The following is a 55,498-nucleotide window of genomic DNA, read 5'->3' as shown; positions in this document are numbered from 1 at the left end:
GTCTACGCGGGCACCGACGCGGGGAGCGTGATCGCCCACGGCCGCATCGCGGACGAGGTGCTCGAGCTCGCCGCGGCCATCGGGACGGAGGCCGCGCTCGACGCCGCCGCGTGGGGCGCGCGCTCATGGCTCGGGGCGCCCGGCCTCGCCGAGGGCGACCCGGCCGACGTCGTCGTCCTCGCTGCCGATCCGCGACGCGAGCCCGAGACGCTCGCCGCGCCGCTGCACGTGCTCCGGGACGGCGTGCGGATCGCCGGGATCGGCAGTCTGGACGACTGACAGGGGGGAGCCCCTCGGGGTATTGCTTGAAGCTTCAAGTAAAGCTAGACTTGAAGCAACAACTTCCGCACCCTGCCTTGAGGAGCATCTGATGACCGCGTCCGCCCAGGACCTCCTGCCCGCCGACCTCGCGATGGGCACCGTGATGCTCAAGGTCGGCGACATGAAGCTCATGCTCGACTACTACGAGCGCGCCCTCGGACTCGTGCCGCTCACGGAGACCCTCGGCGGGGTCGTCCTGGGCCGGCGCGGCGTCCCGCTCGTCCACCTGAGCCCCGCGGCGGGCCTGCAGATCCCGAGCCGGGGAGAGGCGGGCCTGTTCCACACCGCGATCCTCTTCGAGAACCGGGCCGACCTCGCGGCCACCGTCGCCACGGCGGCGCAGTACGACCCCCGCCGCTACGCGGGCAGCGCCGACCACCTCGTCTCCGAGGCCTTCTACTTCACGGACCCCGAGGGCAACGGCGTCGAGCTCTACTTCGACAAGCCCCGCGAGACGTGGCGGTGGGACGGCGACCAGGTCGTCATGGACAGCCTCCCGCTGCCCCCGCAGGCGTTCCTCGCCGGGAATCTCACCGAGGAATCGGTGAGCGGCCAGCGCGAGGCGGCGGCCGGCGTCGGCCACGTGCACCTCCAGGTGGGCGACGTGCCGACGGCGCAGGGCTTCTACGTCGACACGCTCGGCTTCGAGAAGACCGCCGGCTGGCACGGGCAGGCGCTGTTCGTCTCCGCCGGGAGGTACCACCACCACATGGCCATGAACGTGTGGAACTCCCGCGGCGCCGGGCCGCGCAAGGACACGCTGGGCCTCGGCGAGGTGCTCATCCACGTCCCGGCCGAGGACGATCTCCTCGCCGCCGCTGACCGCCTGCGCGCCGCAGGCGTCGAGAGCCATCACACCGGGGCCGAGCTGCGCTTCGAGGACCCGTGGCGCAACCGGATCCGCATGGCCATCGTGGCAGCCTGAGGCACCCTGCGCTACGCTCGTCGTGTCCGCACCAGTGCGGGCACGACGACTTGCCGCACCGCCGCAGAGGGGGACACCGTGACCGCTCCCAGCCCATTCGCCGAGATCTTTGTCGCCACGCATTCCGAGGCCCTAGCCCGTGCGGCCGCGCTCGACGGCGGGTCCGGCGAGGATGCGGGCGGGATCCGCATCCCCGGCGTGTCCGACTACGAGATCGAGCAGCTCGGCAGCCTCGTCGGCGCCGCCGTGCACGCCCCCGGGGTCGACTACGAGCTCACGATGGTGGACGTCGGCTCGGACTCCCTCCTCGCCGTCCCGACCGCGATGGTCCGCGCCCTCGCGGAGCTCCTCGAGTTCGAGTCGGGCGAGGAGGAGGGCGACGCCGTCGAGCGCGTCGCCGCCGCCTGGGTGGACCAGGAGGACCTGCCGTTCGACGCGCGCGAGGCCTACGACTACGTCGAGCAGCTCGCCAAGCTCGCCGCCGACGTCGACGACGGGGACCACCAGGAGCTGTTCGTCTGGGCCGGGGTGTGACGGCGCGGACTGAGGGCGCGCCCGGGATCCGCGCCGCGTGCACGGCGGCGCGTTTTCTCTGGCACAATGGACAGGTACTCGATCCGCACGGCCCCCTCTCTGTCGTGCGCGTTGTGTCAAGCTGAGAGCCCTGACGAAGTACGGCCCGCCCCACGGGAGCGGAAAAGCCGGGGCTCGACCCGTGTGCAGAAACAGGAGTGACCACAACCGTGGCCGTTAAGATTCGACTCAAGCGCTTCGGCAAGATGCGCGCCCCGTACTACCGCATCGTCGTCGCCGACTCGCGCACCAAGCGCGATGGCCGTGCGATCGAGGAGATCGGCAAGTACCACCCGACCGAGGAGCCCTCGTTCATCGAGGTCAACTCCGAGCGCGCCCAGTACTGGCTCGGCGTCGGCGCCCAGCCGACCGAGCAGGTCACGGCGATCCTCAAGATCACCGGCGACTGGCAGAAGTTCAAGGGCCTCGAGGGCCAGGAGGGCACCCTCAAGGCGCCCAAGGCCAAGGAGGCCTTCGTGGCCCCCGAGAAGGGCTCCGTGATCCTGCCCGAGGCCATCACCCCGAAGGCCGCCAAGAACGACGAGGCCGAGGCCGAGGCCGAGGCTCCCGCCGAGACCGAGGCTGAGTAGTTTGCTGGCCGAGGCCCTCGAGCACCTCGTCCGCGGCATCGTGGACAACCCGGATGACGTCACGGTGGAGGCCAAGAGCAACCGCCGCGGCGAGATCCTCGAGGTGCGCGTCCACCAGGACGACCTCGGCCGGGTCATCGGCCGACAGGGCCGCACCGCGCGCGCCCTGCGCACGGTCGTCGCGGCCCTCGCCGAGGGCGAGGCTGTCCGCGTCGACGTGATCGACACCGACCGCCGCCGGTAGGCGCGAGCAGTCAGCCAGGCCAGCAGGCCCTCTTCCGGCCCCTCCGCCCACTAGGGTGGAGGGGCCGGAGCCATGTCCCGCCCCGCCACGTCCCCAAGGAGCAGCACGAGCGATGCAAGTACAGGTAGCCCGGATCGGCAAGCCCCACGGGATCCGCGGCGAGGTCACGGTCCAGGTGCTCACGGACGCGCCCGAGGACCGCTTCGTTCCCGGGGCCGCGTTCATCGTCGAACCGGCCTCCCTCGGCGCGCTCACGCTGCGCTCTGCCCGCTGGAACAAGGAGATCCTGCTCCTGGCCTTCGAGGAGGTCTCCGACCGCAATCGGGCCGAGGAGCTCCGCGGCGCCCGCCTCTTCGTCGAGACGGAGGAGCTCGAGGACGACGACGAGGACGGCTGGTATGAGCACGAGCTCGTCGGGCTCGAGGTCAGGGTCGAGGGGCGGTCGGTGGGGACGGTGGCCGCGCTCCAGACGATGCCCGTCCAGGACCTCCTCGTCGTCGACACGCCCGACGGCGAGGTCCTCGTCCCCTTCGTCGAGCAGATCGTCCCCGAGGTGGACCTCGAGGGAGGGTTCGTCACAGTCACCCCGCCGCCGGGCCTCTTCGAGCTCAACCGCGAACCTGGGGAGCCGGAGGCCTAGGTGCGCATCGACGTCGTCAGCATCTTCCCGGAGTACCTCGCGCCGCTGCGCCTGTCCCTGCTCGGGCGGGCCCAGGAGGACGGCCTCATGACCCTCGCCGTGCACGACCTCCGGGAGTTCACCGCGGACCGGCACCGGACCGTGGACGACACGCCGTACGGCGGCGGGGCCGGGATGGTCATGAAGCCTGAGCCGTGGGCGCTCGCCCTCGAGCGCGTGCTCGCCCTGCAGCAGGACGTTGCCCGGGCGCCCGGCCGGGACGCAGGAGGCGCCGCGACCGAGGGCGCGTCGCGCCCGGTCCTCATCGTCCCCTCGCCCGCCGGGGAGGTCTTCACGCAGGCCATGGCCTATCAGCTCGCCGAGGAGCCGACGCTCGCCTTCGCGTGCGGGCGCTACGAGGGCATCGACGAGCGCGTCCTGGACTGGGCTCGGGAGCACTTCGACGTCCGCCCGGTGAGCCTGGGCGACTACGTGCTCAACGGGGGAGAGGTCGCGGTCATGGCCATGGTCGAGGCCGTGGGCAGGCTTCTGCCCGGCGTCGTCGGCAACCCCCACTCGCTCGTCGAGGAGTCGCACTCGGACGGCCTCCTCGAGTACCCGGTGTACACCAAGCCCGCCTCGTGGCGCGGCCACGAGGTCCCGGAGGTGCTGCTCTCCGGCAACCACGGGCGCATCGCCCAATGGCGGCTCGAGCAGCAGCTGCGCCGCACCGCCGCGCGCCGGCCCGAGTTGCTCGAGGGCGCCGACGCATCGGCCTACGGCAAGGCGGAGCGGGCGGTCCTGAGGGAGCTGGGCTTCGAGGTGGCCGACGGGCGGCTGCGCCGCGCCTGACCTGGTCCCCGTGACAGGCTCTCGAATGGCGGCCGCGGCCATGCCTGTGGCAGAATGGCCAGTTGTGTCTGCCGGGCTTCGGACCTGCCACAGGGGGCCTGTGCCAACGGATCGGACACGCCGCCTCGCCGGGACTTTCGGCTGGCGGTCGCACACACTCCGGGCTGTGCCGCTCGCGGCGGAGCCCGAAACCAAAGCGGGTGACCTGTGGCATTCGCCAGGAGAAGATCATGCACATTCTCGACTCCGTCGACGCCGCCTCGCTGCGCTCCGACGTCCCCGAGTTCGCTCCCGGTGACACCATCAAGGTGCACGTGAACATCATCGAGGGCAAGAACACCCGCGTCCAGGTGTTCCAGGGCTTCGTCGTCGGCCGCCAGGGCCACGGCGTCCGCGAGACCTTCACGGTCCGCAAGGTCTCCTTCGGTGTCGGCGTCGAGCGCACGTTCCCCGTGCACTCCCCGATCATCGAGAAGATCGAGGTCGTGACCAAGGGCGACGTGCGCCGCGCCAAGCTGTACTACATGCGCGAGCTGCGCGGCAAGGCTGCCAAGATCAAGGAGAAGCGCGACTACAGCTCCGCCAAGTAGCCTCCGGCTGCCCAGCGCTGCACGCCTCTTCCATGGCCCGTACCGAACGCCAGTCCCGCCTGCGGGGCTGGCGTTCGGTCGTGCTGGCCCTCGGGATCGCCCTGCTCGCATGGGGCCTCGTGCGCGCCTTCGTCGTCGACGTCTTCTACATCCCCTCCGGCTCCATGGAACCGCTCCTCGTTCCGGGCGACAGGATCGCCGTCGCGCGTCCGCTCCTCGACGGGCAGCCCGTGCAGCGCGGCGACGTCGTCGTCTTCGATGGCAGGGGTTCCTTCGCCCCGCTCAGCAGCGGCCGGGGCTGGGTCGACGACGCCGCGCGGGGGACCGCCGAATGGTTCGGCGTCCTGGCGAGCGAGACGGTCTACGTCAAGCGCGTTGTCGGCATCGCGGGGGACCGAGTGCGCTGCTGCACGCCGGACGGCAGGCTCGAGGTCAACGGCGTCCCCCTCGAGGAGCCCTACGTCTACCCGGGCGACGCCGCGAGCGAGCAGGCGTTCGACGTCGTCGTGCCCCCCGGCCGCATCTGGCTCCTGGGCGACCACCGCTCGGCGTCGGCGGACTCGCGCTCGCTCCTGGGCGCCCCCGGCGGCGGTATGGTCCGCACCGAGAAGATCATCGGCAGGCCGATGGCGATCCTCTGGCCCCTTGATAGATTGGGCCATCTCAGCACGACCCCCACACCGAAGGACTCTCAGTGAAGCGCACCCCCGGACCCGGATCCGACGAAGCGGACACGGGGGCGCAGCCAGACGGCGCCGCGCGCCGCAAGGACTCCCGCCCGAAGCGCGGCGGCCTGATCGGCCTGCTCCGGGAGATCGCCATCATCCTCGCGGTCTCGGTCGTCCTGTCCTTCCTCATCAAGACATTCCTCTTCAAGGCCTTCTACATTCCCTCGGAGTCGATGGTGCCGACCCTCGAGGAGAACGACCGGATCTTCGTCAACCTCATGGTGCCGCGCAACTTCGCGCTCGAGCGCGGGGACGTCGTCGTCTTCCGCGACACGAAGGGGTGGCTGCCGGCCATGCCCGAGGAGCCCTCGAACCCCCTGCAGAAGGGCCTCGAGTTCGTGGGCCTCCTCCCGGACACCTCCCAGCAGCACCTCATCAAGCGGGTCATCGGCCTCCCCGGGGACCATGTCGTGTGCTGCGACGCCTCCGATCGCATCACGGTCAACGGCGAGCCCCTCGCGGAGCCCTACGTCAATCCCGCGGAGACGCCCTTGGTCCGCGAGTTCGACGTGACGGTCCCGGAGGGTAGCATCTGGGTTATGGGAGACAATCGGAACCACTCCTCCGACTCCCGCTTCCACGATGCCAAGCAGCGCGGCTCCGGGTTCATCTCGCTTGCCGATGTCGAGGGCAAGGCGACGGTCATCGCATGGCCCGTCACGCGGCTGCGCGTCCTGGACAGCTACCCGGACACCTTCGCCAGCGTTCCGCCCGCGTCATGAGCACCTCCCGTCCCGGCGCCCCCGCGCCCACCCTCCGCTTCGTCAACCGGCTCGCCGGCGAGTTCGGCCCGCTCGTCGCCGGCTGCGACGAGGTCGGCCGGGGAGCCCTCGCGGGGCCGGTCACCGTGGGGGTCGTCGTCGTCGACGCGCGCCGGGTGAAGACCCGGACCGTCCTGCGCGACAGCAAGCTCCTGACTCCCGAGCGGCGGGTCGAGCTCGTGCCGCTGGTCCGCACGTGGGCCATCGGCTCCGCCGTCGGGCACGCGAGCGCCGAGGAGATCGACGGGATCGGGCTCATGGGGGCCCTGCGGCTCGCCGGAGTGCGGGCGCTCGAGACGCTCGGCGCCGAGGGCATCGTCCCCGACGCCGTCCACCTCGACGGCAACTACGACTGGCTGGCCCGTGGCGGGCAGGCCTCCCTCTTCGAGGAGGCCGTGGGGATCCCCACGGTGCCCGTCCGGACGACGATCAAGGCCGACCTCAAGTGCCAGGCAGTTGCGGCCGCGAGCATCCTCGCCAAGGTCGCGCGGGACGAGATCATGGTGGGCCACGGCCTCGAGGACCCGCGCTACGGGTGGGCCATCAACAAGGGCTACGCGACGCCGGACCACCGCGCGGCGCTCGCCCAGTTCGGTCCCACCAGCCTGCACCGGCGCTCGTGGCACCTCGGGACCGGGCTGCCCCCGGAGGAGGCGCTCGAGGCCGCCGAGCAGTTCGGCGCTGACGCCGCGCTGACGCTCGACGACGAGCTGCGGCCTCACAGCATGCCCGCGCCGCTCGAGGCGCCGGGACTCGACGACGTGTATGCCGGCGGCCGAGCGCCGGCTGGTGGGGGAAGATAGGACCATGAGCGCCGAAGACCTTGAGAACTACGAGACGGACATGGAGCTCCAGCTCTACCGCGAGTACCGGGATGTCATCTCGCTGTTCAGCTACGTCGTGGAGACAGAGCGCCGCTTCTACCTCGCCAACCATGTCGACCTGCAGGCCCGCTCGGCCGACGGCGAGGTGTACTTCGACCTCACGCTCCAGGACGCGTGGGTGTGGGACGTCTACCGCACGGCGAGGTTCGTCAAGAGCGTGCGCGTGATCACCTTCAAGGATGTCAACGTCGAGGAGCTCCCCAAGGTCGAGGACCTCGGGCTGCCCAAGGACGGCGGGCTCGGCGCGGCAGGCCTCGGGGGCTAGGGCCCGGGCTTTTCGCCGCAACCACTGACTGCTCCTCCACAGCTGCCCCCCCGGGCGAGTCGTCCACATAGGACGGCGCCCGGCCCCGCGCGGACCTCCCGGCCGCGAGTCTGGTCCCATGAGAGCCAAGGACAGACTCGGGCAGCGCGGAGAGCGGCTCGCCGAAGAATACCTGCGGTCGCACGGCGCCGCGATCCTGGACCGCAACTGGAGATGCCCGGAGGGCGAGCTCGACATCGTCGCGGACGACGCCGGGGTGCTCGTCGCCGTCGAGGTGAAGTCGCGACGATCGTGGGACTTCGGCCATCCGTTCGAGGCCGTCGACCCCGTGAAGCTCGGCCGGCTCGTCCGCCTGCTCGGTGCCTGGGCAGCTGCTCATGGCGTCAGCGGCGGACGACGGCGCGTGGACGTCATCGCGGTGACCGGCCCGGCCGGGGAGCGCAGCCGGATCGAGCACCTGCGAGGTGTCGCATGAGCGGGCTCGGGCGTGCCCTGGGCGTGGCCCTGGTGGGCCTCAACGGCTACCTCGTCGAGGTCGAGGCCGACATCCAGCAGACCCTGCCGAGCTTCGTCGTCCTCGGCCTGCCCGACTCGGCCCTCAATGAGGCGCGCGAGCGCGTCCGCAGCGCGGCCCACAACAGCGGCCTGCCGCTCACGCGGCGCAAGCTCACCGTCAACCTCATCCCGGCGTCGCTGCCGAAGCGGGGGACGGGCTTCGACCTCGCGATCGCTGTCGCGTCGCTCGCCGCGGCGGGGGACCTGCGCCCGCCCGGGGGCGTCGTCTTCCTCGCCGAGCTCGGCCTCGACGGCCGGCTGCGGCCGATCAGGGGAGTCCTGCCGGCGGTCATGGCGGCCGTGCGGGCGGGCCGTCCCGATGTCGTCGTCGCTGCAGAGAACGCCCAGGAGGCCGCGCTCGTTCCCGGGGCCATAGTCCACGCCTACGACTCCCTCGGGCAGCTCGCCCTCGAGCTCGGAGCTGACCCCCAGGCCGTGCGCCTCCCGGCACCCGGACCTGCGCGAGAGTCCACTGCCGGCGGCGGGGGAGAGGCCGGTGGCCGGCCGTCCCTCTCCGTGCCGGATCTGCGCGACGTGGCGGGGCAGTCCGAGGCCAGGTCCGCGCTCGAGGTCGCGGCCGCAGGAGGCCACCACCTGCTCTTCGTCGGACCCCCGGGGGCGGGGAAGACGATGCTCGCGGAGCGCCTCCCGGGAATCCTGCCCGATCTCGACGACGAGGCGGCGATGGAGGTCACCGCAATCCATTCCCTCTCCGGCGACCCGGGGGCCGCGCGGCAGCTCATGCGCCGCCCGCCGTTCGAGAGCCCGCACCACACGGCGAGCCCGCCGGCCATAGTCGGCGGCGGGAGCGGCGTCCCCCGGCCAGGTGCCGCGTCCAGAGCCCACCGTGGCGTACTGTTCCTCGACGAGGCGCCCGAGTACGAGCCGCGGGTCCTCGACTCGCTGCGCCAGCCGCTCGAGAGCGGAGAGCTCGTGATCCACCGGGCGGCGGGCACCGCCGCCTACCCGGCCCGCTTCCAGCTCGTCCTCGCCGCCAATCCGTGCCCGTGCGGCAACGGCTCCGGCAAGGGCCTCGACTGCACCTGCACGCCTCAGGCGCGGCGCCGGTACTTCAGCAGGATCTCGGGTCCGCTCCTGGACCGCGTCGACATCCAGCTCCACATCCGCAAGGTCTCCGCCCTGGACCTCGGCACCGAGGGTGCCGGCGAGTCGACGGGTGCCGTCGCCGCCCGCGTGCGCGAGGCCAGAGCGCGGCAGGCGGAGCGGCTCGCGCCGTTCGGGCTCGAGACCAACTCCCAGGTCCCCGGCCGCCTCCTGCGGGGGCAGTTCCGTCTGGATGCGGCGACGACGCGGCCGCTCGAGTCTGCCCTCGGCAACAACACCCTCACGGCACGCGGCTACGACCGGGTGCTGCGGCTCGCGTGGTCACTTGCGGACCTTGCGGGCGCGGACCGACCCGGCCCCGACGACGTGGGCCAAGCCCTCCTCCTCCGGCAGTCGGTGGCAGCGGCATGAGCGGCGGCACGACGCGGCACGCAGGCGCAACGGCCCTCGGGGAGGCAGGCATGGAGGACATCCGGGTGGCCCGGGCCGCGCTGTCGAGGCTCTTTGAGCCGCTGGACCCCGTCGGCACGGCTCTCGTGTCCATCCTCGGGCCGGTCGACGCTCTCCTTGTGGCGACGGGGCAGAGTCCCGCACCAGGGGCCGAGGCCGTCCTGGCTGAGCCGGCGGCTGGCCGAGGCGCCCTTGCCGCCGCCCTCGAGCGCTGGCGGCCGCGCGTCCCGCAGCTGGCACCCGAGCGGGACCTCGAGACGATCGCCCGCTTCGGCGGCCGGCTTGTGGTCCCCGAGGACGCCGAATGGCCGGACGGCCTCGACGATCTGGGGGCCGAGGCGCCCCTGTGCCTGTGGATCCGCGGGGAGGACCGACTGCCGCCCATGAAGCGCACGGTAGCGATCGTGGGTTCCCGGGACGCGACGGGATACGGCCTGTCCGTCGCCGGCGAGCTCGGCAAGGGCCTCGCGGACAGGGGCCTCACGGTCGTCAGCGGCGGCGCCTACGGCATCGACGGGCAGGCCCACCGGGCGGCCCTTGCATCGTCGTCGCGGGCCCTGCCCACGGTGGCCGTCATGGCCGGCGGTGTCGACCGCTATTACCCCTCGGGCCACGAGGACCTGCTCCGCGAGATCGCGAGGCGCGGACTCATGGTCTCCGAGCTGCCGCCCGGGGCCTCCCCGACGAGGCACCGCTTCCTCAAACGAAATCGGCTCATCGCGGCCCTCTCGTCGCTGACGGTGGTCGTGGAGGCTCGGTGGCGCTCGGGTGCCCTCAGCACCGCCCGCCGGGCGGCAGAGATCGGACGCCATGTGGCCGCGGTCCCCGGATCCGTCTTCAGCGCCAACTCCGCCGGGTGCCACCGGCTCCTGCGGGAGGGCGCGCTCTGCGTGACCGACGAGAAGGAGGCGTTCGAGCTCATGGCGGCCTCCGGCGAGGGGCTCGTCGACGAGCCGGAGATCCCGGGCCCCGCGCACGACGGGCTGTCCCTCGTGGACTTCATGCTCCTCGAGGCGCTCCCCAAGCGGCGCGGGGCAGAGGTGGAGAGCCTAGCCTCCGTGGCGGGCCTGAGCGAGGCCGAGGTCAGGGCTGGACTGGGCCGCCTGCAGCTCCTCGGCCTCTGCACGCGGTCGGAGTGGGGCTGGCGCCGGAGCGCGGACTCGTGAGGCGCGTGTCGCCTTGCCCGGGCTCGAGGCACGCGCGAGAGTGACCCAGTGAGAACAGACGCCGAGGGAACAGATGCCGAGGGAACGGACGCCGACCGGACAGGCGCTGAGGGAACGGACGCTGAGGGAACGGGCGCCGACCGGACAGGCACTGACCGTTGGTGGCGCCTCCCCGAGGGCCTCGAGGGGCCGCTCCGGGACTTCATCCGGCATCTTGGCCTCGGACGAGGACGGTCCCAGCACACCCTGCGCGCCTATGAATCCGACCTCCGCTCGCTCCTCGCTGCCGCGGCGGAGGACGGCGCATCCGTCCTCGCCGACCTCGACCTCGCCATGCTGCGCCGCTGGCTCGGGCGCCAGAGCGAGGCGGGCCTCGCCCGGTCGACGGTGGCGCGCCGGGCGGCCGCGGCGAGGTCGTTCACGGCGTGGGCCCACCGGGAGGGCCTGGTCCAGGCCGACCCGGCATTGCGCCTCCTGGCACCCAAGCGCGAACGGCACCTGCCAGAGGTCCTCCACCGGGGACAGGTGGAACGGCTCGTGGGCACCCTCGATGCCCACGCACGTTCATCGGCGGTCGAAGGCGACCCCGTCCCCGCGAGGGACCTCGCCGTCGTCGAACTCCTCTACGCGTCCGGGGCGAGAATCGGGGAGCTGGTCGGGCTCGACGTCGACGACGTCGACCTGGACAGGCGCATGCTGCGCGTGCTCGGCAAGGGCAACAAGGAGCGCAGCGTTCCCTTCGGCGTCCCCGCGGAACAGGCCCTCCGGCGCTGGCTGGCCCTGCGCGGACGGCTCGCAACCCTGGGGAGCGGACCTGCCCTCTTCCTGGGCCGCCGTGGGGGCCGGCTCGGCCAGCGGCAGGCGCGCGAGATCGTCGACCGCGCCCTCCGCGGACTGGGCGATACGTCGGCCAGCGGGCCCCACGCGCTGCGGCACACTGCGGCGACCCACCTCCTCGACGGTGGAGCGGACCTGCGGAGCGTGCAGGAGATCCTGGGCCACGCGAGCCTGGCCACGACCCAGCTCTACACGCATGTCTCCGTCGAGCGGCTGCGCGCGAGCTACCAGGCCTCCCATCCGCGGGCCTGAGATCAAGGCCCGGGCCGGGGACGAGCGGCGCGCGAACCGTGACTGACCGCAGGACAGCAGGGGTGACCGGCCGGTAGGTCGATGCGGCATTTACGGCACGGCGCACTGGCGCGGGCGTCAGGTCGTACGGCAGAATGGTCGCGAACCGCCGGTTTCGGCGTCCGCCAGGACCCGGGCCGGAGGACAACTGCATACACGTGGGTCGCTGGGCACCGCCCGCTGACGGTCGTAGGGGAAGACGTACCGGCAGCGATGGAGGATGGAATGTCTGCAGTGATGACGCGTGGTCTGCTGTTCGTGCACTCGGCACCGAGCGCGCTGTGCCCCCACGTTGAGTGGGCCATCGGCTCGGTCGTCGACAAGCGGACTGACCTCGACTGGACGGCACAGCCTGCCGCTCCGGGAATGTTCCGTGCCGAGCTCTCCTGGATAGGCGCCCCCGGCACCGGCGCGCAGCTCGCCTCCGCGCTCCGCGGCTGGGCCCACCTGCGCTACGAGGTCACCGAGGAGCCGAGCCCCGGCGTCGACGGGGCCAGATGGTCGCACACGCCAGAGCTGGGCATCTTCCATGCCATGACCGACGTTCACGGGAACATCGTGATCTCCGAGGACCGGGTGCGCTACGCCTACGAGGCCGGAGGCGGCGACCCTGCAGTCGTGTTCCACGAGCTTTCCCTCGCCCTCGGCGAGGCCTGGGACGAGGAGCTCGAACCCTTCCGCCACGCCGCGGAGGGCGCGCCCGTCCGCTGGCTCCACCGAGTCGGCTGACCCTCCACGCTCCCGCGGCCCGCTGCGGGCACCTCCTTGCAGAACAGCACTGCTTCAACACAGAACAGCACTGGGCCCGCCTCTCGGCGGGCCCAGTGCTGTTCTGTGTCTGCGCCGCCCCCTCCGGGCGGGGCATCAGACGGCTCAGCGGCTGCGGATCACGATGACCGCGTTGTGGCCGCCGAACCCGAAGGAGTTGCTGAGGGCCACGATGTCGCCTTGCGGCAGATCGCGTGCCGACGTCACGACGTCCAGCGGGATCTCCGGGTCCTGGTTGTCCAGGTTGATGGTCGCGGGGGCCCTGCGCTCGTTGACGGCGAGGACGGTGAGCACCGCCTCGACCGCACCGGAGGCGCCGAGGAGGTGGCCCATCTGCGACTTCGTGGCCGAGACAGCGACGTTGTCCACGTGCGAGCCGAGGGCGGCCTTGAGGGCGGTGTACTCGGGCTTGTCACCGACGGGGGTCGACGTCGCATGCGCGTTGACGTGGACGATGTCCTCGGGCTGGACCCGGGCGTCGAACATGGCCGCCTTGAGGGCGCGGGTCGCGCCGAGGCCCTCGGGGTCCGGGGCCGTGATGTGGTAGGCGTCGGCGGTCACCGACGTGCCGGCCAGCTCGGCGTAGATCCTCGCGCCGCGGGCGACGGCGTGCTCCTCGGCCTCGAGGACGAGCGCGCCGGCGCCCTCGCCCATGACGAAGCCGTCGCGGTCGATGTCGTAGGGGCGCGAAGCAGCCTCGGGGTCGTCGTTGCGCTTGGAGAGCGCCTGCATTGAGGCGAACGACGCGATGGGCATGGGGTGGATGGCGGCCTCGGCGCCGCCGACCATCACGACGTCGGCCTTGCCCGAGCGGATGAGCTCCTGGCCCACGCTCATCGCCTCCGTGCCGGAGGCGCACGCGGAGACCGGGGTGTGGGCACCGGCACGCGCGCCGAGGTCGAGGCTCACGGCGGCGGCGACGCCGTTCGGCATGAGCATCGGCACGGTCATCGGCAGGACACGGCGCGGGCCCTTCTCCTTGAGCGTGTCCCAGCCGTTCAGGAGCGTCCAGACGCCCCCGATGCCGGTCGCGAAGGCGACCGCGAGGCGGTCGTGGTCGACGTTCTCGATCCCGGCGTCCTTCCACGCCTCGCGGGCGGCGATGACGCCGTACTGGGTTGAGGGGTCCATTCGCTTCATCTCGACGCGGCTGAGGACCTCTTCGGCCGGGACGGTGAGCCTGGCGGCGATCTTGACGGGAAGATCGAACTGCTCCACCCAGTCGTCGGTCAGCCTGCGGACGCCCGAGACGCCCTTGAGGGCGTTCTGCCACAGGGTCGGGACATCGCCGCCGATGGGCGTCGTGGCTCCCAGGCCGGTCACAACAACTTTGCGCGCCATGCTTCGCTCTTTCACGTGTAATCGCGTCGGGCCAGCCGGAGCTGGCAGGTCAGGTCAGCGGCCGGTGCCGTGGGCACCGGCCGCTGGGAAAGCCCTAGGCCTGGGCCTTGGAGATGAAGTCGACGGCGTCTCCCACGGTCGAGAGGTTCTTGACCTCCTCGTCGGGGATGCGGACGCCGAACTTCTCCTCAGCGTTGACCACGATGGTCATCATCGAGATCGAGTCGATGTCGAGGTCGTCCGTGAAGGACTTGTTGAGCTCGACGGCCTCGGTGGCCAGGCCCGTCTCCTCGTTGATGATCTCGGCCAGACCGGCGAGGATCTCTTCGTTGCTTGCCATGTCGGCTCCTTTTCTCGGTGTGCCGGCGGATCAGCCGGATCAGGGTTCCCGGCCGCTCGTGCGGCCTGGCTTTGACGGTGCCCCGGCCAGGCGGGGCACCCCGGTCTCAGGGGAGGACGACGACCTGGGCGCCGAACACGAGGCCCGCGCCGAAGCCGATCTGGAGGGCCAGCGTGCCGCTGAGCTCCGGGTTCTCCTTCAGGAGCCTGTGGGCGGCGAGCGGGATCGAGGCCGCGGAGGTGTTGCCCGCGTCCGCGATGTCGCGCGCCACGACCACCGACTCCGGAAGCTTGAGCTGCTTGACCATCTCGTCGATGATCCGCATGTTCGCCTGGTGCGGGACGAAGGCGGAGATGTCCTCGGGGCCGACGCCGGCGACGTCGAGGGCCCGCTTCGCGACCTTGGCCATCTCCCACACGGCCCAGCGGAACACGGACTGGCCGTCCTGGCGCAGCGTCGGCCAGATCTTGGCCTCGGTGCCCAGCACGGCGGCCGCGTTGCCGGCGCCGTCGCGCTCGGCCTCGTCCGAGAGGTCCCGCACGTCGAGCAGCGAGTGGGTCATGCCGATCGTGCCCCACTTGCTCCCGTCGGAGCCCCACACCGAGGGCCCGATCCCGGGGGTCTCGGAGGGGCCGACGACGACGGCGCCCGCACCGTCGCCGAGCAGGAAGGAGATCGTGCGCTCGGTGTTGTCGATGAAGTCGCTCAGCTTCTCTGTCCCCACGACGAGGACGTACTCGGCGGCGCCGGAGCGGACGAGCGCGTCAGCCTGGGCGACCCCGTAGCAGTAGCCGGCGCACGCCGCGGAGATGTCGTAGGCCGGCGCGGGCGTCGCGTCGAGGCGGTCGGCGAGCTGGGCGGCGGCCGACGGCGTCGCGTACGGGTGCGTCACGGTCGAGACGATGACGGCGCCGAGCTGGGCTCCGTCGATCCCCGCGGCGGCGAGGGCCTCGCGGGACGCGCCCTCCGCCATGTCGATGACGCTCACGTCGGCGGGGGCCCGATGGCGCGTGACGATGCCGGTGCGCTGGCGGATCCACTCGTCGGAGGAGTCGATCCACTGGCACACGTCGTCGTTCGTGACGGTGATCGAGGGGCGGTAGGCGCCGATGCCGAGGATCCGCGAGTGCTCGTTGACCTGGGCCTGCGCCAGGACCGGGGCCGTCATACGTTCTCCTCGGCGCGTTCGGCGTCGGCCGCGAAGAGGGCCAGCGCCGCGTCGAGATCGCCCGGGGTCTTGACCGCGACGGTCTTGACGCCCTTCATCCCGCGCTTGGCCAGTCCGACGAGCGTGCCCGCCGGCGCGAGCTCGATCACGCCCGTCACGCCCTTGGCTGCGAGCGTCTCCATGCAGAGATCCCAGCGGACCGGGCGCGAGACCTGCTCGATGAGGCTGTCGACGGCCGCGCCGCCCGAGGCGACCTCCTGGCCGTCGAAGTTGGACAGGAGCGGAACCTGAGGCTCCGAGATGCCGAGGCTCGGCCGGAGCTCGGAGAGCGCGGCGACGGCCGGGGCCATGTGCTGCGTGTGGAAGGCGCCGGCGACCTTGAGCGGGACGATGCGGGCCTTCGCCGGCGGGTTGTCCGCGAGCGCCTGCAGCTGCTCGAACGTCCCTGCCGCCACGACCTGGCCACCGCCGTTGACGTTGGCCGGCACCGCGCCGGTGGCGGCGATGGCGTCGAGGACCTCCTGCGGTTCGCCGCCGAGGACGGCACTCATCCCCGTCGGCGTCACGGCCGCGGCCCGCGCCATGCCCTGCGCGCGCACCGACACGAAGCGCATCGCGTCCTCGGGGGTCAGCACGCCTGCGAGGGCGGATGCGGTGATCTCGCCGACCGAGTGGCCTGCCAGGACCACGGGCAGCTCGCTGAGCTCGACGTCGAAGAGGGTCTCGGCTGCGACGATGCCGGCAGCGACGATGAGCGGCTGCGCTACAGCGGTGTCCTTGATGGTCTCCTCGTCCGAGGTGGTGCCGTGGGCCACGAGATCCAGGCCCGCGACCTCGCCCAGGGCGCCGAGGCGCTCTGCGACGGCGGGGACCTCAAGCCACGGAGCCAGGAATCCGGGCGTCTGGGAGCCCTGTCCAGGGCAGACAATTGCTAGCACGTATCCAGCTTTCCAAATCGGGGGGCGTCCGAGCGGAGGGCTCGTGTACCAAGCTCCAGAACGCGATTTGTGGGAAGTCTACAACGCCTTCCGGGTTGCGGGCCCTCAGGCGGACCGTCCGGCGGGGCGTTCGGAGGAGGCCCTCGAGGGCGCCGAGAGCCGGCCGACGACGAGCGCTGTCTGCAGGACGAAGGCCTCCCGCGGCAGGAGGGGGTCCCAGCCCGTCACGTCGCACACCCTGCGCAGCCGGTACCGGACCGTGTTGGCGTGGACGAAGAGCTCCCGCGCGGTCGCCTCGAGCGAGTGCCCGAGCTCGAAGTAGGCGCTGAGGGTCTCGACGAGGCCGTTCGACGCCGCCATGAGCGGCCGGTAGATCTTCTGCACGAGGGCCCGCCGGGCGGCGTCGTCCCCCGCGACGACGCGCTCCGGGAGCAGGTCGTCCGCGGCGACCGGGCGCGGGGCGTTCGGCCACGCCCGAGCGGCCGAGAGTCCCGCGAAGGCCGCCTGCGCGGACGTGCTGGCCTCGAGCAGCGTCCCCGCCTCAGGGCCGAACACGACCGGGCCCGGGGCGAAGAGCTCCGCGAGGCGCGCCATGGCCCCCGGCGGGTCCTCGAGCCCGCCGAGGATGAGGATGAGCCGGTCGCCCTGGATGCCCACGAGGGCGTCCTGTGCGTAGCGGCCGGCGAGCCGCCGGAGCTCGCCGACATAGGTCGGGCTCGGCTCGAGCGGCGAGCTGCCCACCATGACGGTGAACCGCTCCTGCGCCTTCCAGCCCAGCGCGGCGATGCGCGAGCGGAGCGCGTCGGTGTTCTCGCCCCGCAGGATGGCGTCGACGATGAGGGCCTCGAGGCGCGTGTCCCACGACCCGCGGGTCTCGGCGGCGCGGGCGTACACGTCGGCCGCGGCGAAGGCCACCTCGCGCGAGTAGCGCAGGACAGCCTCCCGCAGCGCGGGCTGGTCCTCCTCCGGAGCGAGGTGCGGCACCTGGTCCTCGACGGCCTCGACCACGATCCGGATGAGCTGGAGCGCCTTCTGCAGGCTGATGGAGCGTGTGAGCTCGGTCGGGGCGTTGCCGAACACGTCAGAGAGGATCCACGAGGGCAGGGTCGGCCGCTCGTACCACGTCACGAACGCCGCGATGCCGTTCTGCGCGACGAGCCCGAGCGCCGAGCGCTCGTCGGCGCTGAGCCGGCCGTACCAGGGCAGGACCCGCTCGAGCTCCCGCATCGTCGTCGTCGAGAGCTGGCCGACGTTCGCGCGCAGCTTCTTGATGGTCTCCGCCTTCGCGGGGGAGATCGTGAGCTTGCCGTTCGGCGCGCTGCCGGGGGGGTGCTGCGGCTGGGCCATGGCACGAGCATAGGCGAGCCCGCCGCGCGGGCGCATTTTGTGCGAAGGCTACAAGGTGCGGTGCGCGGTCTCACACGGCGGTGGCCCTCCGCTGGCGGCGGCGCCGCCACGGACGACGGCGGCCCTCCCCGTGGGTGGGGAGGGCCGCCGTCGTCTGTGGTTGCCTGGCCGGGCTTCGAGTCAGCTCTCGCCGGCCCTGTTCTGCCGGTTAGCTCTCGCCGCCGGCGTTGCCGGTCGTGCCGGCGTTGACGTCCAGGAGCTGGTACTTGTCGAACGCCTGGCGCGGGGCCTCGGCGTCGACCTCGCCGCGGCGCGCGAGCATCTGCAGCGCGCGGACCACGATCGAGTGCGAGTCGATCTTGAAGTACCGGCGGGCCGCGGCACGCGTGTCGGCGAAGCCGAAGTCATCGGCGCCCAGGGTCGCGAACTCGTTCGGCAGGAACTGGCGGATCTGGTCGGGCACGGCCTTCATGTAGTCCGAGACAGCCACGATCGGGCCCGTTGCTCCGGCGAGCTGCTGGGTCACGAACGGCACGCGGGCCTCCTGGCCCGGGTTGAGGAACGCCTCCTCCTCGGCGGCCAGGCCGTCGCGGCGCAGCTCGTTCCAGGACGTCACGCTCCACACGTCGGCGGAGACGCCCCACTCGTCCGCGAGGATCTGCTGGGCCTCGAGGGCCCACGGCACGGCCACGCCCGAGGCGAGCAGCTGGGTGCGCGGGCCGTCGACCTTCGCCGGGGCGAGGAGGTAGATGCCCTTGAGCAGGCCGTCGACGTCGAGCTCCTCCGGCTCGGCCGGCTGGACGATCGGCTCGTTGTACACCGTGAGGTAGTACATGACGTTCGGGTCCTCGTGGGCGCCGCCGTACATCCGCTCGAGGCCCGCGCGCACGATGTGCCCGATCTCGTAGCCGTACGCCGGGTCATACGTGATGACCGCGGGGTTCGTCGACGCGAGGATGGGGGAGTGGCCGTCGGCGTGCTGCGTGCCCTCGCCCGTCAGCGTCGTGCGGCCCGCGGTCGCGCCGATGATGAAGCCGCGCGTCATCTGGTCCGCCGCCGCCCAGATGCCGTCTCCCGTGCGCTGGAAGCCGAACATCGAGTAGAAGACGTAGATCGGCACGAGAGCCTCGCCGTGGGTGGCGTACGAGGTGCCTGCGGCGGTGAACGCCGCGATCGAGCCGGCCTCGTTGATGCCCACGTGGACGATCTGCCCGGCCGGGGACTCCTTGTACGCGAGCACGAGGTCGCGGTCGACGGAGAGGTAGTTCTGGCCCTTGGGGTTGTAGATCTTCGCCGTCGGGAAGAACGCGTCCATGCCGAACGTGCGCGCCTCGTCGGGGATGATCGGCACGATCCGGTAGCCGAACTCCTTGTCCCGCATGAGGTCCTTGAGCAGGCGCACGAAGGCCATGGTGGTCGCGGCCTGCTGCTTGCCGGAGCCGCGCTTGGCGACCTCGTAGGACTTCTCACCCGGGAGGGCCACGGCCGTGGCGGCGTCGCGGCGCTCCGGGAGGAAGCCGCCGAGGGCCTTGCGGCGCTCCATCATGTACTGGATCTCGGGGGCGTCCTGGCCCGGGTGGTAGTACGGCGGGCGGTACGGGTCCGCCTCGAGCTGCTCGTCGGAGATCGGGATCCGCAGGTGGTCGCGGAAGTCCTTGAGGTCCTGGAGCGTGAGCTTCTTCATCTGGTGCGTCGCGTTGCGCGCCTCGAAGTGCGGGCCGAGGCCGTAGCCCTTGACCGTCTTCGCGAGGATGACCGTGGGCTTGCCCTTGAACTCCGTCGCCGCCTTGTAGGCCGCGTAGACCTTCCAGTAGTCGTGCCCGCCGCGCTTGAGGTTCCAGATGTCCTCATCGCTCAAGTCCGCGACGAGCTCCTTCGTCTCGGGGGTCTTGCCGAAGAAGTGCTCGCGCACGAACCCGCCCGACTCGGCCTTGTACGTCTGGAAGTCCCCGTCGAGCGTCGAGTTCATGATGTCGACGAGGTGGCCCTGCTTGTCCTTGGCGAGCAGGGCGTCCCACTCGCGGCCCCAAAGGACCTTGATCACGTTCCAGCCGGCGCCGCGGAAGAACGCCTCGAGCTCCTGGACGATCTTGCCGTTGCCGCGCACCGGGCCGTCGAGGCGCTGCAGGTTGCAGTTGACGACGAAGGTCAGGTTGTCCAGGTTGTCGTTGGCCGCGAGCTGGAGCAGGCCGCGGCTCTCGGGTTCGTCCATCTCGCCGTCGCCGAGGAAGGCCCAGACGTGCTGGTCGGCGGTGTCCTTGATCCCGCGGTTGTGCAGGTACTTGTTGGACTGCGCCTGGTAGATCGCGTTCATGGGGCCGATGCCCATGGAGACGGTCGGGAACTCCCAGAACTCCGGCATCATCCGCGGGTGCGGGTAGGAGGAGAGCGCATGGCCCTCGCGGGACTTCTCCTGGCGGAAGCCGTCGAGGTCCTGCTCGCTCAGGCGGCCCTCCATGAACGCCCGCGCGTACATGCCGGGGGAGGCGTGGCCCTGGAAGAAGACCTGGTCGCCTCCGCCGGGGTGGTCCTTGCCGCGGAAGAAGTGGTTGAAGCCGACCTCGTAGAGCGTGGCAGCGCCGGCGTAGGTCGAGATGTGGCCGCCGACCCCGATGCCCGGCCGCTGGCCGCGGTGGACCATGATCGCCGCGTTCCAGCGCATGTAGGCGCGGTAGCGGCGCTCCAACTCCTCGTCGCCCGGGAACTCCGGCTCCTGGTCTGCGGGAATCGTGTTCACGTAGTCGGTCGTCGTCACCATCGGGACGCCCACGCTCTGAGCACCGGCGCGCTGCAGGAGGCTGCGCATGATGTACTGCGCGCGTGCTGTGCCGCGCTCCTCGATCAGCGAGTCAAGCGACTCGATCCATTCCGCCGTCTCCTCGGGGTCACGGTCCGGGAGCTGGTTGGTCAGGCCACTCAGGATGTGCGAGGTCTCTTCTCCTACAGACACGTCCAAACCTCTCTTCGAGCCCGGTGGCCGGCGCTGGTGGCAGCCGGACGGCGGGCAGTGTTGTCGCTGCGCCCTGTGCGTGCAGGGCCTTCGTTCTGAGCGCCCTGGTGGCTGTCGGGTTCTGCGGCCAGGCTGGCACTCACGCCACACTCTAGTCGCGGGGGCCAACGATGCGTAGTGGGATACCAGCCCGACTGCCATTGTTGCGCCACGTCCGACGGGGCCCGCGGCAGGCGCCTTTCGCCCCGTTTGACGGGCCTTCACGGTGCTGCGCGCTTGAAGCCAAGGGACAAACGGTGTTGGCTTGTAGCAACGGCGACCCCGCCGGCGCGGACCTTCCAGGGAGAAGGCGCGTCAGGGCCGCCGCTTGCACGCAACGGCACGAGGAGGAAGACGTGGGCGAGACCGACACCGCCGCGGATAGCAATGTGGCGGCGCGATTGGGTTTCAAGGATGGAGACCTGATCCAGGAGTTCGGCTACGACGAGGACGTGGACTTCGGCCTGCGCGACGCGATCGAGGAAGGGGTCGGCTCCGACCTCCTCGATGAGGACGACCACGAGGTCGTCGACGGTGTCATCGTGTGGTGGCGCGACGGCGACGGCGACCTCGTCGACATGCTCGTCGACGCCCAGACCACCCTCGGCGACTCCGGCGTCATCTGGCTCCTCACGCCCAAGCAGGGGCGCGACGGCCATGTGCGGCCCATGGAGGTCCAGGAGTCGGCCCCCACGGCAGGCCTCCACTCGACGTCGTCTGTCGGCGTCTCCAAGGACTGGAGCGCCACGCGCCTCGTCCGGAAGAAGCAGTAGTGCAGGCTCGCCCCGCCGTGCCCGAGCTGGGCAGCACGGCGCCTGACTTCGAGCTGCCCAGCCAGTTCGGAGAGCCGGTCCGGCTTTCCTCCTACCGTGGGCGCCCCGTCGTCGTGCTGTTCTACCCGTTCGCCTTCTCGGGCATCTGCACCGGCGAGCTGTGCGAGGTGCGCGACGCGTGGGATGCCTTCGCCGCGGTCGACGCCGAGGTGCTCGCCGTCTCGGTCGACAGCAAGTTCGCGCTGCGCGCCTACGCGTCGGCCGAGGGATACGCGTTCCCGCTCCTCTCCGACTTCTGGCCGCACGGCGAGGTCGCACGCAGCTACGGGGTCTTCGACGAGGAGAGCGGCATGGCCCTGCGCGGGACGTTCATCCTCGACGCCGAGGGCGCCGTCCGCTACCGCGTCGTGAACCCTCGGGGCCAGGCGAGGGAGCTCGCCGAGTACCGGGCAGCCCTTCAAGAAATCACAAAGCAGGCCGGGGTCGCCGGGGCGTAGCTCGGCGTGCGGTAGAGTGGAACACCGCCGGCGGCGCACAGCAGCCGGCGAACGGGTCTTTAGCTCAGCTGGTAGAGCGCCACGCTTACACCGTGGATGTCATCGGTTCGATCCCGGTAGGACCCACTGCCAAGCTCGTCGCATTCCTGGAGAGTGCGGCGGGCTCCTGCCGTTTCCGGGTGGACGCGCGGGAGGCCGAGGCGCCCGGGCATGGAACGAGCCTCCCGCCGCGACCATTGGGGGGTTCGCCGCGGCGGGAGGCTCTGACTTGAATATAGGGTGAACGGCCCCCGAAATCAAACACGTGTGTGCAATCTTCCTTCGGTGCTTTCCGCAGCGGCGCCGCTCGAGGCCGCGCCACTATGATGTATCTCGTTCAGCAGAGTGAACTTATTTCAAGGGAGCACCATGGCGGTCACAGCCTCGTCCGCGGCGCAGTCCACCTCGTCACCGTCTGCAGCGCCGGCGGTTCTGCGGGCGGCTGCCCTGCTCGACGTCCTCGCTGCGGCGCCGAGCGGCAGGGTGACGCTCAGCGACCTCGCCAGGGAGCTCGGCATCCCGAAGTCGTCGACGTCGAACCTGCTGGCAGCGCTCGAGGAGTCGAGGCTCGTCACCCGCGAGGGCTCCGAATTCTCGCTGGGCCGCAAGCTCGTCGAGCTCGGCGCTGCATATCTGAGCCGGCGGGACGAGATCCAGGAGTTCTACCGCTTCTGCGCCCAGTCCGAGGCCCTCGCGCGCCAGACGGTGCGGATCGCGCTCCTGGACGGCGACCAGATCATCTACCTGGCCCGCTACGAGGGCCATCCCGCGGTGCGCCTCACCTCTGCCATCGGGGACCGCATGCCCGCCTCCCTCTCCGCGGTGGGCAAGGCGCTCCTGGCCCGCCTGCACGAGCGCGACTGGGAGGAGATGTTCCCCGATGACGCGCAGCTGCCCGTCCTCACGGAGCACTCCATCAGGACCGGGGCGGAGCTCAAGGCGCAGCTGCGCACTATCAAGGAGCAGGGCTTCGCCTTCGAGGACGAGGAGTCGGCCATCGGCGTCGTGTGCCTCGGCGTGCCCGTGCCGACGCGCGGGGCGCACGGCCCGAGCCTCGGCGTCTCCGTGACCTACCTCAAGGCCACGTTCACCGAGGAGGCCAAGGAGGCCATGGTCGCGGAGCTCAAGGACCTCGCCAAGGTCCTCGGAAATCCGATGGGCTGAACCCTTTTCACTTCATTGGACGGCAGTTCAGAATCTTGTACTGTGTTCACTAGAGTGATCGGCTTCATGCCGCACTGAGGTGTTCGCCCCTCTCGCAGGGGCGCGTCCAAAGGAGTACACATGCACACCAGGGATCTCGGCACGCCCGTCGACGCGGACGCCCAGGACGCCCGCGTCGATCCCGACCAGCTCAAGCGGGCGACGCTCGCGAGCTCCATCGGCTCGGCCCTCGAGTACTACGACTTCTACATCTTCGGCCTCGCCACGGCGCTCGTGTTCGCGCCCCTCTTCTTCGCCCCGTTCGGCGACGCGAAGGTCATCGCGAGCTTCGCGACCTTCGGCATCGCCTACGTCGCCAGGCCGCTGGGCGGCGTGCTCTTCGGGTTCATCGGCGACCGGTGGGGGCGGAAGGTCGTCCTCCTGAGCACCATCGCGCTCATGGGATCGGCGTCCTTCCTCATCGGCTTCCTCCCGACCTACAGCCAGATCGGCGCGGCCGCGCCGATCCTCCTGGTCGCGCTGCGCATCCTGCAGGGCCTCGGCGCCGGCGCCGAGCAGGCAGGCGCCACGACCCTCATCTCCGAGGTGGCGCCATCGCGCCGGCGCGGCTTCTTCGCCGCGCTGCCCTTCGTGGGCATCCAGCTCGGCACGCTCCTCGGGGCGGGCACGTTCGCGCTCATGGGGCTCGTCGAGCCGCAGATCGTCCAGGACTGGCTGTGGCGCGTGCCCTTCCTCTCGTCCTTCATCCTGATCGTCGTCGCCGTCGTCATCCGGCTCAAGCTCAAGGAAACCCCGGTCTTCCAGGAGCTCGAGAAGCACAAGGACGTCGTCAAGAACCCCGTGGGAGCGGTGTGGCGCAGCTCGAAGTGGGCCGTGCTCAAGGGCATCGGCATCCGCATGGCGGAGAACGGGAACTCCTCCATCTTCTCAGCGCTGACCGTCTCGTTCCTCGGCACGCTTGCGGTCTACAAGGACAACAAGACCCTCGGCCCGGCCTCGCTCCTCGTCGCCGCCGCAGTCTCCGTCATCGCCGTCGTGCTCTTCGGATGGCTCTCCGACCGCTATGGCCGCGTCCCGGTCTACCGCTACGGCGCCCTGTTCCAGGCCGTGATCGCCTTCCCGGCGTTCTACCTGCTGACGCTCGGGCAGGTCTGGCTCGTCATCGTCGTCGTCACCGTGGGCATCGGCCTGGGCGTGCAGTCGATGCTCGGGCCGCAGTGCGCCCTCCTGCCGGAGATGTTCGGCGCGAGCCACCGCTTCACCGGCGTCGCGCTGAGCCGCGAGATCTCCGCGATGCTCGCCTCGGGTCTCGTCCCGGTGCTCATCGCCATGGCGCTCGAGGCCACGGGGAACTCCTGGACCGTGCTCGCCGGCTTCTCCCTCGCGCTCTCCCTCATCACCTTCGCGACGACGTTCGCGCTCCGGGAGACGCGCGGGCGCGACCTGGCGCTCCTCGAGGACGGCGCCTGAGCCCTCTCGCCCAATCCCACAACGAGGGCCCGGCGCCAATGCGGTGCCGGGCCCTCGGGGCTGCTGACGATCAGTGGAAGTGGACCGGGTCCACGCGCGATCAGTAGAAGTGGACCGGGTCCACACGATGGGGGAGCTCGCGGCCGTCGAGGAAGCGGCGGAGGTTGTCCTGGAAGCGCTCGGCGATGAGGCGGTTCTCCGCGACGCTGAGCGCCGAGGTGTGCGGCGAGACCATGACGCGCGGGTGGGACCACAGGGGGCTGTCCACGGGGAGCGGCTCGACGGCGAACACGTCGAGGCACGCGTATCCGACCTGTCCGGACTCGAGGGCCTCAAGCAGTGCCTCCTCGTCCACGACCGTCCCGCGGCCGACGTTCACGAGCACGGTCCCCGGACGCATGCCGGCGAACACCTCCCGGCCGATGAGGCGCTCGGTGTAGGGGGTGCCGGGCAGCGTGTTCACGAGGGCGTCCGCCGTCGCGACCAGAGACGGCAGGTCCTCGCTCGCGGCCACGCGCTCGATGCCCTCGATGGGCGCGACCGACCGCTTCGTCCCGCTCACGCGCAGGCCGAGAGCGCGGCAGAGGCGGGCCGTCTCGAGGCCGATCTCTCCGAGCCCGGACACCACGACGTGCGAGCCCGAGGCCAGGCGGGTGGGGATGCGCAGCGCAGGCCAGTGCCGCTCGCGCTGGTCCTGCGCCATCTCCGCGGTCCGCTTGAAGCCGTTGAGGATGCCCATGACGGCGAACTCGGCGAGGGGGAGGGCATGCACACCTGCCGACGTCGTGACCATCACGCGCTCGAGGTCCGCCTGCGGGACCCCGGAGGCCTTGACGGCCCCGCCGGCCCCGGCGGCCATGGCGTGGACCCAGCGCAGCGACGGGTTCTCGGCCACGACGCGGGCGAAGCCGGCGGGAGACTCGTTCGGGAAGCCGTAGAGCACGTCCGCGGAGTTGACGAGCTTCCAGTACCGCTCCTCCTGCTCGGGGGTGCGGCGGAAGGCCGGGTCGCCGGAGTGGTCGGCGGGGAAGCGCTCGGGCGGGAGCAGGTCCGGCTCGTAGAGGACGGTCACCGCGGGATCCACGGCGCCGATCTGGGCCACGTGCTCTTCTTCGAGGGGGACGGCGATGGCCACCCTGAGGGTTGCATGAGTCATGTTGTTCATCATACTGAATGATGGATAGGATGCTGAACATTTCGTGAGGTTGCATAGGCGGCCCACGAGGCACGAGAAGGAGAGGGCAATGGCGCTGAAGGCCGGATTCGTCGGACTGGGACTCATGGGAGGGCCCATGGCGGCACGCCTCCTCGGCGCCGGCTGGGAGGTCCACGGCTGGAACAGGTCCGCCGCCGCTCTCGAGGCCTTCGCGGGCGCCGGCGGCACGCCGGTGGAGGCGACCTCGCAGCTCGCCGGCCTCGACACCGTTGTCTTCATGCTCCCCGACCTGCCCATGATCGAGGAAGCCTGCGCCCCGATCCTCGAAGGGTGGAGGGTCAGCCCGCCCACGCGCCGCACCCGCATCGTCGTCATGAGCAGCGTCTCGCCCGTCGCCGTGAAGGAGTTCGGCGCTCACGTCGCGGACGCGAGCGGCGGGCTCGCCGCCGTCGTCGACGCGCCCGTGAGCGGGGGGCGGCAGGCCGCCGTCGACGGAACGCTCGCGATCATGGCCGGCGGGGACGCGGACGACGTCGAGGCCCTCGCCCCGCTCTTCGCGCCCCTGTCGCGCAGCGTCCAGCGCCTCGGCGGCCTCGGGGCCGGCTCCCTCGCCAAGGCCTGCAACCAGCTCATCGTGGGCACGACGGCGGCCGCGCTGGCCGAGGCGGCCGTCGTCGCCGAGAGCGCCGGGATCGAGGCCGGCGAGCTCTTCGCCGCGCTCTCCGGCGGGCTCGCGGGCAGCCGCGTGCTCGACCAGCTCGGTCCGCGCATGGCCGCGCGCGACTACATCGTCACGGGGCCCGCCCAGTTCATGGCCAAGGACCTGCGCTTCGTCACCGCCGCGGCGGTGGCCGGCGGCGTGCAGGCGCCGCTCGCCGAGGCGGCCCTGCGGCTCTACGCCGACCTCGTCGAGGCCGGCCTCGGCGGCGAGGACCTCGCCGTCGTCCACCATCTGCTCCGCGTCCGCAGCGGCCTCGCCGCGGCGGAGGACGCCGCGGAAGCACGCTGACGAACGGAACCCCCGTGACCACCATGACCTCCCCCTTCGACCTCACGGGGCGCACCGCCCTCGTCACCGGCTCGAGCCGGGGCATCGGCCGCGCCCTCGCCTCGGGCCTCGCCGCCGCCGGCGCCCAGGTCGTCCTCCACGGCGTCGACCCCGCCCGCCTCGAGGCCGCCCGCGCAGCCCTGGCCGCCGTGCACGGCCCGGGGCGCGTGCACGCGGTCGCCTTCGACATCACGGACCCGGCCGCGGTCGCCGACGGCGTGCTGGCCGCCGAGGGGGCCGCCGGCCCGCTCGACATCCTCGTGAACAACGCGGGCATCCAGCACCGCGTCCCGATGCTCGACCTCGACCCGGCCGACTGGTCCCGCGTCCTCGACACGAACCTCACGAGCGCGTTCCTCGTGGGGCGCGAGGCCGCCCGGGGCATGGTCGCGAGGGGCAGGGGCAAGATCGTGAACATCTGCTCGGTCCAGTCCGAGCTGGCCCGGCCGACAATCGCCGCGTACACGGCGGCCAAGGGAGGCCTGCGCAATCTCACCCGGGCCATGACGGCGGAGTGGGCCTCGGCCGGGCTCCAGGTCAATGCGATCGCCCCCGGCTACATCCACACCGAGATGACCCAGGGGCTCGTCGACGATCCCGAGTTCAACGGCTGGATCCTCGGCCGCACCCCTGCGGCTCGCTGGGGCACGGTCGAGGACCTCGTCGGCCCCGTCGTCTGGCTCGCCTCGGACGCCTCGGCCTTCGTCAACGGCCAGACGATCTTCGTCGACGGCGGCATGACCGCCGTCGTCTGAGCACCCCGGAAGGAACCATGGACCACGCCAACATCGCCGTCGTCGCGCGACCGGGCGGCCAGCTCGCCGTCGAGGAGCGCCCCGTGCCCTGGCCCGCCGCGGACGAGGCGCTCGTGCGCATCGAGTACGGGGGCATCTGCGGCTCGGACCTGCACTACTGGCTCCACGGCGCGGCGGGGGAGTCGATCCTCGAAGCGCCCATGGTGCTCGGCCACGAGGTCGTCGGCACGGTCGTGCAGCCCGCGGCCGACGGCGGGGGCCCCGCCGAGGGCGCGCCGGTCGCCGTCCACCCGGCCTCGCCGGGGCATGGCAGAGCACGGTACCCGGCCGACCGGCCGAACCTCTCCCCGGGCTGCACCTATCTCGGCAGCGCAGCCCGCCGCCCGCACACCGACGGCGCCTTCGCCCGCTACGCGGCCCTCCCCGCGCGCATGCTGAGGCCCCTGCCCCCGGGCCTGGGGCTGCGCGACGCTGCCGTGGCCGAGCCCGCCGCGGTCGCCTGGCACGCCGTCGAGCGCGCGGGAGACGTCGCCGGGAAGCGCGTGCTCGTCGTCGGAGCGGGTCCCATCGGAGCGCTGACTGTCGCGGTGCTGCGGCGGGCGGGGGCGGGCGAGATCATCGTCTCCGACGTCCACGAGCGTCCCCGCGCCGCGGCCCTTGCCCTCGGCGCCACCGCGGCACTCGATGCGGCCGACACTGACGCTGTCGACGCCGTCGACGCGGACGTCGTCATCGAGTCCTCAGGCTCGCACCACGGCCTCGCGGCGGCCCTCCGCGGTGCGACCCGGGGCGGCCGCGTGATCATGCTCGGCCTCCTTCCCCCGGGCCCCCAGCCGGTGCCGGTCTCGCTGGCGATCGCGCGCGAGCTCGAGCTCGTCGGGTCGTTCCGCTTCAACGCCGAGATCGACGACGTCCTGGCCGCGCTGAGCGACGGCTCCCTCGTGGCTGGGGGCGTCGTGACCCACGAGTTCCGGGCCGAGGACGCGCTCGAGGCGTTCGGGGTCGCGCGTGATTCCTCGGCCTCCGGCAAGGTGCTGCTCCGCTTCTGAACCGAGGGGGGCGCGAAAGTGAGGCATGCCGAAATAAGATGTCAAACAGTGATCCCCCATTCCGCCGTCAACTAGCCTTGTCTGCGGAACCCCAGTGAAGAGACGGAGAGTACATGTCTGCACAGATCGGCGTCACCGGCCTTGCGGTGATGGGCGCGAACCTGGCCCGGAACCTCGCCCGCAACGGATACACGGTGGCCCTGCACAACCGCTCGGTGGAGAAGACCGACACGCTCCTGGCCAAGCACGGCGACGAGGGCGACTTCATCCGCACCGAGACGCTGCAGGAGCTGGTCGACTCGCTCGAGAAGCCGCGCCGCGTCCTCATCATGGTCAAGGCCGGCAAGCCGGTCGACGCCGTCGTCGAGCAGCTCGTGCCGCTCCTCGAGGAGGGCGACATCGTCATCGATGCGGGCAACTCCCACTACGAGGACACCCGCCGCCGCGAGGCCTCGCTCGCCGAGAAGGGCCTGCACTTCGTGGGCGTCGGCGTGTCCGGCGGCGAGGAGGGCGCCCTCAACGGCCCCTCGATCATGCCCGGCGGCTCGAAGAAGTCCTACGAGGCCCTCGGCCCGATGCTCGAGAAGATCTCCGCGAAGGCCGACGGCGAGCCGTGCTGCGCGTGGGTCGGCACCGACGGCGCCGGCCACTTCGTCAAGATGGTCCACAACGGCATCGAGTACGCCGACATGCAGGTCATCGGCGAGGCCTACGACCTCCTGCGCAGCGCCGCGGGCATCGAGCCGGCCGAGCAGGCGGCGATCTTCGAGGAGTGGAACCAGGGCGAGCTCTCCTCGTTCCTCATCGAGATCACGGCCGAGGTGCTCAAGCACGTCGACGCGACGACGGGCAAGCCGTTCGTCGACGTCGTCGTCGACGCCGCGGGCCAGAAGGGCACCGGCCGCTGGACGGTCCAGTCCGCGCTCGACCTCGGCTCCCCGGTCTCCGGCATCGCCGAGTCCGTCTTCGCCCGCGGCATCTCCTCGCAGAGGGACCAGCGCGCCATCGCACAGGAGACCCTCGCGGGCCACGAGGCCGCGGTCGAGGTCCCCGAGAACTTCGTCGAGGACGTCCGCCAGGCGCTCTACGCGTCGAAGCTCGTCTCCTACGCGCAGGGCCTGGACATGCTCACGAGCGCCGCCAAGGAGTACGGCTGGGAGCTCAAGCTCGACGAGATCGCCTCGCTGTGGCGCGCGGGCTGCATCATCCGCGCCGCGCTCCTGAAGGACATCACCGCCGCGTACAAGGGCGAGGACAAGCCCGCGAACCTCCTCTTCGCCCCGGCGTTCGCCGAGTCCGTGGGCGCGGCCGTCCCCGCGTGGCGCCGCGTCGTCGCGACCGCCGTCCAGCTCGGCATCCCGGTGCCGGTCTTCTCGTCGTCGCTCGCGTACTACGACAGCCTGCGCCGCAAGCGCCTCCCCGCCGCGGTGATCCAGGGCCAGCGCGACCTGTTCGGCGCCCACACGTACCAGCGCGTGGACGGCGAGGGCACGTTCCACACGCTCTGGGGCGAGGACCGCTCCGAGATCGCCGCCGTCGACACGCACTGACGCCGCCGCATCACGCAGACGGCCGAAGGGCCCCCGCCGTCCGGTGGGGGCCCTTCGGCCGTCTCTGCCCGCGCTGCGCCCCGCCGCGACGGGCGGGGGCACAGCGGGATGATTCAGATGTAGTAGTACTCCGCGGGGTCCACGGCCGGCTTCGTCTCCTTCGCCGAGTCCCGGTGCCGCCACGTGGCCGGGACGCCCGTGACGATCGAGTTCGGCGGGGCATCCTTGACGACGACGGCGTTGGCGCCCACCGCGCTCCCGGCGCCGATCGTGATCGGGCCCAGGACCTTGGCGCCCGCCCCGATCGTGACGCCGTCGCCGATGGTGGGGTGCCGCTTGACCTTCGCGAGCGAGCGGCCGCCGAGCGTGACGCCGTGGTACATGAACACGTCGTCGCCGATCTCGGAGGTCTCGCCGATGACGACGCCCATGCCGTGGTCGATGAAGAACCGACGCCCGATCCTGGCCCCCGGATGGATCTCTATCCCGGTCAGGAACCGCCCGGCCTGGGAGATGAGGCGCGCGGCGAACCGGAGTTCGTCCCTCTGCCACATCTTGTGCGTGAGGCGGTGGATCCAGATGGCGTGCAGGCCCGAGTAGGCGAAGAAGTTCTCGACGTTGCCGCGGGCCGCCGGGTCATGGGCGGCCGCGGCCTCAAGGTCTTCGCGCAGCCGGGCCACGGTGCGTTTGATCAGTGACACGGTGTCCTTTGTATCCTTCTGCCCCAGTATTTCGGAGCGAGGCGATCCGGTCGGTCCTAGCCGCGGATGTCGTCGTAGAGAACGGTGGAGATGTAGCGCTCACCGAAGTCGCAGACGACCGCGACGATGAGCTTGTCCTTGTTCTCCGGCCGCTTGGCGAGCTCGAGCGCGCCCCACACGATGGCGCCCGAGGAGATGCCCGCGAGGATGCCCTCCTGCGTCGCGAGAGCGCGGGCGGTGGCCACGGAGTCCTCGAGCGTCGCGTCGAGGACCTCGTCGTAGACGTTCGTGTCGAGGACCTCCGGCACGAAGTTCGCGCCGATGCCCTGGATCTTGTGCGGGCCGGGGGCGCCGCCGTTGAGGATGGGGGAGTCCTTCGGCTCGATCGCTACGACCTGGACTTCCGGCTTGCGCTCCTTGAGGACCTGGCCGACGCCGGTGATGGTCCCGCCGGTGCCGATGCCGCTGACGAAGATGTCGACCTCGCCGTCGGTGTCCTTCCAGACCTCCTCGGCCGTCGTGGCGCGGTGGACCTCGGGGTTGGCCGGGTTCGCGAACTGCTGGGCCCAGATCGAGTTCTCCGTGTTGGCGACGATCTCCTGGGCCTTCTCGACGGCGCCGCGCATGCCCTCGGAGCCCGGGGTCAGCACGATCTCGGCCCCGAAGGCGCGCAGGAGCACGCGGCGCTCGGTGGACATGGTCTCGGGCATGGTCAGGATGACCTTGTAGCCCTTCGCGGCGCCCACCATGGCCAGGGCGATGCCCGTGTTGCCGGAGGTGCCTTCGACGATCGTCCCGCCGGGCTTGAGCGCGCCCGCCTTCTCTGCCGCCTCGATGATCGCGACGCCGATGCGGTCCTTGACGCTGTTCGCCGGGTTGTAGAACTCGAGCTTGACGGCGACCTGCGCCTCGAGGCCCTCGGTGAGCCGGTTGAGGCGGACCAGCGGCGTGTTGCCGACCAGCTGCGTGACGTCGTCGTAAATGCGTGCCATGGGACCTTGCTTTCGGGAGGTGGGCATGGATAGGGCGCCGGGCGGCCGGCTGCGCGTTCAGCCTAGTCAGGGCCGACTTCCGCTTTCTAGGGCACGAGCCATTCCGAGTAATATTTCCGGGCCTTGGCGAGCTTGGGGTTGATGATCACGTGGCAGTACCCGGCGTCGGGATTCTTCCCGTAGTAGTCCTGGTGGAACTCCTCTGCGGGGTAGAACGTGCTCGCCCGGGTCACCTCGGTCACGATCGGCGCGCTCCACAGGGGCTGGTTCCGCTCGATGGCGTCCTCGAAGAGCATCTTCTCCTCGTCGGTGACGTAGAACATCGAGGAGCGGTACTGAGTCCCCACGTCGTAGCCCTGCCGGTTGGGCGTCGTCGGATCGTGGATCGCGAAGAACATGTCGAGAACGATTTCCTCGGGGATCACGGCCTCGTCGAAGGTGACCGCAACGACCTCCGCGTGACCCGTCATGCCGCTGCACACGCTGTAGTAGTCCGGGTTGGGCATGTGCCCGCCGATGTAGCCGGAGAGGACTGCGCTCACGCCCTTGGTCTTCTGGTACACGGCATCGAGGCACCAGAAGCAGCCCCCGCCCAGGATGAAGGTCTTCATGCTGCCTACAATGTCCGCAGCCCGCGGAAGATTCCCGAGAGAGGACCGCCCCTGGTGTCAGAGCAGACCGGCCCCGAGACGCAGCAGCCTTCGACCCCTGCCGAGCCTGAGCGCAAGGCCGGCTCCGTCGATTCCGGCGATTCCACCGGGGCGTCCGGCTCTCCTGCCTCTCCCACGCTTGCCGACATCCTCATCGCCGTCGAGGAGCTCTGGCCCGAGTCCCTCGCCGAGGGCTGGGACGCCGTCGGGCTCGTGACCGGCCGCCCCTCCCAGAAGGTGTCGAAGATCCTCTTCGCCGTGGACCCGGTCCTCGAGGTCATCGAGGAGGCCGCGACATGGGAGGCGGACCTGCTCATCACCCACCACCCACTGCTCCTGCGCGGCGTCAACACCGTCGCCGCCAACACCCCGAAGGGCCGGGCCGTGCACCGGCTCATCGAGACGGGCACCGCCCTGCTCACCGTGCACACGAACGGCGACAGCGCGGTGGGTGGCGTCTCCGACGTCCTCGCCGACGCGCTCGGGCTCGAGGATGTCCAGCCCCTGACGCCGGCCGCCAACGGCCTCCCCGAGGAGGGCATCGGCCGCGTCGGCGACCTCCCCGAGCTCACGAGCCTCTCCGACCTCGCCGGCCGCCTCTTCGGCATCCTGCCCACCGTTGCCGGCGGGGTGCGCGTCGCGGGGGACCGCGACGGCCTCGTGCGGCGCGTCGCCGTGTGCGGCGGAGCGGGGGACGGCCTCTTCGACGCTGTCCGTGCGGCCGAGGCCGACGTCTACGTCACCGCCGACCTCCGCCACCATCCGGCCTCCGAGGCCCGGGAGGCCGCCCCGGACGGCCGCCCCTACCTCCTGGACGTGAGCCACTTCGCGAGCGAGTGGCTCTGGCTCCCGGCGGCGGCGGCGGCCCTCGACAACGTGCTGCGCGACCAGGGGCACGAGCTCGACGTCCGGGTCTCGACGGTCAACACCGATCCGTGGGACTTCATCCTCACGCCGGGCGAGGGATAGAGTCGCAGCACACGAGGCCCTGACCGCATCGGGGCGACCCGCAGGAGGAACCATGCCCAAGGCCCCCGCCGCCGAACAGCTCAAGCTCCTCGGCCTCCAGGCGCTCGACGCGCGGCTGCACGCCCTCGACGTCCGGCGCAGGGCGCTCGAGGGCGATCCGCGCATCGCGCCGACCACCGCGGCCAGGGACCAGGCCGCGGCCGCGGCGAAGGCGGCCGACGGCGCCGTCGCGGCGGCGAAGCGCGAGCTCACCGCCGCCGAGGACCAGGTGGCCCAGGTCTCCGCGAAGATCGCGAAGGACGAGGAGCGGCTCTACGCCGGCGGGCTCTCGAAGGACCTCGAGGCCCTCCAGAAGGACATCTCCTCGCTCACGTCGCGCCGCAGCGACCTCGAGGACGCCGAGCTCGAGGTGCTCGAGCGGCTCGACGCCCTCCGCGCCGCGCAGGCCGAGGCCGCGGGGCGGCTTGCCGAGGCCGAGGCCGCGCATGCGGCCCTCCGATCGGAGCTCGACGCAGCCCTCGCCGAGGCCGCCGCGGAGCGCGCGTCCGTCGCGGCCGAGCGGGCGGAATTCGCCGCGGGCGTCGACCCGGCGCTCCTCGCGGTCTACGAGAAGACCCTCGCGAAGCGCGGCGTCGGCGCGGCGCGGCTCTTCCACGGCACGTCCGAGGGTTCCGGCATGGCCTTGAGCCCCGGCGACCTCTCCTCGATCAGGGGCGCGGCCGAGGACGACATCGTCTTCTGCCCCGACTCCGGCTGCATCCTCGTCCGCTCGCCCGAGTGGAGCTGAGCCCCGGACCTGGGGGTCAGCCCTCCAGGACGAGGGCGAGCGAGTGCGGCCGGCGGGCCGTGCCCTGGCGCAGCTCGGCCGTCCACCCCTCGCGGGCGGCGGCGAGCAGCGCCTCGGGGGTCGAGGGTTCCGTCCCCCGGCGCGTGAGCAGGTGGCGGACGAACTCGCCGCGGTGGTGCTTCGCGAAGTGGCTCACGACGCTGCGCTTCCCGTCGCGCTCCGTGAACACGTCCACCGTCACCGTCGTCGAGGGCGGGGGAGCGTAGGCCGCGGCGTACGTGCTCGAGCGGCAGTCGACGACGAGGCCCTGGGCGGCGCGCCCCGCGAGCGCCTCGGCGAGGCGGGGCTTCCAGAACGAGGCCAGACGCCCGAGGCCCGGCAGCGCCGTCGACATCGACAGGCGGTACGCGGGCACGGGGTCGGCGAACCCGACGGCGCCCCACAGCGCCGAGACCACGACGATCCACGCGTCGGCCTTCGCACGCTGGGCGGGTGTGAGCCCCGCATAGCCCAGCGCCTCGTACAGCACCCCCGAGTACACGCGGTGCGCCGGCGCCGCCGGTTCGGCGTGCAGCCGGAGGTTCCGCTCGACGTCGTGCGCGAGCGAGGCGCCCACCTTGAGCACGGCGAGGGCGTCCTCGCGGCCGCTCGCGTCGGCGAGGGCCTCCATGACCTCCTTCCGCGCGACCTCGAGGTCCGGGAAGCTCAGGGACGCGAGGTCGACGGCGGGGCCCGCGGGCGCGGGGGTCTTGCCCTCGGAGGGCGGAAGCAGGATCAGCACCCGAGCATCCTACCGATGCCGTGACGCCGTCCGGCGCGGCCGGCAGCGGGCGGGACGGTAGACTTTAAACGCAACGAGGACAGGTCGACTGGGCGATCGCGGGGCGCCTCCTTCGGGAGGGCCGCGAGGAAAGTCCGGGCTCCGCAGGGCAGGGTGGTGGGTAACGCCCACTCGGGGTAACCCGCAGGCCAGTGCCACAGAGAACAGACCGCCGGCAGCCGCGTCGCAGGATGCGGCCGCCGGCAAGGGTGAAACGGCGGTGTAAGAGACCACCAGCTCCCCGGGTGACCGGGGAGGCTCGGTAAACCCCACCCGGAGCAAGGCCAGACAGGGCGCGTTCGAGGGCTGCCCGCCCGAGCGCCCGGGTAGGCCGCTTGAGGCCGCCGGCAACGGCGGTCCTAGATGGATGATCGCCTCCCGCGTCAGGGCAACCCGGCGCGGAGACAGAACCCGGCTCACAGGTCGGCCTGTCCTCGTCCCCGCTCTTCACAGCACGGCCGCGACCACAGTGAGCCCTGTGAGTGACTTCACAGGCCTGAGCGGCCGCGTGCGGCGGGGCGGCCTGTACGCTTGAAAGCGAACGTAGAAGTTCTCCATGGGCCGGGCTCTGCGATCGCAGGACCGGCCCTATTCATGCCCGTCCGGCCACCCGTCGGCGGGCATGCGCACGACGGCGTGCGCGCGAGACGCAGAGAAAGGCACCTGTGTGAGCACAACGGCGGAATCCGCACTCGGCACCTGGATCGGACGCGAGGCAGCGGCGGAGGAGATGATCCCGATCATCGGCCGGCTGTACCGCGAGAACAATGTGGTGACCTCGGTCCACGGCCGCAGCCTCATCAACCAGTCTGTCGTCGGCCTGCTCAAGGCCCACCGCTGGGCGCGCCAGATCGAGCGCGAGGAGCTGAGCCTCGACGAGACCCTCCCCATCCTCAAGGCCCTCGAGCCGCTCGAGCTGGGCGCCGCGTCGGTCGACATCGCCCGGCTCAACGAGAAGTACCGCGCCGAGGGCGCCGGCCGCCCCCTCGCGGACTTCCTCCGCGAGGAGCTCGCCGAGATCGTGGGCAAGCGCGGCGCCGACCCGCGCCAGAGCACCGACGTCGTGCTCTACGGCTTCGGCCGCATCGGCCGCCTCGTGGCGCGCATCCTCATCGAGCACGCGGGCGGCGGCCACGGCCTGCGCCTCCGCGCGATCGTCGTGCGCAAGGGCTCCGACAAGGACCTCGTCAAGCGCGCGAGCCTCCTGCGCCGCGACTCCGTCCACGGCGCCTTCGAGGGCACGATCACCGTCGACGAGGAGAACAGCACGATCCTCGCCAACGGCACCCTCATCAAGGTCATCTACTCGGACAGCCCGGCCACTGTCGACTACACGCAGTACGGCATCAACGACGCGATCGTCGTCGACAACACGGGCAAGTGGCGCGACGAGGAGGGCCTGTCCCAGCACCTGCAGAGCAAGGGCGTGGCCCGCGTGCTGCTCACCGCCCCCGGCAAGGGCAGCCTCAAGAACATCGTCCACGGCATCAACCACGCCTCGATCGAGGCCGGCGACCGGATCGTGACGGCGGCGTCCTGCACGACCAACGCGATCACCCCGGTGCTCAAGGCCGTCAACGACAAGTACGGCGTCGTGCACGGCCATGTCGAGACGGTGCACTCGTTCACGAACGACCAGAACCTCATCGACAACTTCCACAAGGGCGACCGCCGCGGCCGCGCCGCGGGCCTGAACATGGTCATCACGGAGACCGGCGCGGCCAAGGCCGTCGCGAAGGCCCTCCCGGAGCTCGCCGGCAAGCTCACCGGCAACGCGATCCGCGTCCCCACCCCGGACGTGTCCATGGCGGTCCTGAACCTCAACCTCGCCGAGGAGACGACGAAGGAGGAGGTCAACGCCTACCTGCGCGAGATGTCGCTGCACTCGGACCTGCGCAAGCAGATCGACTACATCGACTCCCCCGAGGTCGTCTCGACGGACTTCGTCGGCTCCCGCCGCGCGGGCATCGTCGACGGCCTGGCCACGATCGCGAGCGGCAAGAACCTCGTCCTCTACGTCTGGTACGACAACGAGTTCGGCTACAGCTGCCAGGTGGTCCGCGTGCTCGAGGAGATGGCCGGGGTCAACCCGCCGTCGTTCCCCGTGCAGGTCGCGGCCGACCTGAGCCTCGCCGCGGCGCGCTAGCACCGGATTCCAGGCACCGCTCGGGGGCAAAACTCCGCGCGGTGTCTGGATTCGCCGGCCCGGCCGGGGCAAGATGCACCCATGGAAGCTACGGAGCATGAGAGCACCCTCGAGCACGCGCTCGATGTCGCCAGGGCCAACGCGAAGCAGGCCAAGCTGCTCGTCGAGCATGCGAGGGCCGGCCTCGCCACCGGGGACGTGAGCCCCGAGCGGGTCGCCCAGCTCGAGGAGCTGCAGAGGATCGCCGACGAGGACCTGCTCAGGGTCACCCGGGAGCAGTAGGCCCGGCAGGGCAGGAGACTGGCAGACGACGCCGAAGGGCGCCGCACGCGATGTGCGGCGCCCTTCGCCGTTCAGGCCGCCCTTCGCCGTTCATGGCGTGTGGTGCGCGTGCTCGTGCCGGTCGTGGTCGTCGTCGCCGTGGCCGAACGGGTCCGGATCGACCCCGGGCATCCAGCTCAGGCCCGGCACGCCCCAGCCCTGCTTGCGGACGGCCCGCTTGGCCTTCTTCGCGTACCGGTCGACGAGCCGGTCCACATAGAGCTTCCCGTCGAGATGGTCATACTCGTGCTGCATGACCCTCGCGAACCAGCCGGTCGCGACGAACTCCACGGGGTTGCCGTCGCCGTCGAAGCCCTCGACCTTGGCCCAGTCGGCGCGCTGGAGCGGGAAGCCCTCGCCGGGGAACGAGAGGCAGCCCTCCTCGTCCTCCTCGGGGTCGGGGGCCGCCCCGGAGATCTTGGAGAGGGTCAGGCGCGGGTTGACGACGACGCCGCGCGGGGGCACGCCGTCGTCGTTGCTGAACTTGTACACGAAGACCCTCAGGCCCACCCCGATCTGGGGGGCCGCGAGGCCCACGCCGTGCGCGGCATCGTTCGTCTCATGCATGTCGGCGATGAGGGTGCGCAGGGCGTCGTCGAACTCGGTGACCTCGGCGGCCCGCCGGTGCAGGACGGGCTCGCCCCAGATGACGACAGGATGGACGGTCACGGCTGAAGCTCCTTCTGTGCTGGCAGCAGGTCTGCGCTGGAAACGCCGGAGGCCGCCGGGATGTCCCTGGCGGCCTCGAGGCGACCGGGACGAAACCCGGCCAATCGGGGTGAGTAACGGGGCTTGAACCCGCGACCTTCTGGACCACAACCAGACGCTCTGCCAACTGAGCTATACCCACCGTGGTGACTCCATCGGGGCGTTCTGCCCCGCCGAAGCAACGACATCAAGCATACCTGCTCTTGAGGGGTGCTCATGACCAAAATCAGCCCTGAGCGCGGAAATTTTCTCCGGCAGCCGTCAGCCGGCCGGGGCCGGAGCGGCATCGCCGCCCACGATGCCCTGGGCGATGGCCTGCGCGGTCGCCGAGTCCGGGCCCGGCGCCGGCACGAACACGGCCTGGCGGTAGTAGCGCAGCTCGTCGATCGAGTCGCGGATGTCCCCGAGGGCGCGGTGGCCGCCCGTCTTCGCCGGCGCCTGGAAGTAGGCGCGGGGGTACCAGCGGCGCGCGAGCTCCTTGATGGTCGAGACGTCGATCACGCGGTAGTGCAGATGAGCGACGACCTCGGGCATGTCCCGGGCGAGGAACATGCGGTCCGTCCCGACGGAGTTGCCCCCGAGCTGGGCCCTGCGCGGCTCGGGCACCCACTGGCGGATGTACTCCATGACACGGGATTGCGCCTGGCCGAGCGTCACGCCGTCGGGCAGCTCGTCCAGAAGGCCCGAGGCCGTGTGCATCTCGCGGACGAAGTCGTCCATGCCCGCGAGCGCCTCCTGGCTCGGCCGGATGACGACGTCGACCCCCTCGCCGAGGACATTCAGCTCCGAGTCCGTCACGAGGACGGCGACCTCGATGAGCGCGTCCTTCGCGATGTCCAGGCCGGTCATCTCGCAGTCGATCCACACGATTCGTTCATTGGTGATGGGCACCCGCCCAGCGTACCGTCACGTCGCCGGCCCACCGCCGTCGTCCGCCAGCCCGGTGCTACCATGGACGCACCGCCGAGCCCTGCGCCTGTACCGCGGTGGGGCCTGCCCTGAAGTGGCCTCACGACGAAATGGACGCGACCGATGACTCTTCCCTCGCACCACGCCAGCCGACCGGGTGCGGACGCAGAGGGCCCGGAGATGGAGGACCCGCGAGGCCCCCTCCTGGCGGGCTTCATCGGATCCGTGGCCATGCTCGTGGGCTCCTTCGGAGTCGGCTGGCTCGCCCCCGCGTCCGAGCTGCGCAGGTACGCGCTCTTCATCTGGATGCGCACCGAGGTCGCGGGAGTCATCCTCAGCATCGTCCTGCTCGCCATCGGCGGGATGCTCCTCGTCCGCTCGTGGCTCCGGCTCGGTCAGAAGGTCAACGAGTGGGGGCCGCAGGCGCGGGCCGCCACCCTCAAGGCCCTCGTGCTGTGGGGCGCTCCGATGCTGTTCTCCGTCCCGCTCTTCAGCCGTGACGTCTACTCCTACATCGGCCAGGGCAGGCTCATGGTCGAGGGGTTCAACCCGTACCGCGACGGGATCTCGACGCTCTCGAACTACTACCAGCTCGGCGCCGACAAGATGTGGAGCGAGGCGCCCACGCCGTACGGGCAGCTGTTCCTGTGGATCGAGCAGTTCGTCGTGTGGGCCACGAACGTCCAGCCGGAGGCCAGCGTGCTCCTCTTCCGGGTCGCGGCGCTCGTCGGCATCGCGCTCGTGGCCGTCTACGTCCCGAGGCTCGCCCAGCTGCACGGCGTCAACCCGCATCGCGCGCTCTGGCTCACGGTCGCCAACCCGCTCTTCCTGACCAATTTCATCGCGGCCGTGCACAACGACGCGCTCATGATCGGCCTCGCGGTCGCGGGCGTGTACTTCGTGGCCGTGCGCCGGCCGCTGGTCGGAATCGCCCTCGTGACGCTCTCCGTCTCCGTCAAGCCGATTACAGCCCTCCTGCTGCCGTTCGTCGCCCTCATGTGGGCGGGCAGGAACGCCTCGTGGCCCAGGAAGGCGCTCTACCTCGCGCTCACAGCGGGCCTCTCGGTCGGACTGCTGTACGCGCTGAGCCTGCCGAACGGCTTCGGATTCGGCTGGATCAACGGGCTCGCGGCTCCCGGCTCGGTGTGGATCTGGTACGCCCCCGTCGGCATGGTCGGCATGATGGTCGCCTCGATCGGGGCGTCCCTCGGCCTCGGCTGGCTCGAGCTGGACAAGGCCGTGTTCGCCATCGGGCGGGCCATCTCGCTCGCGCTCGTGGGATGGCTCCTGCTGCGCGGCTCGCACGACAGGCTCGTGCGCCGCATGACGCTCGCGTTCGCCGCCGTCGTCCTCCTCGCGCCGATGATCCAGGCCTGGTACATCGTGTGGCTCATCCCGCTCTTCGCGGCGACCGGGATCCGCCAGGACTGGCAGGTCAAGGTGCTGTACTTCGTGGTCTCGTTCTTCATGGTCTACGGCATCTCGGACCAGCTCGACGTCTTCCCCTACCTCCAGGAGGGGGACAACCAGCTCGCCCTCGCGCTTGCGCGCAACACCGCGGCGCTCCTGGCCCTGCTGTTCGCGCTGTACCTCATCTTCATCGACCCGAAGACCCGCACGCTGTTCCGGCCCGGGAGCCGGAGCCTGCTCGCCGGGCGCTGATTCGACGCGCCCCCTCGACCGGCAACCGCTTTCCGACTAGGCTGAGCCGCGCATGTGAACGCCGTCGAAAGGTTCCCCGTGACCTGGTTCGCCGACGAGACGCCGCACCGCGGCGCCCTGCCTCCCCGGGCCCACATCGACTCCGACGCCCCCGTGGTGACGCTCGACGGCGAGTGGGCCTTCCGCTGCTCGCCCACCGCGGAGGGGACGCCGGGCTTCGAGGCGGAGGCCTTCGACGACTCGGCCTGGGACCGCGTCCGCGTCCCGCACTGCTGGCAGCTCGAGGGCGTCCCCGGGCCCCCGGCCTACAGCCGGCCCGGCTACACGAACGTCGCCTACCCGTTCCCCATCGACCCGCCCGACGTCCCGGACGAGAACCCCACGGGGGAGTATCGGCGGACGTTCACCCTCCCGGCGGAACCACGGAGCGGCCGGTGGCTCCTGCGCTTCGAGGGCGTCGACTCGGCCTTCGAGGCCTTCCTCAACGGGGTGCGCCTCGGCGAGGCGAAGGGCTCCCGCCTCACCCACGAGTTCGACGCGACCAGTGCCCTCGCAGCCGGGGGAAACGTCCTCGCCGTCCGTGTCCACCAGTGGTCGGCCGGCTCATACCTCGAGGACCAGGACATGTGGTGGGTCTCGGGCATCTTCCGCTCGGTGGCCCTCGTGCACCGGCCCGACGGCGGGATCGACGACCTCTTCGTGCACGCCGGCTACGACGCCGACGCGCGCGCGGGGCGCCTGCTCGTCGAGGCGCCGCGCGGCGCCGTCGTGCGCGTACCCGAGCTCGGGCTCGATGTGCCCGCCAACGAGCCCGTCGACGTTCCGGGGGCGGAGCCGTGGAGCGCCGAGGTCCCGCGGCTCTACCGCGGCACCGTCTCGACGCCGGCCGAGACCGTGCGCGTGGCGATCGGGTTCCGGACCGTCGCGATCGAGGACGCGACGCTCACGGTCAACGGCGCGCCGCTCGCGATCCGCGGAGTCAACCGCCACGAGTGGCATCCCCTCACGGGCCGCACGCTCGACGAGGCGACCATGCGGGCGGACATCGAGCTCATGAAGCGGCACAACATCAACGCCGTCCGCACGAGCCACTACCCCCCGGACGCCCGCTTCCTCGCGCTGTGCGACGAGTACGGGCTCTGGGTGCTCGACGAGTGCGACCTCGAGACGCACGGCTTCGAGCGCGTCGGCTGGCGCCGCAACCCGAGCGCCGAGCCCCACTGGCGCGACGCGCTCCTGGACCGCATGCGGCGCACGCTCGAGCGGGACAAGAACCACCCGAGCGTCATCGGCTGGTCGCTCGGGAACGAGTCGGGGCGCGGGGAGAACCTCGAGGCCATGGCCGCGTGGGTGCGCGAGCGCGATCCCGAGCGGTTCATCCACTACGAGGGCGACTGGGACAGCCCCTACACCGACGTCTACTCGCGCATGTACGCCGACCACGCCGAGACCGAGCTCATCGGCCGCGGAGAGGAGCCCCCCGCGGCCTCCGCCGCGCACGACGCGCACCGCCGAGCCCTTCCGTTCGTGCTCTGCGAGTACGCCCACGCGATGGGCAACGGGCCGGGGGGCCTGGCCGAGTACGGGGCGCTCTTCGAGCGGTACCCGCGGCTCGCGGGCGGGTTCGTCTGGGAGTGGATCGACCACGGCATCCCGCAGCGGGCCGCGGGAGGGCCGGGCGAGGGGGCCGAGTTCTTCGCCTACGGCGGGGACTTCGGCGAGGAGCTGCATGACGGCAATTTCATCGCCGACGGCCTCGTCTTCCCGGACCGCACGCCCTCGCCCGGCCTCGTCGAGCTCGCCAAGACCTTCGAGCCCGTGCGCATCGCCGTGGGGGAGGAGGGGATCGGGGTGCGCTCGCGCCTCACGCACGGCACGACCGAGCACCTGGCCTTCCGCTGGCGCTGCGAGGACGACGGCGTCGAGGTCGCCTCGGGCCTGCTCCCACTCTGCGTCCTCGCTCCCGGGCACGAGGCCACGGCCCCGCTCCCTGAGGAGGTGCTCGCCGCGCCCGAGCCCCCGCCCGGCGTCGAGCGATGGCTCACCGTGAGCGCGGTCCTCGCCGCGGATGCGCCCTGGGCCGCCGCGGGGCACGAGCTCGCGTGGGGGCAGGGCCGCCTGGACCGGCCGGCTCCGCCCGTGCGAGAGCCCTCGCGGCCGGCGGGGGACGCGCCCGCGCGCCCCCGGGCCGACGGCGGATGGGACCTCGGCCCCGGCCGGTTCGACGCCTCGGGGCGGCTCGTCCGGCTCGGCGGCCTGGACGTGCTCGGCCCGAGGCTGGACCTCTGGCGGGCGCCGACGGACAACGACGAGCTCGCCGCGACAGATCCTCCGGGCCCGGCGTGGCGTCGGCTCGGCCTGCACCGGCTGCGGCACCGGACCGTCTCCGCGGTCGAGGAGGAGAACGCGCTGAGCGTGGTCGCGCACGCGATGCCCGCCGGGTCGGATGTGGGCTACGAGGTCGAGTACCGGTGGCGGGCGCACGACGGCGGGGTGCGGCTCGACGTCGTCGGCTCGCCCCTCGGCACCTGGGAGGTGCCGGTGCCGCGCCTCGGCGTCCGGCTCGCCGTGCCGGCGGGCCTGGACGAGGTCTCGTGGCTCGGGCTCGGGCCGGGGGAGTCGTATCCGGACAGCGCCGCGGCCCAGCGCGTGGGCCTCTTCGCCGCGACGGTGGGCGAGCTGCAGACCCCCTACGTGCGGCCGCAGGAGAATGGGGCCCGCAGGGGCGTACGGCGCGCCGAGCTGTCCGGACGCGTCGGCGGGGAGCCCGCGCGTCTGCGCGTGGAGGGCGGGCCGTTCATCCTGTCCGTGCGCCCGTGGACCTCGGAGGACCTCGACGCGGCCGCCCACCCCACGGACCTCGTGCCGGACCCGGCCTGGCTGCAGGTGAACCTCGACGCCGAGCACCACGGCGTCGGCTCGGGGGCATGCGGGCCTGTCGAGCTGCCCCACTACCGCCTGCACGCCCAGCGCTTCGCCCTGTCCGTGCTCTTCAGGGCGGAGGGCTGAGTGGGGGCTCGTGCCCGGGCCCCGGGCGGGGCGGGCTAGGAGGCGGCGGGCATCTCGGTGCTGCGGCGCAGGAGCACGCTGCCGGCCACCTCGACGGGGCGCGCGTCGCCGAGGGCGGTCTCGACGGCGAGCCGGCCCATCTCCTCGAGCGGCAGCCGCACGGTGGTCAGCGCGGGGCGGAAGTCGCGCAGCGTCTCGATGTCGTCGAAGCCTGCCACGCCGAGGTCGCGCGGGACGCGCAGGCCCTCCTCGCGCAGGCCCGCGACGAGGCCGATCGCCATGCGGTCGTTGACGGCGAACGCGCAGGTCCTCCGGCCGGCGTCGTGCGCCGCGCGGACGGCGGCCGCCACCTCCGGCGCCACGGTGAAGCCGCCGTCGCGGTCGAAGCCCGTGTGCACGATGCCTGCCGGAGCGCGGCCCGCGTCCGCGAGGCCCTCCTGGAACCCCTCGGTGCGGAGGTCCGAGGTCACGAGGCCGGACCGGCCGGCCACGACGATGAAGTCGTCGAACGGCTCGCCGCCGAGCCGGCGGCCGAGCTCGCGGGAGAGGTCCCGGTTGGGAACGGAGACCACGCGCACGGCCGGGTCCTGCTCCCCCGGGAACGGGTGGCCGATGAGGGCCACGCGCCCGCCGTTGGCGAGGTAGCGCGCGGTCTCGCGGCTCAGGGCCTCGTTGTCCGCCGCGTCCTGGGGGCGGTCCGACCGGCTGCCGGCGATCACGATCGCGTCGGTCCGGCGCGCGGCGAACGCCTCCACCGCGCGGCGCTCCTCGGCCGGGCCGCCCGCGGTGCCGATGAGGAGCACGGTGCGCCGGTGCTCGCGCGCGGCGCCCTGGACGCCGCGGGCGATCGAGGAGAAGTACGGGTCGGCGATGTCGTTCACGACGAGCCCGACGAGCCCCGAGCTCGAGCGGGCGAGGGCCTGCGCCTGGGCGTTCGGGATGTAGCCGAGGGACTCGGCGGCGGCGCGGACCCGCTCCGCAATCTCGGCCGCCGGCTTGCGCTCCGACCCGTTGAGCACCCGCGACGCCGTGGCGGGGGAGACCCCGGCGCGCCGCGCGACCTCGGTGAGCGTGACTGCCGCCATGGTCCTCCTTCAGGCCTGATCCGCTGCCGGATCGACCCGCCCAGTATCGCACCGCCGACCGTCTTTCGGAATGCGCTTGCCATACGCCGCCCGCGACCATGAAGCAGCGCGCGAAGGGCCCGGTGCCGTACGGCACCGGGCCCTTCGCTGTGCCGGCCCATCCGTCGCGGATGGCCGCTGGGTTCCACAGGGCGCCCCAGGAGGGAATCGAACCCCCGACCGTCGGATTAGAAGGCCGCTGCTCTATCCTCTGAGCTACTGGGGCCGGCCCAAGAAGTCTATCCCGCCCCAGGCCCGCTTGGGCCCCATTCGTCCTCCACAGGCCTCCGCCCGGCGTGTCCTCCACATGGGGCTGGACGGGCCTTCAGGCTCCACTGCGATCAGGCAACGCTGGTCACAGGCCTCCGGCCGGGAGGCCATAGGCGCAGGAAAGGGGAGGGCCATGACCGACTACATCACGCTCAGGGGCTGGGTGGGCACGGAGCCGACGTACGGGGTGACGTCGAACGGCAACCCGTACGCACGGTTCCGCATGTCAGTCAATGACGGGTACTTTGATCGCGGGACGCAGGCATGGAATGACGGGCACACGAGCTGGTACAACGTCTGCTGCTACAACCAGCTCGCGGAGAATGTCGCGCGGAGCATCCGCAAAGGCCAGAAGGTCATCGCGCTCGGGCGCCTGCGCATCAAGAACTTCCAGCGTCAGGACGGCTCCGCCGGAATGGACGTGGACCTTTATGCCTCCGCCGTAGGTCACGACCTCGCGATGGGCGTCAGCACATGGAATCGTCGGCGAGATGAGACACCAGTCGATGCGTCGGGGAACCCGCCCGGGCTTGTCGACGGCGTGGGAGTCGTCGACCCTGTGACAGGGGAGGTCCAGGCCCCTGGGCAAGACGAGGATCCCTTCGGCGCGGAGGTTCCGCCGTTCGAGGAGGACGCGGAGGCGGGCCCTGAGGAGGAACTGCTGTCCGCCTGAACGGCCGGGCGGCGAGCTCGGGGAGGCCGGGGCTGCGGAGAGGCGGCCTCCCCGGGCAGGCGCCGATGTGTGCTCATGGGGCGGACCCACTAGATTTAAGGCCATGGCGGAATTCATCTACACCATGACCAAGGCCCGGAAGGCAGTGGGCGACAAGGTCATCCTCGACGACGTGAGCATGTCGTTCTTCCCCGGGGCCAAGATCGGCGTCGTCGGCCCGAACGGCGCCGGCAAGTCGACCATCCTCAAGATCATGGCGGGCCTCGACACGCCATCCAACGGCGAGGCGCGGCTCTCGCCCGGCTACACCGTCGGCATCCTGCTCCAGGAGCCGCCCCTGAACGAGGACAAGACGGTCCTGGGCAACGTCCAGGAGGGCGTCGGCGAGATCTACGGGAAGATCCAGCGCTTCAACGCCATCTCGGAGGAGATGGCGAGCCCGGACGCCGACTACGACGCGCTCCTCGAGGAGATGGGCAAGCTCCAGGAGGCCATCGACACGGCCGACGCGTGGGACCTCGACTCCCAGCTCGAGCAGGCCATGGACGCCCTCCGGTGCCCGCCGCCGGACGCCGACGTCCGCGTTCTTTCCGGCGGTGAGCGCCGCCGCGTCGCCCTCTGCAAGCTCCTGCTGCAGAAGCCTGACCTGCTGCTCCTCGACGAGCCCACCAACCACCTCGACGCCGAGAGCGTGCTCTGGCTCGAGCAGCACCTCGCCTCCTACCCCGGGGCCGTGCTCGCCGTCACCCACGACCGCTACTTCCTCGACCACGTGGCCGAGTGGATCTGCGAGGTCGACCGCGGCCGCCTCTACCCGTACGAGGGCAACTACTCGACGTACCTCGAGAAGAAGCGCGCCCGCCTCGAGGTCCAGGGCAAGAAGGACGCGAAGCTCGCCAAGCGCCTCGCCGAGGAGCTCGACTGGGTCCGCTCCAACGCCAAGGGCCGCCAGACCAAGTCCAAGGCCCGCCTCGCGCGGTACGAGGAGATGGCAGCCGAGGCCGAGCGCACACGCAAGCTCGACTTCGAGGAGATCCAGATCCCGCCGGGGCCGCGCCTCGGGCAGCTCGTCATCGAGGCCAAGGACCTCAAGAAGGGCTTCGGCGACCGCACCCTCATCGACGGCCTGTCGTTCTCGCTGCCGCGCAACGGCATCGTGGGTGTCATCGGCCCGAACGGCGTCGGCAAGACCACGCTCTTCAAGACGCTCGTCGGGCTCGAGCCGCTCGACGGCGGCGACCTCAGGATCGGCGAGTCGGTCAAGATCTCCTACGTCGACCAGAGCCGCGGCGGCATCGACCCGAACAAGACCCTGTGGGAGGTCGTCTCCGACGGCCTCGACCACATCCAGGTCGGCCAGGTCGAGATGCCCTCGCGGGCCTACGTCTCCGCGTTTGGCTTCAAGGGCCCGGACCAGCAGAAGAAGGCCGGCGTCCTCTCCGGCGGCGAGCGGAACCGCCTGAACCTCGCGCTCACCCTCAAGCAGGGCGGGAACCTCCTGCTCCTGGACGAGCCCACGAACGACCTCGATGTCGAGACGCTCTCGAGCCTCGAGAACGCGCTGCTCGAGTTCCCCGGCTGCGCCGTGGTCGTCTCCCACGACCGCTGGTTCCTCGACCGCGTCGCGACGCACATCCTCGCGTACGAGGGCACCGACGAGGACGAGGCCAGCTGGTACTGGTTCGAGGGCAACTTCGAGTCCTACGAGCAGAACAAGGTCGAGCGACTCGGCCCGGAGGCCGCGAAGCCGCACCGCGTGACGCACCGCAAGCTCACCCGCGACTGAGCGCCGAGGATCCCTCGCGCTGAAGGCCGGTCCCCGCGTGGGGCCGGCCTTGAGCGCGTCTGGAGCCTCGGCCGGGCCGCTGGCTCAGGAGGGGCCGTCGAGGTAGGGCAGGCGGATCATGCCCTCCTGGCCGACGCTCGCGACGTGGACCCCGCGCCGGTCGAAGATCCGGCCCACCCCGAGTCCCCGCGCGCCCTGGGCGCTCGGGGACTCCTGCACGTACAGGAGCCAGTCGTCCACGCGGACGGGGCGGTGCCACCACATGACGTGGTCGAGGCTCGCGACGCTCATTCCCGGCGTGATCCAGGTCAGCCCATGCCGGCGCAGGATCGGCTCGAGCAGGGTGTAGTCGCTCGCGTACGCGAGCGCCGCCCGGTGGAGGTCCTCGTCGTCGGGCATCGGGCCGAAGGTCTTCATCCAGACCGCGTTGCGGGCCACGCGGTCGCCGGCGGCGGAGACGTACACGGCCGGGTCCACGTGCCGGACGTCGAACGGCCGGTCGAAGGCCCAGTACTGGGCGACGGGGTGGTCGATCGAGCCGAGCAGGTCCGCGGTGCTCGGCAGCGTCTCGGGCTCGGGGATGCCCTCAGGCATCTCGGACTGGTGGTCGAGCCCGTCGGACTCCTCCTGGAACGACGCGATCATCGACAGGATGGGCTGGCCGTCCTGGTACGCGTGAACCTGGCGGGCGGAGAACGAGCGCCCGTCGCGCAGCCGCTCGACGCCGAACGTGATCGACGTGTCCGCGTCGCCGGGCCGGAGGAAGTAGGCGTGCATCGAGTGCACGTGCCGGCCCTCAGGAACAGTGCGCCCGGCGGCGACGAGGCTCTGGGCCAAAACCTGGCCGCCGAAGACGCGGTGCCGCGGTTGGCGTTCGCTCGGGCCCACGAACACGTCCTTGTCCGTGCGGGCGCCGTCGAGGTCGTCGAGGTCGAGGAGTGTCAGGAGCAGACCTGTTGAATCCGGCGAGGGGGTGGACTGCGAGGGGGCGGACGGCGTCATGCCTCGACAGTAGACGCCCCCCGCCGGTCGGCCAACTGGACCCGCCGCGACGGCACTGTGCCCCCCGAGCCGAGGCCGTCGGCGGTTCTGCGAAGATGGGAGCATGCCCTCCGCCTACCGATTCCCCTTGCAGCTGCGCTTTGGCGACGTCGACTCGTACGGCCACGTGAACAACGTCCGCTTCCTCCAGTTCCTCGAGGATGCGCGCGTCCACTGGATCCGTGAGCCGCTGCGCGTTACCGCGCCGGGGGCGCACACGATGGCGGATCTCATTACCGCGGAGAACTTCACGCTCGTCGGCCGGCACGAGATCGAGTACCTCGCGCCACTGTTCTACCGCCGCGAGCCTGTGTCCGTGGACCTGTGGGTCACTCGCGTCGGCGGCTCGAGCTTCGACCTCGGGTACGCGGTGCGCGACGCGGACTCGGACTACGCCATCTGCTCGACCTCGATGGTCCTCGTGAGCCGGTCGACCGGTCGCCCGGTGCGCCTCTCGGACCCGCTCCGTGAGCACCTGGCCGAGTTCGCCGGCCCCGATGTGCCGTTCAGACGCAGGCCCCCGCTTCCGGCGGAGGCCCAGGCGTGAGCGCGGCCGACGCCGCGGTGGGCCTCGACCTCGGCGACGCGCGGGCCGTCGCCGACCTCCGCGTCCTGCTCGCGCGGGCGCGGGCCGTCGAGGATGGCGCCGTGCGCCTCCAGGCGGTCGGGGACGTCCTCGCCGTCTGGGTCTGCGTCCTGCGGCCGCGGGCCCTGGGGGAGGCGACGCCGACCGTGCTCGGAGTGCGCACGATCGCGCTCGCCCGCCCGGCCCACGTGGACGCGACGGTCTCGATGGCGTCCGTGGGGGACCGGCTCGCCCGCCTCGGTGACTCGGGCACGGTCCTCGAGGTCCCGCCGTCGACCGTCCGCGAGGCGTGGGCCGCCGTGAGCCCGCCCCGCGGCCCGTGGCAGCCGGCCGGCAGCGTCGACGGGGCGATGCTCGAGGCGGCCGCCGCCGCCGGCATGGCCGAGGTCGCCGGTGCTGTGCCCGAGCAGCCCGGCGCCGCGATGGTCCAGGGCGCCCGGGCCGCGGTGTGGGGCCGCGACCTCGAGGGAAGCCCCGGCCTGCCCGCGGGCGCGGCCTTCGCCGCCGTCGCCCTCGGGTTCATCGCCCCGGGCGAGCCCCTCGGGCGCTACGAGTCCGGCCCGTGGGTGCGGATCACCTCCGGGCGCGGCCACGTGCTGTGCCGGCGCCCCTCCGTGCTCGCCTCCTGATCCCGCCGTAGGGCTGGGAACGGAACCCGGCCCGGCGGGGGACAAGGACGCCTCAGTCGTCGAAGGTGTTGACGAGGGAGTGCGCCGCGCGCTCGAGGTAGTCCCAGAGCGTCGCCTCGTGCAGCGGTGACAGCCCGAGCGCCTGGACGCCCTCGCGCATGTGCAGCAGCCAGCGGTCCCGGGCCTCCGGGTTGACCTTGAATGGCATGTGCCGCATGCGCAGCCGCGGGTGGCCCCGCTCCGAGCTGTACGTCCCCGGACCGCCCCAGTACTGCTCGAGGAACATCGTGAGCCGGTGCTTGGCCGGGCCCAGGTCCTCCTCGGGGTACATGGGCCGCAGCAGCTCGTCCCGCGCGACGCCGTCGTAGAAGACGTCCACGAGCTTCACGAAGGTCTCGTGCCCGCCGATCTGCTCATAGAAGCTCGCCGCGGCGGCCGCCGCCTGCCCCTCGGCGGGGTTCCCCTGCTGGCCCCCTCCCGGGCCCCGCAGCAGGTTGGGCCGCCCCTCGCCGGGAACGCCCGGCCCCATCGTCTCAGTCATTGGCCCGCTGACCTCCGCTGCAGTGCTCCTCGGCCGCCCCGTGGCCCTCGTCGTCGCGTCCATTGTCCGGCGGGACATAGGTGCCCTGCGAGCGGTTGCCGACCCGCAGGATCTCGCCGTTGCGGAGGTACCAGATCGTCCCGTCCTCGGCGCGCACACGCGTGATGCGCAGGCCCACGGACTCGACGGTGCCGACCACCTCGCTCGTCTCGATGATGTCGCCGATGCCGTACTGGTCCTCGAGCGTAATGAAGATCCCGGCGAGGAAGTCGCGGATGAGCTGCTGGGCGCCGAAGCCGATCGCGACGCCGAGGATGCCCACGCTCGTCAGCAGGGGCGCGATGTCCACGCCGAGGGCCTTCAGGACGTAGATCGCCACGATGGTCGTGATGATGACCACGACGCTGCTGTTCAGGAGCGAGCCGATCGTCTCCGCGCGTTGGGCGCGCCGCTCGGAGTCGAGGGCGCGCAGGGCCGGTGCCGCCCAGCGGAAGAACCTGTTCTGGACGAGCTGGGGGCCACGCCGCACGCGCGTGACGATCTGCCGGATGACGAACGTGGCGACGAGCCAGACAAGCAGCCCGGCGCCCACGGCGATGCCGACGTCGATGAGCGTCGTGTTGAGCGTGGCCACGGCGGTGTCGAGGTCCTCGGTCACAGGGGGTTGCCTCCTGGGGTCGGGATTGAGGATCGACCCAAGCCTATCGGCGTCTGCGGGGCGGGCGCTCGGTCAGGGCACCTCGGGGGCGTGCCTGACCGGGAAGTTTACGCTGCGCGCAATGAAGCACACACGGTGCGCCTCCTCGTGGAGCCGGTCCGCGAGCCCGCGCTGCGACTCGTCGGCCAGGCCGACGCGCGGGTGCAGGAGCACGTCCGTGAACTCGCCGCTGCCGTCGCGGTTGAGGCGCATGGTCCCCTCCGCCCGATCCTCGTACGAGACGACCACGACACCGTGGTTCACCGCGACGTGCAGGTAGGAGAGCATGTGGCACTGCGCGAGCGCGGACAGGAGCAGCTGCTCGGGGTTGTACCGGTCCCGGTTGCCGTGGAAGGTGGGATCGGCCGAGCCGGGCAGGACCGGCAGCCCGGGCAGCGCGATGTCATGCTCCCGCCCGTACGCCCGGTAGCCCGAGGTGCCGGTGCCGCGGTTCCCCGTCCACGTCACCGTCGCCTCGTAGCGGTGCTCACCGAGCGCCATCGTGAGCAGGCTCCCTGTCCGCCGCCTGCGCACGCAGGGCGCGGGCCACGCCGTCGCGGTTCTCGAGCATCGTGCGCCGGAGGGCGGCCTGGTCGGGGCCGAGCCCGGCCAGGAACGCATCCGTCCGCTCGAGGGTCGACTCGGTCGTCTGCCGCGACGGGTAGAGCCCGACGACGATCTGCTGGGCGAGCGCGTGCGTGCGCTCGGCGACGATCGCCGGCACGGCCTCGAAGTACCGCTCGGTGAACGGGGCGAGCAGCGCGGGGTCGTGGACGCGTGCGAACCCGTTGACGGCGGCCTGCTGGATGGCGTTGGAGAGGTCGCCCCGCACGACGATCGCCTCCCACGCCTCCTCCTTGGCCTCCGCTGTTGGGCGGGCCGCCTTCGCTAGTGCGGCGGCGATCTGGCCGGTCGAGGTGTTGTCGCGCCCGAGCTCGGCGTCGATGAGCGGCAGGCCCGCCCGGCCGCCCGCGGCGAGGGAGGCGATGAGCTCCCAGCGCAGGTCCTGGTCCACGGTCAGGCCGGGGACCTCGACGCCCCCGCCCAGGAGGCCCTCGACGGCGTCGAGGTGCTCCACGGAGGACGCCGCCGCGGAGAAGGCCTTGATGAACTGGAGCTGGCTGTCGGAGCCGGGGGCGGCCTCGAGGGCCAGGGCCCACAGGCGGGCCGCTGCCTCGCGCTCGGTGGTCTCGCGCGCCTCGGGGGCGACGTAGTAGTCGAGCGTCGTGGCGACCTGGCGCAGGAGCGTCGTGACGACGGACGAGTCCGTCTCGGCCCCGATGTTGGCCAGGACGAGGTCCACGTAGGCGCGCGCGGGCGTCTCGCCGTCCCGGGCCGCGTCCCAGGCCGAGCCCCAGACGAGCGCGCGCGGCAGGCTCTCGGCGATGTCCCTGAGCCCGCCCGTCGCGGTGGCGAGGGACGCCGGGTCGAGCCTGACCTTCGCGTACGCGAGGTCGTCGTCGTTGAGCAGGATGAGCTCGGGGTGGGCCAGGCCGGCGAGCTCGGGCACCTCCGTGAGCTCGCCGTCGACGTCGAGCTCGGCCCGGTGCGTGCGCACGAGGTGGCCCTCCGCCCCGCGCGAGTAGAAGCCGATCGCGAGCCGGTGGGGCCGCAGGGTCGGGTGCTCGGCCACGGCGGTCTGCCGCACGGCGAAGCGGACGATGCGCCCGGCGTCGTCCGTCTCCACCTCGGGGGTGAGCGTGTTGACGCCCGCGGTCTCGAGCCACGCCCGGCCCCAGGCGGACAGGTCGCGGCCGCTCGCCGCCTCGAGCTCCGCCATGAGGTCCGCGAGGACGGTGTTTCCCCACGCGTACTTCGCGAAGTAGCGGCGCACGCCCTCCATGAACTGCTCCCGGCCCACCCACGAGACGAGCTGCTTGAGCACCGAGGCGCCCTTGGCATACGTGATGCCGTCGAAGTTCACCTCGACATCGGCGAGGTCCGTGATGTCGGCGAAGATCGGGTGCGTCGTGGGCAGCTGGTCCTGGCGGTAGGCCCAGGACTTCTCGACCGAGGCGAACGTCGTCCACGCGTGCGTGAAGTCCGTGCCCTCCGCCGCGGCGACGTGGGACATGTACTCCGCGAAGGACTCGTTGAGCCACAGGTCGTCCCACCAGCGCATCGTCACGAGGTCGCCGAACCACATGTGTGCCAGCTCGTGGAGCACCGTGATGCTGCGGCGCTCGACCGTGGCCTGCGTGGGCTTCGAGCGGAAGACGTAGCCCTCGAGGATCGTCACGGCGCCGGCGTTCTCCATGGCTCCCGCGTTGAACTCCGGGACGAAGAGCTGGTCGTACTTCGCGAACGGGTAGTCGCAGCCGAACTGCGCCTCGAAGAACTCGAAGCCGCTCTTGGTGATGGCGAAGAGGTTCTCGGCGTCGAGGTAGGGCATGAGGGATCGGCGGGCGAAGATCCCGAGCGGGATCTCGCGGCCGGACGCGTTGACGTGCACGTCGCGCACGGCCTCGTACGGGCCGGCGACGAGGGCCGTGACATAGCTCGAGAGCCGCGGCGTCGGCTCGAAGTCCCAGACGGCGGTGCCCTGAGAGGACGAGACGGGCTCGGGCGTGGGGGAGTTGGAGACGACCTGCCAGTGCGCCGGGGCCGTGACGGTGAAGCGGTAGCTCGCCTTGAGGTCGGGCTGCTCGAAGACGGCGAAGACGCGGCGGGCGTCGGGCACCTCGAACTGCGTGTACAGGTACACCTCGCCGTCGACGGGGTCGACGAAGCGGTGCAAGCCCTCGCCCGTGTTCATGTAGAGGGCGTCCGCGTCGACCACGAGCTCGTTCTCGGCGGCGAGGCTCGGCAGCTGGATCCGCACGCCGTCGTTCACGGCCGCGACGTCTAGCTCCTCGCCGTTGAGGGTCACGGACCGGACCGAGTCGGTGATCGCATCGATGAAAGTCGAGGAGCCCTCGGACGCCGTGAAGCGCACGGTCGTCCTCGAGGCGAACGTCCGCTCGCCGCGGGTCAGGTCGAGCTCGACGTGGTAGCTCTCGACCGACAGGATCGCGCCAGCCCTCTCGCGCGCCTCAGAACGGGTCAGGTTGGTCCCTGGCATGTGCCCTCCAAGCGTCGGTGCGGCTGTCCGGGGCGGACTCCGCCGAAGGGCGGGTCACCGAGTGTGGGGCCGCCCACTTTGAAATTACCATTTCATGGTGTGGGCCTGCCTGAATCCTGACGGATTTTCCGGGATGTGTCAGGGCACCTCACGTCCCCTGCGCGACGTCCGGACTGCCGTGCCGAGTGCTCCATTCGGAGGCCCGTTCGTCGCAGAATTCGGCCGTCCGCCGCAGAATGCCGCCGCTGGTCGTTCGGACCCTCCGCACGGTGGTGTGGGCTTCCTACCGTGTGACCTACGCAACGGTGCGAACCCAGGAGGACCCCCATGACGTCAGAGCTCCGGCACACGACGATCGAACCCGACGCCCGCGACCCGCTCGAGCCAGATCCGAGCCTCCCGCCAACGGCGGTCCCGGACGAGGAGCTGACGGGGGAGAGCACGTGGACCCTGCCGAGGATTCTGCTGTGGACGGCGGTGGCCCTGCTCGGCGGGGTCGCATGGGGGATGATCGCACTGCTCCGCGGCGAGACCGTCAACGCGATCTGGTTCGTCTTCGCGGCAGTGTGCAGCTACCTGATCGGCTACCGCTTCTACTCGAAGGTCATCCAGCGGTATGTCACGCGTCCGGATGACCGTCGCGCAACGCCTGCCGAAGTCAAGGCCGATGGCAAGGACTACGTCCCCACCGATCGCCGGGTCCTCTTCGGCCACCACTTCGCCGCGATCGCCGGCGCCGGCCCCCTCGTCGGCCCCGTGCTCGCCGCCCAGATGGGCTACCTCCCCGGCACCCTCTGGATCATCGTCGGCGTCATTCTCGCCGGCGCCGTCCAGGACTACCTGGTGCTCTTCTTCTCGATGCGCCGCGGAGGGCGCACGCTCGGCCAGATGGCACGTGACGAGCTCGGCAGGATCGGCGGCACGGCCGCGATGGTTGCCGCCCTGCTGATCATGCTCATCATCATCGCGATCCTCGCGCTCGTCGTCGTCAACGCCCTCGGCGAAAGCCCTTGGGGAGTGTTCAGCGTCTCGATGACCATCCCGATCGCGCTCTTCATGGGGGTCTACCTGCGCTACCTGCGGCCGGGCAGGATCACCGAAGTCTCAGTCATCGGCTTCGGGATGCTCCTGGCCGCCATCGTGGCGGGAGGGTGGGTTGCCGCCACGCCATGGGGAGCGGAGCTCTTCCACCTCAATCGGACGGCGATCGCGTGGGGCGTCATCGTGTACGGCTTCGTCGCAGCGATCCTGCCGGTCTGGCTGCTGCTCGCCCCTCGGGACTACCTCTCGACGTTCATGAAGGTCGGG

General features: G+C 71.4%; 55 protein-coding genes, 3 tRNA genes and 1 other RNA gene (2 of these 59 only partly in view). 38 read left to right on the top strand and 21 right to left on the bottom strand.

The window, feature by feature from the left end; all coding sequences use genetic code 11:
• From ACUYMY_RS10360 to ACUYMY_RS10280, 17 genes are all read left to right on the top strand, one after another.
• Window positions 1-279, top strand: partial view of an amidohydrolase family protein gene (locus tag ACUYMY_RS10360; protein ID WP_481703479.1) — the 3' portion only. The gene continues 822 nt to the left of window position 1, outside the view; 279 of the gene's 1,101 nt are visible here — the last part of the coding sequence; the start codon falls outside the window, past its left edge; its stop codon occupies window positions 277-279.
• A gap of 91 nt (window positions 280-370) precedes the next feature.
• On the top strand, window positions 371-1,246 hold the full coding sequence (locus tag ACUYMY_RS10355; protein WP_481703478.1) for a VOC family protein: 876 nt from the start codon (window positions 371-373) through the stop codon (window positions 1,244-1,246).
• Between the two features lie 78 nt (window positions 1,247-1,324).
• Entirely contained in the window at window positions 1,325-1,780 is a 456-nt protein-coding gene (locus ACUYMY_RS10350; protein WP_481703477.1) for a hypothetical protein, read from the top strand.
• Between the two features lie 209 nt (window positions 1,781-1,989).
• Entirely contained in the window at window positions 1,990-2,409 is a 420-nt protein-coding gene (rpsP, locus tag ACUYMY_RS10345) for a 30S ribosomal protein S16 (RefSeq protein ID WP_481705039.1), read from the top strand.
• A 1-nt stretch (window position 2,410) separates the two neighbouring features.
• A complete protein-coding gene (locus tag ACUYMY_RS10340) occupies window positions 2,411-2,653 on the top strand; it encodes an RNA-binding protein (protein WP_481703476.1) in 243 nt (80 codons plus the stop codon).
• A gap of 112 nt (window positions 2,654-2,765) precedes the next feature.
• Window positions 2,766-3,293: a ribosome maturation factor RimM gene (gene rimM, locus ACUYMY_RS10335; RefSeq protein WP_481703475.1), complete on the top strand. Its 528-nt coding sequence runs from the start codon at window positions 2,766-2,768 to the stop codon at window positions 3,291-3,293.
• Window positions 3,294-4,124: a tRNA (guanosine(37)-N1)-methyltransferase TrmD gene (trmD, locus tag ACUYMY_RS10330; protein ID WP_481703474.1), complete on the top strand. Its 831-nt coding sequence runs from the start codon at window positions 3,294-3,296 to the stop codon at window positions 4,122-4,124.
• Between the two features lie 230 nt (window positions 4,125-4,354).
• Window positions 4,355-4,714, top strand: coding sequence for a 50S ribosomal protein L19 (rplS, locus tag ACUYMY_RS10325; RefSeq protein ID WP_481703473.1), 360 nt, complete (start codon window positions 4,355-4,357; stop codon window positions 4,712-4,714).
• Between the two features lie 32 nt (window positions 4,715-4,746).
• The gene (gene lepB / locus ACUYMY_RS10320; RefSeq protein ID WP_481703472.1) at window positions 4,747-5,412 is read left to right on the top strand and encodes a signal peptidase I; all 666 of its coding nucleotides are present in this window, start codon (window positions 4,747-4,749) and stop codon (window positions 5,410-5,412) included.
• The gene (gene lepB / locus ACUYMY_RS10315; RefSeq protein WP_481703471.1) at window positions 5,409-6,164 is read left to right on the top strand and encodes a signal peptidase I; all 756 of its coding nucleotides are present in this window, start codon (window positions 5,409-5,411) and stop codon (window positions 6,162-6,164) included. The genes lepB (ACUYMY_RS10320) and lepB (ACUYMY_RS10315) overlap by 4 nt, the downstream gene beginning before the upstream one ends.
• Window positions 6,161-7,006 carry a ribonuclease HII gene (locus tag ACUYMY_RS10310; RefSeq protein ID WP_481703470.1) on the top strand — a complete coding sequence of 282 codons (846 nt, stop codon included), beginning with the start codon at window positions 6,161-6,163 and terminating at the stop codon, window positions 7,004-7,006. Before lepB (ACUYMY_RS10315) ends, ACUYMY_RS10310 begins: the two co-directional genes overlap by 4 nt.
• Window positions 7,007-7,010: 4 nt before the next feature.
• Window positions 7,011-7,352: a DUF2469 domain-containing protein gene (locus ACUYMY_RS10305; protein WP_077487683.1), complete on the top strand. Its 342-nt coding sequence runs from the start codon at window positions 7,011-7,013 to the stop codon at window positions 7,350-7,352.
• A 118-nt stretch (window positions 7,353-7,470) separates the two neighbouring features.
• The gene (locus ACUYMY_RS10300) at window positions 7,471-7,827 is read left to right on the top strand and encodes a YraN family protein (protein WP_481703469.1); all 357 of its coding nucleotides are present in this window, start codon (window positions 7,471-7,473) and stop codon (window positions 7,825-7,827) included.
• On the top strand, window positions 7,824-9,383 hold the full coding sequence (locus ACUYMY_RS10295) for a YifB family Mg chelatase-like AAA ATPase (RefSeq protein ID WP_481703468.1): 1,560 nt from the start codon (window positions 7,824-7,826) through the stop codon (window positions 9,381-9,383). The genes ACUYMY_RS10300 and ACUYMY_RS10295 overlap by 4 nt, the downstream gene beginning before the upstream one ends.
• On the top strand, window positions 9,380-10,588 hold the full coding sequence (gene dprA, locus ACUYMY_RS10290; protein ID WP_481703467.1) for a DNA-processing protein DprA: 1,209 nt from the start codon (window positions 9,380-9,382) through the stop codon (window positions 10,586-10,588). Before ACUYMY_RS10295 ends, dprA begins: the two co-directional genes overlap by 4 nt.
• A 204-nt stretch (window positions 10,589-10,792) precedes the next feature.
• The gene (locus tag ACUYMY_RS10285) at window positions 10,793-11,677 is read left to right on the top strand and encodes a tyrosine-type recombinase/integrase (RefSeq protein WP_481705037.1); all 885 of its coding nucleotides are present in this window, start codon (window positions 10,793-10,795) and stop codon (window positions 11,675-11,677) included.
• A 264-nt stretch (window positions 11,678-11,941) separates the two neighbouring features.
• Window positions 11,942-12,445, top strand: a complete 504-nt coding sequence (locus ACUYMY_RS10280) for a DUF3145 domain-containing protein (RefSeq protein WP_481703466.1) — start codon at window positions 11,942-11,944, stop codon at window positions 12,443-12,445.
• Window positions 12,446-12,589: 144 nt separating this feature from the next.
• Here ACUYMY_RS10280 and fabF read toward each other — a convergent pair whose 3' ends face one another.
• From fabF to aceE, 6 genes are all read right to left on the bottom strand, one after another.
• A complete protein-coding gene (fabF, locus tag ACUYMY_RS10275) occupies window positions 12,590-13,825 on the bottom strand; it encodes a beta-ketoacyl-ACP synthase II (RefSeq protein WP_481703465.1) in 1,236 nt (411 codons plus the stop codon).
• 94 nt (window positions 13,826-13,919) lie between these two features.
• Window positions 13,920-14,165, bottom strand: coding sequence for an acyl carrier protein (locus ACUYMY_RS10270; RefSeq protein WP_481703464.1), 246 nt, complete (start codon window positions 14,163-14,165; stop codon window positions 13,920-13,922).
• Window positions 14,166-14,271: 106 nt separating this feature from the next.
• The gene (locus tag ACUYMY_RS10265) at window positions 14,272-15,333 is read right to left on the bottom strand and encodes a beta-ketoacyl-ACP synthase III (RefSeq protein ID WP_481703463.1); all 1,062 of its coding nucleotides are present in this window, start codon (window positions 15,331-15,333) and stop codon (window positions 14,272-14,274) included.
• Complete coding sequence (locus ACUYMY_RS10260) at window positions 15,330-16,271, bottom strand: ACP S-malonyltransferase (protein WP_481703462.1); 942 nt, start codon at window positions 16,269-16,271, stop codon at window positions 15,330-15,332. The genes ACUYMY_RS10265 and ACUYMY_RS10260 overlap by 4 nt, the downstream gene beginning before the upstream one ends.
• A gap of 105 nt (window positions 16,272-16,376) precedes the next feature.
• Window positions 16,377-17,618 (bottom strand): PucR family transcriptional regulator, encoded by a 1,242-nt coding sequence (locus ACUYMY_RS10255; RefSeq protein ID WP_481703461.1) that lies wholly within the window; start codon window positions 17,616-17,618, stop codon window positions 16,377-16,379.
• A 208-nt stretch (window positions 17,619-17,826) separates the two neighbouring features.
• Window positions 17,827-20,568 carry a pyruvate dehydrogenase (acetyl-transferring), homodimeric type gene (gene aceE, locus ACUYMY_RS10250; RefSeq protein ID WP_481703460.1) on the bottom strand — a complete coding sequence of 914 codons (2,742 nt, stop codon included), beginning with the start codon at window positions 20,566-20,568 and terminating at the stop codon, window positions 17,827-17,829.
• A 395-nt stretch (window positions 20,569-20,963) separates the two neighbouring features.
• Here aceE and ACUYMY_RS10245 point away from each other — a divergent pair, with 395 nt between their 5' ends.
• From ACUYMY_RS10245 to ACUYMY_RS10225, 5 genes are all read left to right on the top strand, one after another.
• The gene (locus ACUYMY_RS10245; RefSeq protein WP_481703459.1) at window positions 20,964-21,380 is read left to right on the top strand and encodes a DUF3052 domain-containing protein; all 417 of its coding nucleotides are present in this window, start codon (window positions 20,964-20,966) and stop codon (window positions 21,378-21,380) included.
• On the top strand, window positions 21,380-21,877 hold the full coding sequence (locus ACUYMY_RS10240; RefSeq protein WP_481703458.1) for a peroxiredoxin: 498 nt from the start codon (window positions 21,380-21,382) through the stop codon (window positions 21,875-21,877). Before ACUYMY_RS10245 ends, ACUYMY_RS10240 begins: the two co-directional genes overlap by 1 nt.
• 53 nt (window positions 21,878-21,930) lie before the next feature.
• A tRNA-Val gene (locus ACUYMY_RS10235) sits at window positions 21,931-22,003 on the top strand.
• 282 nt (window positions 22,004-22,285) lie between these two features.
• Entirely contained in the window at window positions 22,286-23,080 is a 795-nt protein-coding gene (locus ACUYMY_RS10230) for an IclR family transcriptional regulator (protein ID WP_481703457.1), read from the top strand.
• 120 nt (window positions 23,081-23,200) lie between these two features.
• Complete coding sequence (locus ACUYMY_RS10225; RefSeq protein WP_481703456.1) at window positions 23,201-24,550, top strand: MFS transporter; 1,350 nt, start codon at window positions 23,201-23,203, stop codon at window positions 24,548-24,550.
• Window positions 24,551-24,650: 100 nt separating this feature from the next.
• Here ACUYMY_RS10225 and ACUYMY_RS10220 read toward each other — a convergent pair whose 3' ends face one another.
• Window positions 24,651-25,718 (bottom strand): D-2-hydroxyacid dehydrogenase, encoded by a 1,068-nt coding sequence (locus ACUYMY_RS10220; protein WP_481703455.1) that lies wholly within the window; start codon window positions 25,716-25,718, stop codon window positions 24,651-24,653.
• Between the two features lie 76 nt (window positions 25,719-25,794).
• Here ACUYMY_RS10220 and ACUYMY_RS10215 point away from each other — a divergent pair, with 76 nt between their 5' ends.
• From ACUYMY_RS10215 to gndA, 4 genes are all read left to right on the top strand, one after another.
• Window positions 25,795-26,715, top strand: a complete 921-nt coding sequence (locus ACUYMY_RS10215) for an NAD(P)-dependent oxidoreductase (protein WP_481703454.1) — start codon at window positions 25,795-25,797, stop codon at window positions 26,713-26,715.
• Window positions 26,716-26,738: 23 nt separating this feature from the next.
• Entirely contained in the window at window positions 26,739-27,509 is a 771-nt protein-coding gene (locus ACUYMY_RS10210; RefSeq protein WP_481705036.1) for an SDR family oxidoreductase, read from the top strand.
• Between the two features lie 17 nt (window positions 27,510-27,526).
• Window positions 27,527-28,558: a zinc-binding dehydrogenase gene (locus ACUYMY_RS10205; protein ID WP_481703453.1), complete on the top strand. Its 1,032-nt coding sequence runs from the start codon at window positions 27,527-27,529 to the stop codon at window positions 28,556-28,558.
• A 113-nt stretch (window positions 28,559-28,671) separates the two neighbouring features.
• Window positions 28,672-30,108 (top strand): NADP-dependent phosphogluconate dehydrogenase, encoded by a 1,437-nt coding sequence (gene gndA, locus ACUYMY_RS10200; RefSeq protein WP_481703452.1) that lies wholly within the window; start codon window positions 28,672-28,674, stop codon window positions 30,106-30,108.
• A 113-nt stretch (window positions 30,109-30,221) separates the two neighbouring features.
• Here the strand turns inward: gndA and epsC are convergent, their stop codons facing one another.
• The 3 genes from epsC to msrA all read right to left on the bottom strand — a co-directional run bounded on the left by epsC (window position 30,222) and on the right by msrA (window position 32,412).
• A complete protein-coding gene (gene epsC, locus ACUYMY_RS10195; protein WP_481705035.1) occupies window positions 30,222-30,800 on the bottom strand; it encodes a serine O-acetyltransferase EpsC in 579 nt (192 codons plus the stop codon).
• A 65-nt stretch (window positions 30,801-30,865) separates the two neighbouring features.
• Entirely contained in the window at window positions 30,866-31,801 is a 936-nt protein-coding gene (cysK, locus tag ACUYMY_RS10190; RefSeq protein ID WP_481703451.1) for a cysteine synthase A, read from the bottom strand.
• An 86-nt stretch (window positions 31,802-31,887) separates the two neighbouring features.
• Window positions 31,888-32,412: a peptide-methionine (S)-S-oxide reductase MsrA gene (gene msrA, locus ACUYMY_RS10185; protein WP_481703450.1), complete on the bottom strand. Its 525-nt coding sequence runs from the start codon at window positions 32,410-32,412 to the stop codon at window positions 31,888-31,890.
• 54 nt (window positions 32,413-32,466) lie between these two features.
• On the opposite strand from msrA, the gene ACUYMY_RS10180 reads away from it, so the two are divergent.
• Complete coding sequence (locus tag ACUYMY_RS10180) at window positions 32,467-33,420, top strand: Nif3-like dinuclear metal center hexameric protein (protein ID WP_481703449.1); 954 nt, start codon at window positions 32,467-32,469, stop codon at window positions 33,418-33,420.
• Window positions 33,421-33,472: 52 nt separating this feature from the next.
• Entirely contained in the window at window positions 33,473-34,207 is a 735-nt protein-coding gene (locus tag ACUYMY_RS10175) for a zinc ribbon domain-containing protein (protein WP_481703448.1), read from the top strand.
• Window positions 34,208-34,223: 16 nt separating this feature from the next.
• On the opposite strand, the gene ACUYMY_RS10170 is transcribed toward ACUYMY_RS10175, so the two are convergent.
• Window positions 34,224-34,988, bottom strand: a complete 765-nt coding sequence (locus ACUYMY_RS10170) for a YaaA family protein (RefSeq protein ID WP_481703447.1) — start codon at window positions 34,986-34,988, stop codon at window positions 34,224-34,226.
• Window positions 34,989-35,068: 80 nt separating this feature from the next.
• On the opposite strand from ACUYMY_RS10170, the gene rnpB reads away from it, so the two are divergent.
• The 3 genes from rnpB to ACUYMY_RS10155 all read left to right on the top strand — a co-directional run bounded on the left by rnpB (window position 35,069) and on the right by ACUYMY_RS10155 (window position 37,455).
• An RNA gene (gene rnpB, locus ACUYMY_RS10165) (RNase P RNA component class A) lies at window positions 35,069-35,462 on the top strand.
• Window positions 35,463-35,694: 232 nt separating this feature from the next.
• Window positions 35,695-37,173 (top strand): glyceraldehyde-3-phosphate dehydrogenase, encoded by a 1,479-nt coding sequence (locus ACUYMY_RS10160; RefSeq protein ID WP_481703446.1) that lies wholly within the window; start codon window positions 35,695-35,697, stop codon window positions 37,171-37,173.
• Between the two features lie 81 nt (window positions 37,174-37,254).
• Window positions 37,255-37,455, top strand: a complete 201-nt coding sequence (locus tag ACUYMY_RS10155; RefSeq protein ID WP_481703445.1) for a hypothetical protein — start codon at window positions 37,255-37,257, stop codon at window positions 37,453-37,455.
• 90 nt (window positions 37,456-37,545) lie between these two features.
• On the opposite strand, the gene def is transcribed toward ACUYMY_RS10155, so the two are convergent.
• From def to orn, 3 genes are all read right to left on the bottom strand, one after another.
• Window positions 37,546-38,163, bottom strand: a complete 618-nt coding sequence (gene def / locus ACUYMY_RS10150) for a peptide deformylase (RefSeq protein WP_481703444.1) — start codon at window positions 38,161-38,163, stop codon at window positions 37,546-37,548.
• A 108-nt stretch (window positions 38,164-38,271) separates the two neighbouring features.
• Window positions 38,272-38,344: transfer RNA gene (locus ACUYMY_RS10145), tRNA-His, on the bottom strand.
• Window positions 38,345-38,463: 119 nt separating this feature from the next.
• Window positions 38,464-39,093 carry an oligoribonuclease gene (gene orn, locus ACUYMY_RS10140; RefSeq protein WP_481703443.1) on the bottom strand — a complete coding sequence of 210 codons (630 nt, stop codon included), beginning with the start codon at window positions 39,091-39,093 and terminating at the stop codon, window positions 38,464-38,466.
• Between the two features lie 198 nt (window positions 39,094-39,291).
• On the opposite strand from orn, the gene mptB reads away from it, so the two are divergent.
• Both mptB and ACUYMY_RS10130 read left to right on the top strand, forming a co-directional pair.
• A complete protein-coding gene (gene mptB, locus ACUYMY_RS10135; RefSeq protein WP_481703442.1) occupies window positions 39,292-40,773 on the top strand; it encodes a polyprenol phosphomannose-dependent alpha 1,6 mannosyltransferase MptB in 1,482 nt (493 codons plus the stop codon).
• Window positions 40,774-40,851: 78 nt separating this feature from the next.
• Window positions 40,852-43,782: a glycoside hydrolase family 2 TIM barrel-domain containing protein gene (locus ACUYMY_RS10130; protein WP_481703441.1), complete on the top strand. Its 2,931-nt coding sequence runs from the start codon at window positions 40,852-40,854 to the stop codon at window positions 43,780-43,782.
• A 35-nt stretch (window positions 43,783-43,817) separates the two neighbouring features.
• Here the strand turns inward: ACUYMY_RS10130 and ACUYMY_RS10125 are convergent, their stop codons facing one another.
• Entirely contained in the window at window positions 43,818-44,867 is a 1,050-nt protein-coding gene (locus ACUYMY_RS10125; RefSeq protein ID WP_481703440.1) for a LacI family DNA-binding transcriptional regulator, read from the bottom strand.
• Window positions 44,868-45,059: 192 nt separating this feature from the next.
• Window positions 45,060-45,132, bottom strand: a tRNA-Arg gene (locus tag ACUYMY_RS10120).
• Between the two features lie 177 nt (window positions 45,133-45,309).
• On the opposite strand from ACUYMY_RS10120, the gene ACUYMY_RS10115 reads away from it, so the two are divergent.
• Both ACUYMY_RS10115 and ettA read left to right on the top strand, forming a co-directional pair.
• Entirely contained in the window at window positions 45,310-45,849 is a 540-nt protein-coding gene (locus ACUYMY_RS10115; RefSeq protein WP_481703439.1) for a single-stranded DNA-binding protein, read from the top strand.
• A gap of 103 nt (window positions 45,850-45,952) precedes the next feature.
• On the top strand, window positions 45,953-47,635 hold the full coding sequence (gene ettA / locus ACUYMY_RS10110) for an energy-dependent translational throttle protein EttA (protein WP_481703438.1): 1,683 nt from the start codon (window positions 45,953-45,955) through the stop codon (window positions 47,633-47,635).
• Window positions 47,636-47,719: 84 nt separating this feature from the next.
• Here ettA and ACUYMY_RS10105 read toward each other — a convergent pair whose 3' ends face one another.
• Entirely contained in the window at window positions 47,720-48,637 is a 918-nt protein-coding gene (locus tag ACUYMY_RS10105; protein ID WP_481703437.1) for an acyl-CoA thioesterase, read from the bottom strand.
• A gap of 103 nt (window positions 48,638-48,740) precedes the next feature.
• Between ACUYMY_RS10105 and ACUYMY_RS10100 the strand changes: the two genes are divergently transcribed.
• On the top strand, window positions 48,741-49,223 hold the full coding sequence (locus ACUYMY_RS10100; RefSeq protein ID WP_481703436.1) for an acyl-CoA thioesterase: 483 nt from the start codon (window positions 48,741-48,743) through the stop codon (window positions 49,221-49,223).
• Entirely contained in the window at window positions 49,220-49,891 is a 672-nt protein-coding gene (locus ACUYMY_RS10095; protein WP_481703435.1) for a DUF8185 domain-containing protein, read from the top strand. The genes ACUYMY_RS10100 and ACUYMY_RS10095 overlap by 4 nt, the downstream gene beginning before the upstream one ends.
• A 52-nt stretch (window positions 49,892-49,943) precedes the next feature.
• On the opposite strand, the gene ACUYMY_RS10090 is transcribed toward ACUYMY_RS10095, so the two are convergent.
• The 4 genes from ACUYMY_RS10090 to pepN all read right to left on the bottom strand — a co-directional run bounded on the left by ACUYMY_RS10090 (window position 49,944) and on the right by pepN (window position 54,190).
• On the bottom strand, window positions 49,944-50,420 hold the full coding sequence (locus tag ACUYMY_RS10090; protein WP_481705034.1) for a globin: 477 nt from the start codon (window positions 50,418-50,420) through the stop codon (window positions 49,944-49,946).
• A 4-nt stretch (window positions 50,421-50,424) separates the two neighbouring features.
• Window positions 50,425-51,090, bottom strand: a complete 666-nt coding sequence (locus ACUYMY_RS10085; protein ID WP_481703434.1) for a mechanosensitive ion channel family protein — start codon at window positions 51,088-51,090, stop codon at window positions 50,425-50,427.
• A gap of 72 nt (window positions 51,091-51,162) precedes the next feature.
• Entirely contained in the window at window positions 51,163-51,630 is a 468-nt protein-coding gene (locus ACUYMY_RS10080) for an OsmC family protein (protein WP_481703433.1), read from the bottom strand.
• On the bottom strand, window positions 51,617-54,190 hold the full coding sequence (gene pepN, locus ACUYMY_RS10075) for an aminopeptidase N (protein WP_481703432.1): 2,574 nt from the start codon (window positions 54,188-54,190) through the stop codon (window positions 51,617-51,619). The genes ACUYMY_RS10080 and pepN overlap by 14 nt, the downstream gene beginning before the upstream one ends.
• 327 nt (window positions 54,191-54,517) lie before the next feature.
• Between pepN and ACUYMY_RS10070 the strand changes: the two genes are divergently transcribed.
• Window positions 54,518-55,498, top strand: partial view of a carbon starvation CstA family protein gene (locus ACUYMY_RS10070; protein WP_481703431.1) — the beginning only. Its footprint extends 1,308 nt past the window's final position; the window shows 981 of its 2,289 coding nt (coding positions 1-981); the start codon lies at window positions 54,518-54,520; its stop codon lies beyond the right edge, outside the window.

The organism is Sinomonas sp. T428B (genome assembly GCF_056780155.1).
This window is presented reverse-complemented; position numbering and strand designations above follow the sequence as displayed.

Bases quoted from the DNA above. Each gene is read 5' to 3' on its own strand.
- ACUYMY_RS10355 (WP_481703478.1), top strand. From the start codon at position 371: ATGACCGCGTCCGCCCAGGACCTCCTGCCCGCCGACCTCGCGATGGGC.
- rimM (WP_481703475.1), top strand. From the start codon at position 2,766: ATGCAAGTACAGGTAGCCCGGATCGGCAAGCCCCACGGGATCCGCGGC.
- rplS (WP_481703473.1), top strand. From the start codon at position 4,355: ATGCACATTCTCGACTCCGTCGACGCCGCCTCGCTGCGCTCCGACGTC.
- lepB (WP_481703472.1), top strand. From the start codon at position 4,747: ATGGCCCGTACCGAACGCCAGTCCCGCCTGCGGGGCTGGCGTTCGGTC.
- ACUYMY_RS10310 (WP_481703470.1), top strand. From the start codon at position 6,161: ATGAGCACCTCCCGTCCCGGCGCCCCCGCGCCCACCCTCCGCTTCGTC.
- ACUYMY_RS10305 (WP_077487683.1), top strand. From the start codon at position 7,011: ATGAGCGCCGAAGACCTTGAGAACTACGAGACGGACATGGAGCTCCAG.
- ACUYMY_RS10300 (WP_481703469.1), top strand. From the start codon at position 7,471: ATGAGAGCCAAGGACAGACTCGGGCAGCGCGGAGAGCGGCTCGCCGAA.
- ACUYMY_RS10295 (WP_481703468.1), top strand. From the start codon at position 7,824: ATGAGCGGGCTCGGGCGTGCCCTGGGCGTGGCCCTGGTGGGCCTCAAC.
- dprA (WP_481703467.1), top strand. From the start codon at position 9,380: ATGAGCGGCGGCACGACGCGGCACGCAGGCGCAACGGCCCTCGGGGAG.
- ACUYMY_RS10280 (WP_481703466.1), top strand. From the start codon at position 11,942: ATGTCTGCAGTGATGACGCGTGGTCTGCTGTTCGTGCACTCGGCACCG.
- fabF (WP_481703465.1), bottom strand. From the start codon at position 13,825: ATGGCGCGCAAAGTTGTTGTGACCGGCCTGGGAGCCACGACGCCCATC.
- ACUYMY_RS10270 (WP_481703464.1), bottom strand. From the start codon at position 14,165: ATGGCAAGCAACGAAGAGATCCTCGCCGGTCTGGCCGAGATCATCAAC.
- ACUYMY_RS10265 (WP_481703463.1), bottom strand. From the start codon at position 15,333: ATGACGGCCCCGGTCCTGGCGCAGGCCCAGGTCAACGAGCACTCGCGG.
- ACUYMY_RS10255 (WP_481703461.1), bottom strand. From the start codon at position 17,618: ATGGCCCAGCCGCAGCACCCCCCCGGCAGCGCGCCGAACGGCAAGCTC.
- ACUYMY_RS10230 (WP_481703457.1), top strand. From the start codon at position 22,286: ATGGCGGTCACAGCCTCGTCCGCGGCGCAGTCCACCTCGTCACCGTCT.
- ACUYMY_RS10225 (WP_481703456.1), top strand. From the start codon at position 23,201: ATGCACACCAGGGATCTCGGCACGCCCGTCGACGCGGACGCCCAGGAC.
- ACUYMY_RS10220 (WP_481703455.1), bottom strand. From the start codon at position 25,718: ATGATGAACAACATGACTCATGCAACCCTCAGGGTGGCCATCGCCGTC.
- ACUYMY_RS10215 (WP_481703454.1), top strand. From the start codon at position 25,795: ATGGCGCTGAAGGCCGGATTCGTCGGACTGGGACTCATGGGAGGGCCC.
- ACUYMY_RS10210 (WP_481705036.1), top strand. From the start codon at position 26,739: ATGACCTCCCCCTTCGACCTCACGGGGCGCACCGCCCTCGTCACCGGC.
- ACUYMY_RS10205 (WP_481703453.1), top strand. From the start codon at position 27,527: ATGGACCACGCCAACATCGCCGTCGTCGCGCGACCGGGCGGCCAGCTC.
- gndA (WP_481703452.1), top strand. From the start codon at position 28,672: ATGTCTGCACAGATCGGCGTCACCGGCCTTGCGGTGATGGGCGCGAAC.
- cysK (WP_481703451.1), bottom strand. From the start codon at position 31,801: ATGGCACGCATTTACGACGACGTCACGCAGCTGGTCGGCAACACGCCG.
- msrA (WP_481703450.1), bottom strand. From the start codon at position 32,412: ATGAAGACCTTCATCCTGGGCGGGGGCTGCTTCTGGTGCCTCGATGCC.
- ACUYMY_RS10175 (WP_481703448.1), top strand. From the start codon at position 33,473: ATGCCCAAGGCCCCCGCCGCCGAACAGCTCAAGCTCCTCGGCCTCCAG.
- ACUYMY_RS10155 (WP_481703445.1), top strand. From the start codon at position 37,255: ATGGAAGCTACGGAGCATGAGAGCACCCTCGAGCACGCGCTCGATGTC.
- mptB (WP_481703442.1), top strand. From the start codon at position 39,292: ATGGAGGACCCGCGAGGCCCCCTCCTGGCGGGCTTCATCGGATCCGTG.
- ACUYMY_RS10125 (WP_481703440.1), bottom strand. From the start codon at position 44,867: ATGGCGGCAGTCACGCTCACCGAGGTCGCGCGGCGCGCCGGGGTCTCC.
- ACUYMY_RS10115 (WP_481703439.1), top strand. From the start codon at position 45,310: ATGACCGACTACATCACGCTCAGGGGCTGGGTGGGCACGGAGCCGACG.
- ettA (WP_481703438.1), top strand. From the start codon at position 45,953: ATGGCGGAATTCATCTACACCATGACCAAGGCCCGGAAGGCAGTGGGC.
- ACUYMY_RS10105 (WP_481703437.1), bottom strand. From the start codon at position 48,637: ATGACGCCGTCCGCCCCCTCGCAGTCCACCCCCTCGCCGGATTCAACA.
- ACUYMY_RS10100 (WP_481703436.1), top strand. From the start codon at position 48,741: ATGCCCTCCGCCTACCGATTCCCCTTGCAGCTGCGCTTTGGCGACGTC.
- ACUYMY_RS10090 (WP_481705034.1), bottom strand. From the start codon at position 50,420: ATGGGGCCGGGCGTTCCCGGCGAGGGGCGGCCCAACCTGCTGCGGGGC.
- ACUYMY_RS10080 (WP_481703433.1), bottom strand. From the start codon at position 51,630: ATGGCGCTCGGTGAGCACCGCTACGAGGCGACGGTGACGTGGACGGGG.
- pepN (WP_481703432.1), bottom strand. From the start codon at position 54,190: ATGCCAGGGACCAACCTGACCCGTTCTGAGGCGCGCGAGAGGGCTGGC.